Source organism: Streptomyces spectabilis (genome assembly GCF_008704795.1).
GTDB lineage: Bacteria > Actinomycetota > Actinomycetes > Streptomycetales > Streptomycetaceae > Streptomyces > Streptomyces spectabilis.
In genome coordinates this window covers 7,702,048-7,759,718 of the sequence record NZ_CP023690.1, presented here as the reverse complement: position 1 = coordinate 7,759,718, position 57,671 = coordinate 7,702,048, and the positions used below count along the sequence as shown (strand labels likewise).

Below are 57,671 nucleotides of genomic sequence, written 5' to 3'. Positions count from 1 at the left end.
GTGCGTCGGCGACTGGCACCACCCCGCCCGACAGCTCCTCGGCGTGCGCGGCGCCCCGGCGAACACCCTGAACAACCCGGTCAGCTACTGGATCCCGCTCCACGCGAAGCGCGTGTTCGTCGAGCGGGTCGACATGGTCTGCGGCGTCGGCCACGACCGCGCCGCCGCAGCGGGCCCCGCCGCGACCCGCTACCACGACCTGCGCCGCGTCGTGTCGAACCTGGGCGTGTTCGACTTCGCCACCCCTGACCGCTCGATGCGCGTGGTGTCCGCGCACCCGGGCGTGACCGCCGCGGAGATCCGCGCGGCGACCTCCTTCGCCCTGCCGGTGCCCGCCGACCCGCCCCCCACCCGCGAGCCGACGGCGGCCGAACTGCGCCTGATCCGCGACGTCCTGGACCCCACGGGGCTGCGCGAGGGCGAGGTCCGCCCATGACGGCGGCGCCGCTCCTGCAGACACCGCTGACCCGGCTCGTGGGCGTGCGGTACCCGATCGTGCAGACCGGCATGGGCTGGGTCGCGGGCCCCCGCCTGGTGTCGGCGGCGGCGAACGCGGGCGCGCTGGGCATCCTGGCCTCCGCCACCATGACCATCGATCAACTGCGCTCCGCGATAAGGGAGGTGCGGGCGCGCACCGACGCCCCGTTCGGGGTGAATCTCCGCGCGGACGCGGGTGACGCGCGCGACCGCGTCCGGCTCGTCGTCGCCGAGGGCGTCCGGGTCGCGTCCTTCGCCCTGGCCCCGTCCGAGGCCCTCATCGGGGAGCTGAAGGCGGCCGGAGTCGTCGTGATGCCGTCCGTGGGCGCCCGCCGGCACGCCGAGAAGGTGGCGGCGTGGGGCGCCGACGCGGTCGTCGTCCAGGGCGGCGAGGGCGGCGGCCACACCGGCGACGTGGCCACCAGCGTGCTCCTGCCGCAGGTCGTGGACGCCGTGGACGTCCCCGTGGTCGCGGCGGGCGGCTTCCACGACGGCCGCGGCCTGGTCGCCGCCCTGGCGTACGGCGCGGCGGGCGTGGCCATGGGCACCCGCTTCCTCCTCACGGCCGAGTCCCCGGTCCCGGACGCGGTGAAGGCCCGCTATCTGGCGGCCACGGTCAAGGACGTCACGCTGACCTCGCGCGTGGACGGCCTCCCCCACCGGATGCTCCGCACGGATCTGGTGACGTCCCTGGAGCGCTCAGGACGCGCCGCGGCCCTGCTGCGCGCGCTGCGCCACGCGGCGGCGTTCCGCCGGATGTCGGGCCAGAGCTGGCCCGCCCTGGCCCGCGACGGCCGCGCCCTGAAGCGTGCCAAGCACCTCACCTGGCCCCAGGCCCTGCTCGCCGCGAACACCCCGATGCTCCTCAAGTCGGCCATGGTGGACGGCGACCCGGACCGCGGCATCATGGCCGCGGGCCAGGTGGCAGGCGTCCTGACCGACGTACCGACATGCGAGGACCTGATCGAAAGAATCATGAGGGAGGCCGAAACCACCCTGAAGCACCTGGCAGCCCCCTAGCAGATGTCAAGCCCGTCCGGCGTTTGAGGACGAGGCCGCAGGCCGATCGACCCGAGCCCCGGCACCCTCCACAAAAGCGCTAGACCCCGGCAAGGAACCGCTCAGCCCGGGCGGCCAGCCCATCGGCCCCGCAGCTGCGCGCCAGCGCGAGCCCGCGCTCCAGCTCCTCCACGTCGCCCGAGGCGATCCCGTACTCGACGCGCGCGACCGCGTGTTCGTACGCGCAGGGCGAGGCCTCCAGATAGGTCACGGCCTTCGCGTACAGCGCGACGGAGCGCGGGCCGGAGGCGAGGGCGGCCTCGCACCGCAGCGCCTCGCCGATCGCCGTGTCCGTGCCGAACCGCTCGGCCTGCACGCGCGCGTCGGTGACCACGTCGGCGGCGCGCCGCGGGTCCTCGTCGGCGAGGGCCCGCGCAAGGTCGTACGCCCACGGCGCGAGCACCGTGTTGTACTGGCCGCGCGCCGTCAACGCCTTGGCGGTGGCCTCCAGTTCGTTGAGCCCTTCCTCACGGCGGCCGAGGGCCAGCAGGAGCCTGCCGCGTACGGACATCGCGTCCGGGACGTAGATCGTGGAGGCGTTGGGCGGCGCGAAGCCGTAGTGGTCGGCGACGGAACTGGCCTGCTCGGCGTGGCCGCGGGCGAGCAGCGTGTCGATGAGCATGCTGGCCGCTTCCCAGTGCATCGGGAGGCCGCCCTGGCCCACGCGGTCGGCGAGCCGCAGGCTTTCGCGCAGCGACTTCTCGGCGTCCCGAAGGCGCCCGCGCCTGCGGTAGACGTAGCCGAGGAAGGCGTGTGCGAGCGCGAGGTGGCCGCCGCTCCAGCCCGCCGTCTCGTACGCCTTGACGGCCTCGGTGAACAGGCTCTCCGCGCGGTCGAGCCGGTCGGCGAAGGCGTACGAACCGCCGAGCATCAGGCGCAGTTCGAAGCTCCACTCGGCGTCGGTCCAGCCGAGTCCGGGCGCCAGGCGGCCGTTGACGAGGGCGCGGTCGCAGAGCTCGACGACCTCTTCGGCGTTCTCGCCGCGGGTCATCGCGTCGAAGGCGCGCAGGATGAGCAGCGCGCGCTCGGCGTTGTCCCGCCCGGACAGGGGTCCGGCGAGCGCGGCGAGCCGGCGGGAGCGCCCCGGGGAGTCCTCCTCGCCCGCGTGGGTGCCCTCCCACATGAAGTGCACGGCCTGCAGCCGGAGCCGGTCGGTGCCCGCGGGGAGGCGGGCCGCCTCCTCGGTGATGGCGCGCAGGCCCTCGCCGAGCTGGTCGTTGTGTACGAGGGCCTGTGACAGGCGGCACACGGCGTCGACGCGCAGATCCTGGCTCAGGCCCCGCATCGACAGGGCCTCACGCAGGTGCCCGATGGTGGTGACGGGCGAGGTGAGCAGGGTGGCGCAGCCGAGTTCGTAGAGCACGCGCGCGTGCACGGCGGGCCGGGGCGGCTCGCGCAGGGCCCGTTCGAGACAGCTCCGGGCGGCGTCGGGCGCGCCGACGGCGAGGTGCTCGGTGGCGGCCTCGCGCAGCTGCTCGACGAGTTCGGGATCGTCGTCCGGGATGACTTCGAGCAGGTGCCGGGAGGCCGCGGCGGCGCCGCGCCCGGAGCGCGTGACGGCCCAGGCGGCCCGGCCGTGCATCGCGGTGCGGGTGGCGGGCGGGATGGACTCGTACACGGCGGAGGCGATCAGCGGGTGCACGAACTCCAGGCCCTCTTCGCCGCCGGTCACGATGCGGGCGGCGCGCAGCCGCTCGGCGCACTGCTCGGCGCCGTCGCGGGGCAGTCCCGCGAGGGACGCGGCGAGGTCGACGGAGATCGCGGAGCCGAGGATCGCGGCGGCCCAGGCGAAGCGGGTGACGTCGGTGCCCAGCTCTTCGAGGCGGGCGACGAGGCCGCGGCCGCGGGCGGAGCGGTTGAGGGCGCGCAGTTCGGCGGCGGAGCTCTCCACCGGTTCGAGCTCGGTGTCCTGCACCTTGGCGAGGAGTTCCACGGACTCGTACGGATTGCCGCCGGTGACCGCCCACACCTCGCGGCAGAACGGGGCGTCCGCGTGCTCGCCGAGCGTGGCGCGGGTGAGCCCGGCCGCGGCGTCGGGGGTGAGGGCGCGCAGCTGGGTCGCGGGGCGTGCCGCCGCGCCGATGCGCGCCAGGTGGCGGGCGCTGTCGCCGCTGGCCTCGCCGGGGCGGTGGGCGACCACGACGAGCACCGGCAGGTCGTCCAGGCGCTCGGCGAACGCGGCGAGCCAGCGCAGCGTCTCCTGGTCGGCCCAGTGCGCGTCGTCGACGAGCAGCACCAGCGGCCAGTAGAGACGGGAAAGGCGGGAGACCACCGCGACCAGGCCGTCGCACACGGCCTGCGGCTCGGGCCTCCCGCCGCCGGGCTCGGCTATGCCGAGGGCGGGGCCCGCGATCTCGTACCAGTCGCCCAAATACTCACGGGCCTCGTCGGGGGAGAGGGCCACGAGGGCGGGCTGGAGGAGCTGTCGTACGACATTGAAGGGGACGGACTTGAGGGTCTCGCCGCCGCGCGCGGCCCACACGGTGGCCCGGCCGTGGGCGATGCGGCGCACTTCGGCCATGAGCGCGGTCTTGCCGATGCCGGCGTCACCGCTGAAGACGAGCAGACCGCCCTCGGTCGTCATGTCCGAGCACAGCCCGGACACGGCCCGCTCGGCCGCGCCGATTTCCTCGTCGCGCTCCCACAGCGGGGCCCAGGTGCCACCTCCGGGCCGTCCCTGCGTCATCGCGCTACCTCCCGGGATCGCTCAATCGACGTACAGGACTTGAGACTAGCCGGGCCGGGGCCGTCGCGGAGCGAGGTCCGCTCAGCTACTCCCGCACGGGTGACAGACGGTCATATGCCAGGCCACCTGGGGAGTACGGGTGCGGCGCGTCCGCACGGCGCCCGGGACGGGGTGGGGCGGCGGGCCGCGCGGTCACAGCCGTTCGATGACGGTGACGTTGGCCTGGCCACCTCCTTCGCACATCGTCTGGAGGCCGAACCGGCCGCCGGTGCGCTCCAGTTCGTGCAGCAGCGTCGTCATCAGGCGGGCGCCGGTGGCACCCAGCGGGTGACCCAGGGCGATGGCACCGCCGTTGACGTTGACCCGCTCCGGGTCGGCGCCGGTCTCCCGCAGCCAGGCGAGGACGACGGGCGCGAACGCCTCGTTGATCTCGACGAGATCGATGGCGTCGAGCGTCATGCCGGTCTTCTTCAGGGCGTGCGCGGTGGCCGGGATGGGAGCGGAGAGCATGCGGATCGGGTCCTCGCCGCGCACGGAGAGGTGGTGGACACGGGCGCGGGGCGTCAACCCGTGGTCCCGCACCGCCCGTTCACCGGCGAGGAGCAGGGCGGCGGCGCCGTCGGAGACCTGAGAGGAGCAGGCGGCGGTGATGCTGCCGCCGTCCATGACGGGCGGCAGAGCCGCCATCTTCTCCAGGCTCGTGTCACGGCGCGGGCCCTCGTCGGCGACGACGTCCCCATGGGGCACGGTCTCGCGGTCGAAGCGGCCTTCGTCGGCGGCGCGGAGGGCGCGCCGGTGGGAGCGGAGCGCGAACTCCTCCATCTCCTGGCGGGATATCCCCCACTTGTCGGCGATCGACTGGGCGCCGTGGAACTGGTTGACGGGCCGGTCCCCGTAGCGGGCGCGCCAGCCCTCGCTGCCCGCGAAGGGGCCTTCGGTGAGGCCGAGGGGCTCGGCCGCCTGGCGGGAGGCGAAGGCGATGGGGATCATCGACATGTTCTGCGTGCCGCCCGCGACGACGAGGTCCTGGGTGCCGGAGAGGACGGCCTGCGCGGCGAAGTGCAGGGCCTGCTGGGAGGATCCGCACTGTCGGTCGACGGTCACTCCGGGCACCTCTTCGGGGAGTCCGGCCGCGAGCCAGCTGGTGCGGGCGATGTCCCCCGCCTGCGGTCCGACCGCGTCGAGGCAGCCGAAGACCACGTCGTCGACGGCGGCGGGGTCGACGCCGCTGCGCTCCATGAGCGCGGTGAGCACGTGGGCGCCGAGGTCGGCGGGGTGCGCGGCGGCGAGGCCGCCGCCGCGCCTGCCGACGGGGGTGCGGACCGCCTCGACGATGAAGGCCTCGGCCATGGCTGCGTACTCCTCGCGTGACGGGCGCCGCGCGGCGGCGCGGGGCTAGGCGCGGACGGCGATGCCGTCCAGGACCATCGACAGGTACTGCCGGGCGATCTCCTCGGGGCTGTGGCCGCCGCCGGGCCGGTACCAGGACGCGGCGACCCAGACGGTGTCGCGCACGAACCGGTAGGTGAGGCGGACATCCAGGTCGGCGCGGAAGACGCCGTCGGACACGCCCCGTTCGAGCGTGGTGAGCCAGGTCTTCTCGAAGCGCCGCTGGGACTCCAGGAGGTACTCGAAGCGGGTCTGGGTCACCAGGTGCCGGGACTCCTTCTGATAGATCGCGACGGCCGCGCGGTGCCGGTCGATCTCCCGGAAGGACTCGGTGACGAGGGCCTCGAGGGTCTCGCGCGGGCCGAGCGGCGCGGCGAGGACCGCGTCGTACCCGTCCCACAGCTCGGTCAGGAACGTCCGCAGGATCTCTTCGAGCATCGACTCCTTGGAGTCGAAGTGGTAGTAGAGGCTGCCCGCGAGCATGCCCGCGGCGTCCGCGATCTTCCGGACGGTGGTGGCGTTGTACCCCTGCTCGGCGAAGACCTCCGCGGCGATGCCGAGCAGTTCGGCGCGGCGCTCGGGCGAGGGCGGCGCCGGGGGCTTCTTCTGCTTGCGGGCCACCGGGGACGTGGCTGGGCTCTGGGTCGGCTGTTTCTGGGTCGGCACGGGATCATTCTCCGCCTAGGGGTGCTGGCTGCTGACCGAGACCGTCTCGCCCGTCATGTACGAGGAGTAGCCGCTGGCGAGGAAGACGATCACGTTGGCTATCTCCCAGGGCTCGGCGGGCCGTCCGAAGGCCTCGCGCGCGGTGAGCTCGTCGAGCAGGTCCGCGGTGGTGACCTTGGCGAGATGGGGATGCAGGGCGAGGCTCGGCGCGACCGCGTTGACCCGGATGCCGTGCGGGGCGGCTTCCAGGGCGGCGCAGCGGGTGAGGGCCATGACACCCGCCTTGGCCGCCGCGTAGTGCGCCTGGCCTTCCTGGGCCCGCCAGCCGAGCACCGAGGCGTTGTTCACCAGGACGCCGCCCGTGCCGGTGGCGCGCAGGCGGCGCAGGGCTCCACGGGTGCAGCGGAACGTGCCGGTCAGCGTGGTGTCGACGACCTTGTGCCACATGTCGTCGGTCATGTCCGTGAGGGCGGCCGTGCCGCCCAGGCCCGCGTTGTTCACGACGATGTCCAGGGCGCCGTGGCGCCGCTCCGTCAGGTCGAAGAGCGCGGTCACGTCGGACTCGTCGGTCACGTCGCAGCGGACGCCGTCGACGCGGTCGGGGCCGAACTCGTCCGCGAGCGCGGTCACTGCCTCCTTGGTCCGGCGGGCGTGGGCGTCGCCGATGACGACGCGGGCCCCCTCCTCCAGGAAGCGGCGGGCCGTGGCCGCGCCGATGCCCGCGCCGGCCGCGGCGGTGACGACGGCGGTGCGGCCGGTGAGCAGACCGTGGCCCGGCACGTAATCCGGCGCTGCCATGAGCGAATCCCCCGATCGTGTGCTCGACGGCTGACCTTCCTCACGATAATCTACCAAACACTTGTTAGGGAAGAGCGGACGGACGGCAGGGCGGGCGAGAGACGGGAGCAGGGGGATGGACCTCGACTTCACCCCGGAGGAAGAGCAGTTCAGACTGCGGGCGCGCGCCTGGCTCGCCGCGCACGTCCCGCGCGCTCCGCTGCCCTCCCTCGAGACCGAGGAGGGCTTCGCCGCCCATCGCGCCTGGGAGGGCACGCTGGCGGCGGACCGCTGGTCGGTGGTGTCCTGGCCCGAGGAGTTCGGCGGCCAGGGGGCCGACCTCGTCAAGTGGCTCCTCTTCGAGGAGGAGTACTACGCGGCGGGCGCCCCGGGCCGCGTCTCGCAGAACGGGATCAGCCTCCTCGCCCCCACCCTCTTCGACCACGGCACGCCGGAGCAGCGCGCCCGGGTCCTTCCGCCGATGGCGCGCGGCGAGGTCGTCTGGGCCCAGGCCTGGTCGGAGCCGGAGGCGGGTTCCGACCTCGCGTCGCTGCGCTCCACGGCCCGGCGCGCCCCCGGCGGCTGGCGGCTGAGCGGGCAGAAGACGTGGTCCTCGCGGGCCGCGTTCGCCGACCGCGCCTTCGGGCTGTTCCGCAGCGACCCGCGCGCGGAGCGGCCGCACCACGGCCTCGCGTACGTCATGTTCCCGCTCGACGCGCCCGGCGTCACCATCCGCCCCATCGGCCGTCTCGACGGCAGGCCCGCGTTCGCCGAGGTCTTCCTTGACGACGTGTTCGTCCCCGACGACGACGTGATCGGCGCCCCCGGCGACGGCTGGCGCATCGCCATGTCGACCACCGGCGACGAGCGCGGTCTGGCCCTGCGCTCCCCCGGCCGCTTCCTCGCCACCGCCGACCGGCTGGTCCGGCTCTGGCACGCCCATGGCGACCCCTCCGACACGGCGCTGCGCGACCGGGTCGCGGACGCGGTGATCGGCGCCCGCGCGTACCAGCTGTTCACCTGGGCCAACGCCTCGCGGTCGGCGGCCGGCGAGAAGCTCGGCGCGGAGTCCAGCCTGAACAAGGTCTTCTGGTCGGAGTACGACATAGCGGTGCACGAGGCCGCGCTGGATCTCCTGGGAGCGGACGGGGAGTTGACGGACGACGGCGAGCGCCTCCCTCCGAGACCCCCCGACGCGTCATCGCCGGACCCGACGTCACCGGACCGCACGTCACCGGACCCGACGTCGCCGGACCCCGCCCCGACGGACCCGGCGCCCTGGACGGAGGGGTACGTCTTCTCCCTCGCCGGCCCCATCTACGCGGGGACGAACGAGATCCAGCGCGACATCATCGCCGAGCGCCTGCTCGGCCTGCCCAAGGGACGGCGCTGATGAGGTTCCTTCTGGACGACGAGCAGCGGGCGTTCGCCCGGACCCTCGACGGCGTGCTGAAGGCGGCGGACACGCCCGCGGTGGCACGGGCGTGGGCCGCCGGGGACCACGCCCCGGGGGCCGCGGTGTGGCGACGGCTCGCGGAGGCCGGAGTGTTCACCCTCGCGGCACCCGAGGAGTACGAGGGCGCGGGGCAACTGCCCGTCGACACCGCCGTCGCCTTCGTCGAGCTGGGACGGCACGCCGTTCCCGGGCCGCTGGTCGAGACCGTGGCCGCGGCGGCGCTGCTCACCCGACTCGCCGCGCTCGGCGTGCCGGGGCCCGCGAAGCGGCTGCTGCCGTCCCTGGTGACGGGCGAGGCGCGGGCGACCCTCGCCCTTCCCGGCACCGGGCCGTACGTCCTCGACGCGGACGCCGCCTCCCTCGTCCTCGCCGTCGACGCCGGGCGGGTGCGGCTCGCCCCCGGGCACGCGCGCGTGCGGGCCTCCCTCGACCCGGCGCGGCGGCTCGCCCGGCCGCTGCCCGGCGGGGAGGTGCTCGCGGCCGGGCCCGCGGTGGAGGAGGCGGCGCGGTGCGCCCTGCGCTGGGCGGCGCTCACCACCGCCGCGCAGTGCCTGGGCGTGGGGTGCGCGCTGCTCGACCGGACGGTGACGTATGTGAGGCAGCGGACGCAGTTCGGGGTGCCCGTCGGCTCCTTCCAGGCGGTCAAGCACCGGCTGGCCGAGGTGCTGGTGGGCCTCGAGTTCGCGCGGCCGCTGGTGTTCGGCGCCGCGGTGTCGCTCGGCGACGAGGAGGCCTGGGGGGACGTGGCCGCCGCCAAGGTCTGCGCGGCCGAGTCCGCGTACCGCTCGGCGCGGGCCGCGCTCCAGCTGCACGGCGCCATCGGATACACCTCCGAGTACGACATATCCCTCTGGCTCCTCAAGGCCCGCGCCCTGCGCGGCGCTTGGGGCGGCACCAGCCAGTGGCGCGCCCGGGCGGTGCCGCCGCCGACCTGATCTCACAGGCGCGCCGACGCGGCGAAAGGGGGCACGCGGCGGCGCGGGGCGCGAGCGGACGCGCGGGGGAAATCAAGCCGGTCCGACGACGGCGGACGGGCGCGTCGGGGCATCGGCGGGGCGGGCCCGGCGGCGTCGGGAAGCGGGCGGGCGGTCAGGGAAGGCTTGGCTGCCTTGAGGTTGTGCGCGGGCACGGACGCACGGGGAATGGGCGGACGAGTGGGGCGAATTGAGCCTGGGGGGCCAGGGCGGTTCGGTGGGGCCCGGCGCGGTGGAGGCATAGTGGGAGGGACCGGGCCCGGCGCACGGTCTTGCCGAACCGGAAAGAGGAGACTTCGTGCGTGTGATCGGCCTGATGTCCGGTACCTCCTACGACGCCATCGACGCCGGGGCCGTCGACCTCGCGCTCGACGGCGACCACCTCGTCATGACCCCCTTGGGCCTCATCAGCCGCGGCTACGACGACGCGCTCCGCTCGGCCCTGGCCACCGCCCTGCCCCCGGCGGCCACCAGCCTCGCCGACGTCTGCCGCCTCGACACGCTCATCGGGCAGGCCTTCGCCGCGGCGGCCGTGGAGGCGGACAGGGAACTGTGCGACGGCCGCGCCGAGTTGGTGGCCTCGCACGGCCAGACCGTGTACCACTGGGTGACGGACGGCCGGGTGCGCGGCACCCTGCAGATCGGTCAGCCCGCGTGGATCGCGGAGGCCACGGGCCTGCCGGTGGTCGCGGACTTCCGCCCGCGCGACGTGGCCGCGGGCGGCCAGGGCGCCCCCCTGGTGAGCCTGGTCGACCAGATGTGGCTGCGCGGCAGGCCGGGCACGCCCGTGGCGCTGAACCTGGGCGGGATCGCCAACATCACCGCCCCGGACGGCACCGCCTTCGACACGGGCCCGGCCAACGCGCTGATCGACACGGCGGTGCGGGAGCTGACGCCTCAGGGCCGCGCGGCCCATCTGCCGTTCGACAGGGACGGCGAGCTGGCCGCGCGCGGCACCGTGCACGAGGAGCTGCTGGCCCGGCTGCTCGCGGAGCCGTACTACGCGCTGCCCGCGCCCAAGACGACGGGCAAGGAGCTGTTCCATCCGGCGTATCTGCGCGCGGCCCTCGCGGACTTCGGGCCGCTGGGAGCCGAGGACGTGGTGGCGACGCTGACGCGGCTCACGGCGGTGACGGTCGCCGACGCGGTGCGCGCGGCCGGTGCCACGGAGGTGATCGCCTCCGGCGGCGGGGTCCGCAATCCCACGCTCATGGCCATGCTGCGGTCCGAGCTGGGCACGGCCGTGCCGGTCCGCGGCTCCGACGAGCTCGGCCTCCCGTCGGCGGCCAAGGAGGCGTACGCCTTCGCCGTCCTGGGCTTCCTGACGGCCCACGGCCTGCCCGGCACCGTGCCGACGAGCACCGGAGCGCGGCACCCGAGCGTGCTCGGCTCCCTCACCCCGGGCCGCACCGGACTCCGGCTGCCGGGCCTCACCGGAGCACAGGACACACAGGCGCCGACCCGGTTCGTGGTGAACGGGCACGCGCGATGAGATGAGGCGAGCGGCGCCCCGGCCACCCCGGCGCCTCCGGGCATGAGTTGGCCGGTTTCGGCGGACCCCTCTCATCGGGCTTTCAGGCGGTGCCCATACGCTGACGCCCATGACGCACGCGACTCCTCCCGGCTGGTATCCGGACCCCGGGCAGACCCCTGGCGCCCCGCCGTCCGAGCGGTGGTGGGACGGGAACACGTGGACGGATCACGTCCGTGCGCCGGGCGGCAGCGGCCTCCCCGCTCCCGGCTACCCCACCACCCCGGGCTACCCGGTCCCCGGCCACCCCCAGCAGCCGCCGGGCCCGCCGCGGCGCCGCATACGTACGGCGATCGGCGTGGGCATAGCCCTCGCGGTGCTCGCGGGCATCGGCGGCGGGGTCTACGCGCTGACCGCCGACGACGATGACGACAAGGACAGCGCCAAGCCGCCGTCCCCGTCGGCGCCTTCGAAGCCGGGCCCGCAGGACGACGGCGGCAGCGAGGGGCCCGAGGACTCCCCCTCGCCCGGCCCGTCCGACGGTCCCCGGACCGAGGAGGGGTACGCCACCGACACCGCCAGCGGCATCAGCCTGCCCGTCCCCGACGGCTGGGACGGCCAGTCGGGCGGCGCCGGCGCGGGCGTGACGACCGGCAAGTACCCCTGCCCCGGCGACTCCGCCAAGCAGTGCGTGCGCGGCGGCGCCTTCTCGACGCCCGCGCTCCGTCTGAAGGTCACCGCGTCGACCCCGGAGGCGGCGGCCAAGGCCGACATCAAGAAGAACGCCGAGGAGGCGTACGGCGGCACGATCTACGGCGGTGCCCCGAAGTCGCACGACCAGCTCGCCTCGAAGGCGGTCACGGTGGCCGGGCAGAAGGGCTATCTGGTCCGCTGGAAGGTCGACTCGCGCAAGGGCCCCGACGGCTACGTCCAGTCGCTCGCGTTCAAGTCCCCCGCTGACGAGATGACGATGGTCCTCGTCCGCTTCGGCATCGACGTCCACGACGACGCCCCCGCCGTGTCGTCCATGGACGAGATCACCAAGGGGATCAAGAAGGCCCGCGGCGGCGGGGGCGGGGGCGGCGACGGACAGCAGGTCCACGCGCCGACGAGCGCCCGGGAACGGTAGCCGGTGGGCGGCAAGCGGTAGGAAGCACCGTCGGGCGGGCCGGGTACACCCGGCCCGCCCGGCGGTGAGGGCGCGCCGCCCCCGTCCCCACGGTGCGGCGCGTGCGGGCCCCGGTGCGGTCATCCCCCGCACCCGGGCCCACGTTCTCAGTCGGCGGCGCCGCCCGCCGCGACCCCGTCCGCCGGTCCGGGGCCGGGTGCCACGAGGCCGAGCCCCGGCAGCAGCACCGCGTCGACGAACCGCGTCAGATACTCCGCGTCCGCGTTCTTGCCCTCCAGCATCGGCCGCACCCGCAGCACGCCGAAGAGCTGCGCGGCCACGAACTCCGTCGACGGGTGGTCCGCGGGCAGCTCGCCGCGCTCCACGCCCCGCCGGACGATGGCGTCGATCGCCTGCACCTCCGGCTCCACGAGCGCCTCGCGCAGTGCCCGCTGGAGGTCCTCGTCCTGCTGGACGGCGTGGCTGAGCGCCTGCACCAGCATCGTGTCGCGCTCGCTCCACGCGGCGGCCGAGCGGGCCGCCTCCCGCAGGTCACCGGCCACCGAGCCGGTGTCGATGCCCGCGAACCGCACACACCGGTTGGCCCGCAGCGCGGCGGCCACGAACTGGGGCTTCGTCTTCCACTGGCGGTAGAGCGTGGACTTGCTGCACCGGGTGGCGGCGGCGACGCCCTCCATGGTCACGGCCTCGTAGCCGCACTCACGGAGCTGGTCGAGGACCGCGTCGTAGAACTCCTGCTCGCGCTCGGGCGTCAGCTTGGAGCGGCGCGAGGCGGACGGCTTGCCGCACACGTGCTCACGTACCGGTTCCCGCGACGTCATGGCTCTTCACTCCTCGGTGCGGCGGCCGGCCCCGCCACCTTATCGATACGCCAGTGTACCGGTACGCTTCCGTTTCGGTACACTGGCGTATCGATGTGTGCGTTCAGGGGTGCCCACATCACCGCACCACCCAGTCGTCACGTAAAGGGGCCGGGGCATGGAAGCCCGCGAATCCCGCACCGAGGCCGCCGAAGGGGAGCCCGGGATATCCCCGGGGCCGCCGAGGACAGCCACCGCACCGCCGGTCGAGCGCGCCGCCGCCCGGCCGCCCCTCGTCCGCGAGCTCCTCCTCGTCGTGGGGCTCTTCCTCGTCTACAAGTTCGGCAGGCAGCTCGCCAACGGCCACACCGGCGAGGCGCTGCGCAACGCGCGCCGCGTCTGGGACGCCGAGCGCACCCTGCGGCTGCCGGGCGAAGGCCTCGTACAGGACGCGCTGCTGCACGGCGACGGCGTCGTGCACGTGGCCAACACCTACTACGCGACCGTGCACTTCCCGGCGACGCTGCTCTTCCTGGTGTGGCTCTATCTGCGCCGGCCCCGGCACTACGTGTGGGCGCGGCGCGTGCTCGCCGTGCTCACCGCCGCCGCGCTCGCGCTGCACCTCGGCTTCCCGCTCGCGCCGCCCCGGCTGCTGCCGACGGCGCACCTGGTGGACACCGCGCAGGTGTACGGGCCGTCCGTGTACGCGGCGAAGCCCGCGGCCGACACCATGGCCAACCAGTTCGCGGCGATGCCGTCGCTGCACTTCGGCTGGGCCCTGATGCTGGCGATCGGCCTGATCGTGGCGACCCGCTCCCGCTGGCGCTGGCTGTGGCTGCTGCATCCGCTGATCACGCTCCTGGTGATCGTCGGGACGGCCAACCACTACTGGCTCGACGCGCTCGCGGCCGCCGCGCTGCTCGGCATCGCGCTCGCCGTGCTCCGGCCGCCGCGCCCGGCGCGTTCGCGGGTGGTACGCCGCTCCGTGCCCGCGGCGTCGCCCGCCGCCCGGCCCACGGCCCCGCCCGCCGCCGACCTCGTCGGCTCCGGAGCCGGGCGGTGAGCGCCACCCTGCTCGCCGTCGCGCTCTCCCTGGTGTCGGCCGTGGCCTACGCCACCGCGGCCGTCGCCCAGGAGCGGCTGGCCGCGCGCCTCACGGACGGCGGGCCCCGGGTGCTGCGGCTGCTCGGCAGCGGAGCGTGGTGGGCGTCCGTCGGGCTCAACGCCTCCGCCGCGCTGCTGCACGTCGCGGCCCTGAAGTACGGGCCGCTCACGCTGGTGCAGCCGCTCGGCGCGCTCACCCTGGTCGCCGCCGTGCCGCTGGGCGCGCGCCTGGCCGGGCGGCGCGTCACCCGCCTGGAGTGGCGGGGCACGGGACTCACGCTGATCGGTCTCGGGACGCTGCTGCTCACCGCGTCGGGCCCCGCGCCCGACGACACGCTGTCGCTTCCGGAGGCCCTGACGGTCGCCGCGGTGACGGCCGCCGCCATCGGGGTGCTCTCCCGGCGCGGCGCCCGTCCGGGCCTCCGGCACGCGACCGCGTCCGGCTTCGCGTCGGGCGTCGCCTCCGCGCTCACGCAGACCGTGACGGTCGCGGCGACCGACGCCTCCGGGCCCCTGCTCAGCGCGCGGGTCGTGGTCGTGGCGCTGCTCGTCGCGGCGTTCGCCGTCGGCGGTCTGTTCCTGTCGCAGACGGCGTACCGCGGCGGCCTGGGGGCACCGCTCGCCGTGGTCACGCTCGCCAACCCGGTGGCCGCGTCCGCGATCGGCGTCGCGCTCCTCGGGGAACGGCTGCGGGGCGGCGCGGGCGGGGTGTTCCTCGCGGCGGCGGGCGCGGCGCTCGCCGCGTACGGGGTGGTGCTCCTGACCCGGACGCCGCGGGGCCCCGCGCCCGCCCCCGGCTCCCTGCCGTCGATCCCCGGCCAGCCGGAAGCCGCGGAGGCGGTGGCCGGGGAGGCGCTGCCCGCGCGGCGCGGATAGGCCCGCGGACGAGCCACCCGTACGCACGGAAGCGGCCGCACTCCCCCAGGGGCGTGCGGCCGCTTCCGCGTGGCTGCGGGTGCGGTCAGCCGATCCCGCGCGAGTCCTGCTTGAGGGCCGTGTCCACCGTCAGGGCCGTCGCCACGACCAGGCTCAGGAGCGGCTCCGGGAGCTGGAAGTGGATCTGGAGGACGTAGTTGTCCGCCGTCGTGAACATCGTCTTGGCGAGGCCTTCCCAGGTCTTCGTGATCCGGGCCACCTCGTTGTCGGTGTGGTCGACGATCGAGAAGTTCCAGGCGCGCCAGTTCTCCGCCTTGATGGCGCCGACCTGCTGGCCGTTGGCCATCATCGCGAAGTTGATCTTCCCGAAGACGTTCTGCTGGACGATCTCACCGACCGGCTGGCCGTCCGGGCGCTCCACGATGACCCGCGACTTCATGAACTTGCGGGGGCGGGTCAGGCGCAGCTGCGGCGTGCCGTGGGCGTCGCGGATCTCCAGCTTGTGCGTCATGAACTGATCGACGCTGGAGACGAAGCGGGCGACCTTCTTCAGCGCGCTCTGGTCGACCTGCGTGACCGTGCCGAGCTGGTTGCCCGACTGGTCCATGACCTTGTACTCGTTGGTCAGCTCGATCAGCTTGGCCTTCTGGTTCACCACCAGGACCGGCTCGGTGAACAGGGTGCCGCCGCCCTGCGCGGCCGGCGTGATGCCCGCCTGCTGCTGGACCTGGCGCTGGACCTTCGCCGGGTCGGCCGCCGGGGCCGCCTGCTGCGGCGCGGCGAACGGGGCCTGCTCGGCGACGGCCTGCGCGGGAGCGGCCGCGGCCGGGCCCGCCTGGGGCGGAACCTGCTGGCCCGGCGCGCCCTGCTGGTTCGCCGTGGTGTGGTCGGTCCACTGTGCGCCGTCCCACCAGCGGAGGAGCTGGGAGGCACCCTGGGGGTCCGGGTACCAGCCTGCAGGGGTGTTCGATTGCGTTGTCACCCGGGCACACTACCGTGCCCCCCGGTGGGCTCCGCCAGCCCCGCGTTCCGCTCAGCGGAACGGTGTGAGCAGCACCTCCACGCGCAGCTCACCGTCGGCCTCGCGGACCGACACCGTCCCCACCCGCCCCGCGGCCCGGACGTCCCGCTCGGCCAGGGCGAAGCGGTCGAGCGTCGCGCGCGGCGCCCACAGCTCGACGGTCCCGACCTCGGCCCGCAGGGAGAGGCGCGCGAGGGACTTGGCCTTGCGGACGTGCGCGATGACCTCGCCGGCCGCGGTGAGGACCGCCGGGTCCGCGTCCCCCGCGAGCGCCCGCAGCGCCTCGGCGGACGGCCACGCGGCACGGTGGACGCTGCCGTCCGCGTACCAGGACCGGACCTCCTCGGTGACGAAGGGCAGGACGGGCGCGAAGAGCCGCACCACCGTGTCCAGAGCCGTGTGCAGCGTCGCCCGGGCCGAGTCGCGCGCCGCCTCGTCGCCGTGGTCGCCGTACGCGCGGGCCTTGACCAGCTCCACGTAGTCGTCGCAGAAGCGCCAGAAGAACTGTTCGGCGCGGTCCAGGGCGCGCGCGTGGTCGAACGCGTCGAAGGCGGCGCTCGCCTCCTCGACGGTCGTGGCGAGCGCGGCGAGCAGGGCGCGGTCGAGCGGCTCGGTCACGGCTCGTGCGCCCGGGTCGCCGCCGATGCCGAGCACGAACTTCCCGACGTTGAGGAGCTTCGTCGCGAGCCGTCGGCCGATCTTCATCTGGCCGGTGTCGAAGGCGGTGTCCGTGCCGGGCCGCGCGCTCGCCGCCCAGTAGCGCACCGCGTCCGAGCCGTGCTGGTCCAGCAGGTCCGTGGGCGTGACGGCGTTGCCCTTGGACTTCGACATCTTCTTGCGGTCGGGGTCGAGGATCCAGCCGGAGATCGCGGCGTGCCGCCACGGCAGGGTGCCGTGGCCCGTGTGGGCGCGCACGACCGTGGCGAACAGCCAGGTGCGGATGATCTCGTGGGCCTGCGGCCGCAGGTCCATCGGGAAGACACGGGCGAAGAGCTCCGGGTCCGCGAGGCGCCGTCCGGCGATCTGCGGGGTGAGCGACGAGGTGGCCCAGGTGTCCATGACGTCCGGATCGCCGGTGAAGCCGTGCGGCTCGCCGCGCTGGTGCTCCGCGTAGCCGGGCGGGGCCTGCGCGCCGGGGTCGACGGGCAGCGCCGCCGGGTCCGGGACGATCGGGCGGCCGTGGTCGGGCTCTCCCTCGCCGTCGAGCGGGTACCACAGCGGGATGGGGACGCCGAAGAAGCGCTGGCGGCTGATCAGCCAGTCGCCGTTGAGGCCGCCGACCCAGTTGTCGTAGCGGACCTTCATGTGCGGCGGGTGCCACTGGAGTTCCGCGCCGCGGGCCAGGAGCGCGGACCGCAGCCGCTCGTCCCTGCCGCCGTTGCGCAGGTACCACTGGCGGGTGGTGACGATCTCCAGGGGCTTGTCGCCCTTCTCGAAGAACTTCACCGCGTGCGTGACGGGGCGCGGCTCGCCGTGCAGCTCGCCGCCCGCGCGCAGCATCGCGACGACGCGCTCCCGCGCGGTGTGCGCGGTGGCGCCCGCGAGGTCGGCGTACGCGGCGAGGGCGGCGGGCGAGGTGAGGCCGCTCGGCGCGGCCGCGAGGAAGCGGCCGTCCCAGCCGATGACCGGCCGGGTGGCGAGCCGCAGTTCGCGCCACCACGTGACGTCCGTGGTGTCGCCGAACGTGCACACCATCGCGATGCCCGTGCCCTTGTCGGGCGCGGCCAGGTGGTGCGCGACGACGGGGACCTCGACGTCGAACAGGGGCGAGCGGACGGACGTGCCGACCAGGTCGCGGTAGCGCTCGTCGTCCGGGTGCGCGACCAGGGCGACGCAGGCGGGCAGGAGTTCGGGCCGGGTGGTGTCGACGAGGACGGCACGGCCGTCGGGGCCGCGGAAGCCGATCCGGTGGTAGGCGCCCGGCCGCTCCCTGTCCTCCAGCTCGGCCTGCGCGACGGCCGTGCGGAAGGTGACGTCCCACAGCGTGGGCGCCTCGGCCAGGTAGGCGTCGCCGCGCGCCAGGTCGTCGAGGAAGGCGGCCTGCGACGCGGCGCGGGCCCGCGCGTCGATCGTCCGGTACGTCCGCGACCAGTCGACGGACAGGCCGAGCGTGCGCCACAGGTCCTCGAAGGCCCGCTCGTCCTCGGCGGTGAGGCGCTCGCACAGCTCGATGAAGGTCCGCCGGGAGACGGGGACCTGCCGCTTGCCGGGCCGCTCGGGCGGGGTGAAGTCGGGGTCGTACGCCACGGTGGGGTCGCAGCGGACGCCGTAGTGGTTCTGCACCCGGCGCTCCGTGGGCAGGCCGTTGTCGTCCCAGCCCATGGGGTAGAAGACGTTCTTGCCGCGCATGCGCTGGTAGCGGGCGACGGTGTCGGTGTGCGTGTACGAGAAGACGTGGCCGACGTGCAGGGAGCCGCTCACCGTGGGCGGCGGGGTGTCGATGGAGAAGACGGCGTCGCGCGGCCCGGTGCGGGCGGCGTCCGCGTCGAAGGCGTATACGCCGTCCTCTGCCCACCGCCGGGACCAGTGCTGCTCAAGACCGTCGAGGACGGGCTTGTCCGGGGCGCCGCTCGGGCGGTGGGTGCGGTTCATGCTCCCGGATGCTAACGCCGGGGCGGCGGGGCCCCGCAACGGTTTTGCGGGGCCCCGCGGCGCGCCCGGGGGTCAGGCCGTGGCGAGGCCCGGGTCGCTCACTCCGGCCGCGCCGGTCTCCACGTGCCCGGCCAGGCGCCGCAGGAACCCCGCGTCGGTGTCGGCGAGGACCGTCAGGTCGTACCAGCGCTCACTGCCCCGCAGGTCCACCGTGTGCTGGACGGTCGCGCCGGGCTTGACCTGGAAGGTCTCCTTGCGGCCGCCGTAGGCGTTCGTCACCGTCAGGACGCAGGCGGTGGTTCCCGCGTTGGTGAGGGTGAGCTTGATGTTGCCGGTGGCGCGGTCGTGGCGGGCGGTGACCTCGGGTCCCGCCTTCTTGCCGGGACCCTTGAAGGTGCGCAGGAAGCCGTTGGGGCCGAACACGGACAGGTCGTGACTGCCGCCCGAGTACGCCGAGTTCCAGGCGTCGGAGAGCGTCTTCCCGGCCTCGGTGGTGTAGGTCCAGGGTCCGTCGCCGCGGTTGCCCGCGCGTACGTGGAAGCAGACGCCCGCCGCGTCCCCGCCGCCGAAGGTGAGCCGGAACTTGCCGTCGGCGGGCGTCGCCAGGCCGTCGACGAGGGGTGCGTACGGCAGCGGGCGGGTGCGCCGGGAGCCGGACTCCTGCTTCGGCAGGGCCGGGCTCACGGGCGGCTTCGGGTAGTAGTCGGGGTGGCGCGCGTGGTCCGGCGGCTCGTAGCCGGAGGTGTCGGGCAGCGCGGCCGGGGAGGTGTCCCGGCCCGCGAAGTCGAACGCGGCGGTCAGGTCGCCGCAGACGGCCCGGCGCCACGGCGAGATGTTCGGCTCGCGCACGCCGAACCTGCGCTCCATGAAGCGGATGATCGAGGTGTGGTCGAGCACCTGGGAGCAGACGAACCCGCCGGTGCTCCACGGCGACACGACGACCATCGGCACGCGCTGGCCGAGGCCGTAGTGCCCGGCGGCGTACTGGGCGTTGCCCGGGAAGTGGTCGAGCGCGGTGGCGACGGTGGACAGGCCCTGGTTCGCCGATGAGGGGACGTAGGGCGGCACGACGTGGTCGAAGTACCCGTCGTTCTCGTCGTACGTGATGAACAGGGCGGTCTTCGCCCACACCTCGGGGTTGGCGGTGAGCGCGTCCAGGACCTGTGCGATGTACCAGGCGCCGTAGTTCACGGGCCAGTTGGGGTGCTCGCTGAAGGCCTCGGGGGCGGCGATCCAGGAGATCTGCGGCAGCCGGTCCGCCTTGACGTCGGCCTTCAGGATGTCGAAGTAGCCGTCGCCCGCCTTGACGTTCGTGCCGGTGCGGGCCTTGTCGTAGAGGGGGTCGCCGGGCTTGGCGCCGCGGAAGGTGTTGAAGTAGAGGAGGGAGTTGTCGCCGTAGTTGCCGCGGTAGGCGTCCGTGATCCAGCCCCATTTGCCCGCCGCGTCCAGGCCGTCGCCGATGTCCTGGTACACCTTCCAGGAGATCCCGGCCTTCTCCAGGCGCTCGGCGTACGTGGTCCAGCCGTAGCCCGCCTCCTGGTTGCCGAGGACGGGGCCGCCGCCGGTGCCGTCGTTGCCGACGTGCCCGGTGAGCATGTAGTAGCGGTTGGGATCGGTGGCCCCCATGAACGAGCAGTGGTAGGCGTCGCAGATGGTGAAGGCGTCGGCGAGCGCGTAGTGGAAGGGGATGTCCCCGCGCGTGAGGTAGGCCATGGTCCGCTCGGACTTGGCCGGGATCCACTGGTCGTACGCGCCGTTGTTGAACGCCCGGTGGCCGCCCGCCCAGTCGTGGTCGAGCCCGGCGATGAACTGCATGCCCAGGTCGGCCGCGTCCGGGTGGAACGGCAGGACCTCCTTGCCGCCGCCCTTCTGGTGCCACACCGGCTTGCCGCCGGGCAGCGCCACCGGGCGGGGGTCACCGAAGCCGCGCACGCCCTTGAGGGTGCCGAAGTAGTGGTCGAAGGAACGGTTCTCCTGCATCAGGACGACGATGTGCTCCACGTCCTCGATGGAGCCGGAGCGGCGCCGTGCGGGCAGGGACGCGGCGCGACCGATGCTCTCGGAGAGCGCGGAGAACGCGGCCGTGCCGCCGGCGAGTTGCAGGAAGCGGCGCCGGTTGATTTCGGGCATGGGGAAGGGACCTCACGTGATGTGGGGGGCGTGGGCGGATGCAGTGTGTCAAGCGGAGCAAGGCTGACGGAAGAGGCGGGCGGTGCGATGACCGCCGTGTGAAGACATGGCCAACGTTGCCGCCCCGTGAACACGTTGCGGCCCCGTGAACACTCCGGGGCCGGGGAATGCCCGTGCGGCGGCCGGCCTTGTGATCACTGGTGCGGCGCCCCCGGCGCCGCGCGTCCCGTCCACGCAGGAGAGCGAGGAGCGCATGGCCAAGGCGTATGTGTACACCCGGCACGGTGGCCCCGAGGTGGAGGCCCTCATCGACCGGGAGCCGCCGCGGCCGGGCCCGGGCCAGCTCCTGGTCGCCGTGCGCGCCGCGGGCGTCAACCCCGTCGACCACAAGCTGCGCGGCGGCTACCGCAGGCCGGGCCAGGCGGCCGCGGAGCTGCCAGAGGTCCTCGGCAGCGAGGCGGCGGGCGTCGTCGAGGAGGTCGGCCCGGACGTCACCGGCTTCGCCGTCGGCGACGCGGTGTTCGGGTCCACGCTCACCGGCGGGTACGCCGAGTACACGCTCCTTCCCGTGGCGATCGCCGCGCACAAGCCGGACGGCCTTTCGTTCGCCGAGGCGGCGGCCCTGCCCGTCGCCGCCGCGACCGCGTACGACGGCGTCCGCCAGCTCGCCCTCGCCGCCGGGGCCACGCTGTTGGTCACGGGCGTCGGCGGCGGGGTCGGCGGCTACGCCGCGCGGCTCGCGCGCCACGAGGGGCTGCGCGTCATCGGCACGGCCAGCGAGGGCAAGAAGGAGTACGTCGAGTCGCTCGGGGCCGTGCACGTGGCGCCGGGCCCCGAGCTGGTGGAGCGGATCCGGGCGCTCGCGCCGGACGGCGTCGACGGCGTCTTCGACCTGGTCGGCGGCGACCACCTGCGGGCCGTCGCCGAGCTTGTGGCGGACCGCACGAAGCTGATCACCGCGGGCGGCAAGCAGATCGTCGCCGAGCTCGGCGGCTCCCCCGTCGCGCGGGCCCGCAGCGCCGAGGTCCTGGACGCGGTGGCCGCGCTCGCCGCCGCGGACGTGCTGCGCCCGCACCTCACGGCCACGTATCCGCTGGAGCGGGCGGGCGAGGCGCTCAGGGCCGTCGAGTCGGGGCACGCGCGCGGCAAGGTCGTGATCGAGGTCGGGCGGTGACCGGCGGCCCGGCCGCGCCGTCCCCCGACGTGCTGGACAACCCCGGGCTCGCCTCGCTCACCGGCCCGCACGCCCGGTTCGCCGAGCGGCGCGGGCGGGTGGTGCGCTACCCCGTGGACGTCTCGCCCTGGCTCGGCCTGCCCGCCGAGCCGGACGCGGCCGACTGGGCGGACCTGGCAGGCTTCGCGGGGGCCGACGGCTCCGTGCCGCTGCCCGGCGTCGGCACGCCCGTGCCCGCGGGCTGGGAGCTGACGTTCGACGTGGCGGGCGTGCAACTCGTCGACGAGGGCGTGGCGGCCGCGCCCGACGCCGAAGCGGTGCGGCTCGGGCCCGCCGACGTGCCCGAGATGCTCGGCCTGGTCGCGCGCACCCGGCCGGGCCCCTTCCTGCCGCGCACCGTGGAACTCGGCGCGTATCTGGGCCTGCGGCACCGCGGCGCGCTCGTCGCGATGGCCGGGGAACGGCTGCGGCCGCCGGGGTTCACGGAGATCAGCGCGGTCTGCACCGACCCGGCGTACCGGGGGCGCGGGCTGGCGGCCCGGCTCGTGCGCGCCGTCGCGCACGGGATACGGGAGCGCGGCGAGACGCCCTTCCTCCACACCTCGGCGCGGAACACCGGGGCGATCCGCCTGTACGAGGCCCTCGGTTTCGCGATGCGCCGCTCCCTCCCGTTCCGGGCGGCGCGGCCGCCGCTGCCGGCGCTGCGAGCGGCGGGCCCGGCGCCGGACGGGGCGGCGGAAAATGGGAGGACGGCCGTCCGGTCCGGTTGATAACTTCCGGATCATGGAACCACTCGGCGAGAAAGAGATCCGCGCGTCCTTCGTGAACTGCTCCAAGGGCGAGGCGCGGCGCCTGACGCTGCCCCCGGGGTTCGCCGAGACCCCCTGGGACGACCTCGACTTCCTCGGCTGGCGCGACCCCAAGGCGCCGGACCGCGGCTATGTGGTGGCGCGGCGGGACGGCGGCGCCCTGCTCGGCGTGGCGCTGCGGGCGTCCACCGGGGCGCGCCGCAGCATGCTCAAGTCCAGCATCTGCTCGGTGTGCGTGACCCCGCAGGCCGGGTCGGGCATCACGCTGTTCGTCGCGCCCCGTGCGGGCGAGGCGGGGCGCCAGGGGAACTCGGTGGGGCTCTACATCTGCGCCGACCTGGCGTGCTCCCTGTACGTACGGGGCAAGAAGACGTCGGCGCTCGCCCGGCGGTTCGAGGAGAGCCTGAGCCTTGAGGAGCAGCACGAGCGGACGCTCCGCAACCTCCACGGCTTCCTCGACCAGGTGGGCGAGGGCCGCTAGTCACGTCAGATAGGCGAGGGCGGGGTGGGCCTGCTGGTAGGCGGTGGTGAGGCGGTGCGCCACCGTCACCGAGTCGACCAGGGGGTGCAGGGCGAACGCCTTGACCGCCGCCGCGCGGGAGCGGTCCTCCACGGCCGTGAGCACCTCGCGCTCCACGGCCTTCACCGCGCAGACCAGCCCCGCGGCGTGCCCCGGCAGCGGATCGACGGACACGGGGTGCGCCCCGCTCGCGTCGACGACGCAGGGCACCTCCACCACGGCGTCCTCGTCGAGCACCGACAGGGTCGTGCGGTTGCGGACGTTGAGGATCAGCGTCGTCCGCTCGTCGCGCGCGACGGCCCGCATCAGGGCCAGGGCGACCTGCTCGTAGCCGCCCGACTCCAGGTCCTCCTCGGCCCGCTCCCCGGCCCCCGCGGCCTCCCGGCTCGCCGCCATGTACGTCGCCTCGCGATCGGCGCGGGTGGCGTCCCAGGTCCGGAACGCGGGCGCGTCGGGTCCGCTCAGGGCCTGGTAGAACCGGGCCTGCTGGTCGCGCAGGAAGGCCCCGCGCGTCCGCTCGGCCCGCTGGTAGGCGGCGACCGCGTCGCGGTTGAAGTAGTAGTAGTGCAGGTACTCGTTGGGGATCGCGCCCAGGGACTGGAGCCAGTCGGCGCCGAAGAGCTTGCCCTCCTCGAAGGACTCCAGGAGGTCGCGGTCGGCGAGCAGGCGCGGCAGCTCGTCGCGGCCGTCCACCCACAGGCCGCGCAGCCAGCCCAGGTGGTTGAGGCCCGCGTAGTCGGCCCAGGCCCGGCCGGGCTCGACGCCGAGCAGCCGCGCGACGCGGCGGGCGAGCCCCACCGGGGAGTCACAGATGCCGATGACCCGGTCGCCGAGGTGCCGGGACATGGCCTCGGTGACGAGCCCGGCGGGGTTGGTGAAGTTGATGACCCACGCCTCGGGCGCGAGCCGCGCCACGCGCCGGGCGATGTCGAGGGCGACGGGCACGGTCCGCAGGCCGTACGCGATGCCGCCCGCGCCCACGGTCTCCTGCCCGAGCACGCCCTCGGCGAGCGCGACCCGCTCGTCGGCGGCGCGGCCCTCCAGACCGCCGACGCGGATCGCGGAGAACACGAAGTCGGTGCCGCTCAGCGCCTCGTCGAGGTCGGTGGTGACCCGTACCGCCGGGGCGTCCGGCACGCCAGCCGCCTGCTCGGCGAGCACCCGGGCGATCGCGTCGAGCCGCCCGGCGTCCACGTCGTGCAGGACGACGTCGGTGACGCGGCCCTCCTCGTGGTCGGCGAGCAGCGCCCGGTACACCAGCGGTACGCGGAACCCGCCGCCGCCGAGAATCGTCAGCCTCACGTCTGTGCCACCCTGCTCTCTCCTCGTCCTTCCCCACGGAGGACGTCTCCCTGAACTCCTACCACTTCAGCGGGGCGGCGTGCCGACCGCCCTGCCCGCCCACGGCGGCGCCTTCTCGACGAGGCCCGCGTGCCGCTCCCGCACGGGCTCGGGGAACGGCACCGAGCGGCCCTGCCGCCGGTCCACGTGCAGTGCGAGCAGTTCGATGGTCGCGACGGGCTCGGCGTCCGGCGCCGGTTCGGCCGCGGGCCCCTCGACGACGTACATCTCGTGGGCGAAGTGCAGCCTGCGCGCGAAGGAGCCGAGGACGCGGCTGCGGATCGCGAGGTGGGCGCCCACGGCGACCTCGCGCAGGAACCGCACGTGGGCCTCGACGACGTAGAGGGTGCCGCCCGTGGCGGCGCGGTAGTCGGCGTGCAGGCCCGTCGCCTCCATCAGGCCGTCCGTGGCGAAGCCGAACGCGACGGAGTAGTAGCCCTCGCTCAGGTGCCCGTTGTAGTCGATCCACTCGGGCGGCACGGTCTGTCGGTACAGCGGCAGGGGGTGGCGGACTTCCCTGGTCATGCGGTCTCCTCACGGTTCGCTCCGGCGCACGGCGGCTCGCACGGGCGTTTGGCGCGCGCCACACTTTCGCATCGGCGTATCACGCGATGGTGTGACCGCGACCCCCGCGCCGCTTCGAACGGCGCGCCGGGGGTAGTGCCTGGCTGCCGTACGCCCCCTGTCTGAGGAGACCTCCGTATGCCGCGGCCGACACGCCCCTTCGAACTGCCGGACTTCTACATGGTGCATCCGGCACGGCTCAACCCCCATGTGGACGAGGCGCGTTCGCACTCCCTGCGGTGGGCGCGCGGCATGGGCATGCTGGAGGGCTCGGGCGTCTGGGAGCAGGCGGACCTGGACGCGCACGACTACCCGCTGCTGTGCGCGTACACCCACCCGGACTGCGACGGGCCCGCGCTCTCGCTGGTCACGGAGTGGTACGTGTGGGTCTTCTTCTTCGACGACCACTTCCTGGAGCTGTTCAAGCGCACCAAGGACCGCGCGGGCGGCAAGGCCTACCTCGACCGGCTGCCCGCCTTCATGCCGATGGACCTGGCGACGCCGATGCCGAGGCCGGAGAACCCGGTGGAGGCGGGCCTGGCGGACCTGTGGCGGCGCACGGTGCCCCAGATGTCCCTGGGCTGGCGCGCCCGCTTCGCGGAGAGCACCCGCAACCTCCTCTACGAGTCGCTGTGGGAGCTGTCCAACATCAACGCCCAGCGGGTCGCGAACCCCGTCGAGTACATCGAGATGCGCCGCAAGGTGGGCGGCGCGCCCTGGTCGGCGGGGCTCATCGAGTACGCGACGGGCGCCGAGGTGCCGGACGTCGTCGCGGACGCGCGCCCGCTGCGCGTCCTCAAGGACACGTTCTCCGACGCGGTGCACCTGCGCAACGACCTGTTCTCGTACCAGCGCGAGGTCGAGGACGAGGGCGAGCTCAGCAACGGCGTGCTCGTCCTGGAGACCTTCCTCGGCTGTACGACGCAGGAGGCGGCGGACTCCGTGAACGAGCTCCTCACCTCACGCATGCAGCACTTCGAGGACACGCTGTTCACGGAGCTGGCGCCGCTGTTCGCCGAGAAGGCGCTGCCGCCCGGCCGGTGCGCGGACGTCCTCGCGTACGCCAAGGGCCTCCAGGACTGGCAGTCGGGCGGCCACGAGTGGCATCTGCGCTCCAGCCGCTACATGAACGAGGGCGCCACCGCCACCCCGTCGCCCCTCGCGGGCCCCTCCGGCATCGGCACCTCGGCGACGGGCGTGCGGGCGCTCCTGTCCCCCACCGGCACCCAGCGCCCGCGCCGCTTCACGCACGTGCCGTTCCAGCGCGTGGGGCCCTCCGTGCTGCCGGACTTCGACCTGCCGTTCACCGCGACGCTCTCCCCGCACCTGGAGCGCTCGCGGCGCGAGGTCGTCGACTGGTGCCTGCGGATGGGCCTGCTCCAACCGCAGCCGGGCGTGCCCGCCTCGCACGTCTGGGACGCGCACAAGGTCGCCCGGTACGACCTCGCGCTGTGCGCGGCGGGCATCCATCCGGACGCCACGGCCGAGCAACTGGACCTGGACGCCTGCTGGCTGGCCTGGGGCACGTACGCGGACGACTACTACCCGGTGGTGTTCGGCAGGCCCCGCGACCTGCTGGGCGCGAAGGTGTGCACGGACCGCCTGACGCTGTTCATGCCGCTCGACGGCTCCCCGCCCCCGCCCCCGGCCAACGCGCTTGAGCGGGGCCTTGCCGACCTGTGGACGCGCACGACCGCCCCCATGGCCGTGGAGGGCCGGGCCGCGCTGCGCCGGTCCCTGGTGAGGATGACGGACAGCTGGCTGTGGGAGCTGGCCAACCAGGCGCAGCACCGCATCCCCGAGCCGGTCGACTACATCGAGATGCGCCGTCTGACCTTCGGCTCCGACTTCACGATGAGCCTGAGCCGGCTGGCCCACGGCGAGCGGATCCCGCGCGAGGTCCTCGACAGCGGCCCGCTGCGCGCCCTGGAGAACGCCGCCTCCGACTACGCGACCCTGATGAACGACGTCTTCTCGTACCAGAAGGAGATCGAGTACGAGGGCGAGCTGCACAACGCGGTGCTCGTCGTGCAGAGCTTCTTCGACTGCGACTACCCCACGGCGCTGGGCATCGTCGACGACCTGATGCGGTCGCGCCTGAGCCAGTTCCAGCACGTGGTCGCGCACGAACTGCCGGCGCTCTGCGCGGATCTCGGTCTGGACGCGCCGACGCGGGACGCCGTCGACGAGTACGTGCAGGAGCTGCGCGACTGGCTGGCGGGGATCCACGTCTGGCACCGCGACTGCCGCCGCTACCGCGAGGAGTACCTCTCCCGGGGGCCCGTGCCGGTGCCGTCGGGGCTCGGCATGGAGGTCGTGCGCCCCGCCTGGCTGCGGGAGCTCGCCGCCACGCCCCGGGCGCTACCGGCCTGACCGGGCGCCGCCCTCAGGGGTGGCCGTCCCCGCTGTGGACCTGCCGGTACTCCTCCGCCGTCGGCCCCGGCACCTGCGTGCCGGGGCCGTACATGGCGCGGGAGAGCCGGGCCCGCAGCCGCTCGGCCCGGGGCACCTTGCGCACCACGCCGTTCGCGTCGACGAGCGGCCCGACCTCGTACGGCACGGGCTGCTCGTGCGCGGTGAGCGTGTACCGCTCGGCCTGGGTGAGCGGCTGGTGCACCTCCACGTACTCGCCGTGCGGCAGGCGCTTGATGACGCCGCTCTCCCGGCCGTGCAGCACCTTGTCGCGGTCGCGGCGCTGGAGTCCCAGACAGATCCGGTACGTGACGACGTAGGCGAGCGGCGGCACGGCGAAGAACGCGATCCGCACGAACCACGTGATGGCGTTGATGGACAAGTGGAAGTGCGTCGCCCAGATGTCGTTGCCGCCGCCGACCATGAGCACGCCGTACAGCGACAGCCAGGCGACGCCGAACGACGTGCGCGCGGGCGCGTTGCGCGGCCGGTCGGCGATGTGGTGCTCACGGCGGTCCTTGGTGACCCAGGCCTCCACGAACGGATACGCCGCGATCACCATCATGATCAGCGGGAACAGCGCGAACGGGATGAAGACGCCCAGCTCCAGGGTGTGGCCCCAGGCGTTGATCTCCCAGCTGGGCATCACCCGGATCAGCCCCTCGGAGAAGCCGAGGTACCAGTCGGGCTGGGCCCCGGTGCCGACGAGGTCGGGCCGGTAGGGGCCGAGTGCCCACACGGGGTTGATGGTGGCGACCGCGCCCATGATCGCGAGGACGCCGAAGACCAGGAAGAAGAAGCCGCCCGCCTTGGCCACGTAGATGGGGAAGAAGGGCGCCCCGACGACGTTCCGCTCGCTGCGGCCGGGGCCCGCGAACTGGGTGTGCTTGTGGTAGAAGACCAGGATCAGATGGGCCACGATCAGGCCCAGCATGATCCCCGGCAGCAGCAGCACGTGCACCGCGAACAGGCGCGGAATGATGTCGTGGCCCGGGAACTCCCCGCCGAAGAGGAAGAAGGAGAGGTAGGTCCCGACGACGGGGATCGACAGGATGGCGCCCTGCGCGAACCGCACGCCGGTGCCGGACAGCAGGTCGTCGGGGAGCGAGTAGCCGGTCAGGCCCGTGATCAGGCCGAGCATCAGAAGCGTCCAGCCGAACAGCCAGTTGAGCTCGCGCGGCTTGCGGAAGGCACCGGTGAAGAACACCCGCATCATGTGCACCAGCATGCCCGCGACGAACACGAGGGCCGCCCAGTGGTGGATCTGCCGGATGAGCAGCCCGCCGCGCACCTCCATGCTGATGTCGACGGTCGACTCGTAGGCGCGCGTCACGAGGACGCCCTTCAGCGGTTCGTACGTGCCGTTGTACTCGACCTCCATGCCGCTCGGCTCGAAGAACAGGGTCAGCCAGATGCCGGTGAGGATGAGGATCAGGAAGCTGTAGAGGCAGATCTCGCCGAACATGAAGGACCAGTGGTCCGGGAAGACCTTGCGCAGCTGCGACTTGCCGAGGGTGTGGATCCCCAGGCGGCCGTCGGCCCAGTCGGCGATGCGCTCGCCCTTGGCGGGCGGGTCGGGACGTCCGTCCTGGCCGTGGTCCTGGGTGCGTTCGCTCATGCGGCTCCCCCCTCGGGCGCCTACCAGGGTAGGCGCGGGGCCGGGCGGGGCCAACAGTGCGTACGGACACGGGCGTTGGCGCCGCCCCCGGTCACCACTCGGCGAACGAGCCGTCCGGCTGCCGCCACACCGGGTTGCGCCAGGCGTGCCCGCGCCGGTCCGCGGCCCGCACCGCCGCCTCGTCGATCTCGACGCCGAGGCCCGGGCGGTCCGTCCGGTGGGCGTGGCCGTCGGTGAAGCGGAACGGCTCGGTGTCCACGACGTACGAGAGCAGGTCGGCCTCTTTGTTGTAGTGGATGCCCCGGCTCTGCTCCTGGATCAGGAAGTGCGGGGTGACCCAGGCGATCTGGAGGCTGGCGGCGAGGGCGATCGGCCCGAGCGGGCAGTGCGGGGCGAGCAGCGCGCCGTAGGTCTCGGCGAGCGCGGCGATGCGCAGCACCTCCGTGATGCCGCCCGCGTGCGAGAGGTCGGGCTGGGCGACGGCGATCCCGGCGGTGAGCGCGGGCAGGAAGTCGGCCCGGCCGTAGAGCCGTTCGCCGGTGGCGAGGGGCACGGAGCTCGCGGCGACCAGGCCGGGGAGCAGCCGGGCCTGGTCGGGAAGGAGCGGCTCCTCGGCGAAGAGCGGGTGCAGCGGGGCGAGTTCGGGCAGGACACGGCGGGCGCTCGCGGGCGTGAGCCGGCCGTGGAAGTCGACGGCGACGTCGCGGTGGGCGCCGAGCACCTCGCGGGCGACGGCGACGCGCTCGACGACCGCCGCCGTCTCGGCGAGCGTGGTCAGCGGCGAGGTCACCCCCGCCGCGTTCATCTTCACCGCGGTGAAGCCCGCGTCGACCTGCGCGGCGACCTGTTCGGCGAGCGCGCTCGGCTCGTCGCCGCCCACCCACGCGTACACGCGCGCCCGCTCCCGCACGGGGCCGCCGAGCAGCGCGTGCACGGGCGCGCCGTACGCCTTGCCCGCGATGTCCCACAGCGCCTGGTCCAGGCCCGCGACGGCACTGGAGAGCACCGGGCCGCCCCGGTAGAAGCCGCCCTTGCTGAGCACCTGCCAGTGGTCCTGGATGCGGGCGGGGTCCTTGCCGATCAGGTACTCGGCCAGGACGTCGACGGCGGCGCGCACCACTTCGGCGCGGCCCTCGACGACGGGCTCGCCCCAGCCGACGACGCCGTCGTCGGTCTCCACGCGGCAGAACAGCCAGCGCGGCGGGACGAGGAAGGTTTCCACCCGGGTGATCTTCAACTGCCGCTCCTCCGCTGCTTCTCGGGGTCAGGCCGTGCTCTCGCGCCCACGGGGTCAGGCCGAGTCCTTCGCCACGCTCCAGCCGCCGTCCACGACCAGGCTCGTCCCGGTGACGTAGGAGGCCTCGTCCGCGGCGAGGAAGGCGATGGCCGCCGCCACCTCCTCGGGCGTGCCGAACCGGCGGGCGGCGGTGCCCACGACGCTCCGCTCCCGGTCCGCCTCGTCCGTCCGGTCCCAGGCGGGCGTCAGGATCGGCCCCGGCAGCACGGCGTTGACCCGCACCTCGGGCCCGTACTCGACGGCGAGCTGTCCGACGAGGGACACCAGGGCGCCCTTGCTCGCCGCGTATCCGGGGTGGCCGGGGATGCCGTGGGTCGCGTGCACGGACGAGGTGACGACGACCGCGCCGCGGTGCGCCCGCAGATCGGGCAGGGCCGCCTTGACGCCGAGGAAGGCGCCGGTGACGTTCACGGCGAGCTGGTGCTCGAAGGACGCCCGGGTCATCTCGTGGACGGGGGCGACCTCGGAGGCGTAGGCGTTGCTGACGAGCACGCCGACCGGGCCGAAGCGGTGGGCGGCGGCGAGGACGCGCTCCCAGTCGGCGGCGTCGGCGACGTCCGCGCGCACGGACCGGGCCCGTCCGCCCGCGGCCCGGATGTCCTCGGCGACGGCCCGGCCGCGCCCGTCGTCGACGTCGGCGACGACCACGGCCGCGCCCTCGCCCGCGAGGCGCACGGCGGTGGCGGCGCCGATTCCGGACGCGGCCCCGGTGACGACGGCCACCCGGTCGGTGAAGCGAGCGCGTGCGTGCATGGCGAGGTCGTCCCCTCCGACGGCGGCGGGCCACGTCGTTCGCACGCACGGTACCCCGCGCGGGTGCGCGCCCGACGCCCACGGGTGTGGGGCGAAGGTGTGACGGCGGGCGCGGAGTGATCCGCGCGGCCCGCTCTATCCTGGAGAACTGTTCCGCGCCGCCGGGGCACGGCTCCCGGGGGCGGGACGGGCCCAACGCTCCAGGCAAACGGGGGAATTGATGTCAGGCTTGGCGTGTACCAGGATCCTCCTGGTCGATTCGCATCCCATCTCACTGACGGGGCTCCGCACCATCCTCGACGGCTGTCCCGACCTTGAGGTCGTCGCCGTCGCCGAGGACGGCACGGGCGCCGCGGCCCGCTTCCGCGAGCTGCGGCCGGACGTCGTCGTGGTCAACTCGCACACCGGCGCGGCGGAGGCGCTCGCCTGTGTGTGCGCCCTGTCCCGGCCCGCCCCGCCGCGGCCCGCGAACGTCCTGGTACTGCTCGACAACGTGGACGCCGCGGCCGGGCAGGTGCTCCGGGTCGGCGTGCGCGGCCTGCTGTCCAGCGCGAGCGGCTCCGGCGAGCTGGCCGCCGCCGTGCGCGCCACGGCGGCGGGGCGCCCCGCGGGCGTGCCCGCGCGGGCGGCGGGCGCGGGCGCCGCGCCGCTGCGCCGCCTCACCGACCGGGAGACCGAGGTCTTCAAGCTGCTCGCGCGCGGCTTCAGCAACGCGGAGATCTCCCGGGAGCTGACGCTCAGCGAGAGCACGGTGAAGTTCCACATCCAGCGGATCATGGAGAAGCTGGGCCTTCGCAACCGCGTGCACGCGGTGATCTTCGCCTACGAGAAGGAGCTGATCCGCGTCGGCTCCTGAGCCGCGCGGCCGGAGGGGTCCGTCACCGCGCGGAGCGGCACGTCACCGGCACGTCACCGCGCGGACCGGGCGGGCGCGGGCATGATCTGCCGCAGCCGCGGCGACGGGTGCCAGTCGCGCTTCCACTCGCGCGGATAGCCCACCGACACCTCCTCGTGCCGGATCCCGTCGTGCCAGGTGGTGCGGGGCACGTGCAGATGGCCGTAGACCACGGCCGCGGCGCGGTAGCGCACCGGCCAGTCCGCGGTGGCCTCCGTGCCGCACCACAGGGCGAACTCGGGGTAGCGCAGGATCCGGGTGGGCTCGCGCACGACCGGCCAGTGGTTGATCAGGATCGTCGGCAAGGAGGGGTCGATCGCGTCGAGCCGCTCCTTGCTGACCGCGACCCGGGCCCGGCACCAGTCCTCGCGGCTGGGGTAGGGGTCCGGGTGCAGCAGCACCTCGTCCGTGCAGACGACCCCGGTCTCGTACGCGTACTCCAGCGCGTCGCTCTTCGCGTACGTGCCCTCGGGCCGGAACGTGTAGTCGTACAGGAGGAAGAGCGGCGCGATGGTCACCGGGCCGCCCTCGCCGCGCCACACCGGGAAGGGGTCCTCCGGCGTGAGCACGCCCAACTGGCGGCAGAGCTCGACCAGGTGGCGGTAGCGGGGCTCGCCGCGCAGCTGGTTGGGGTCGTCACGGGGCGTCCACAGCTCGTGGTTGCCCGGCGACCAGATCACGGTGTCGAACCGCTCGGCGAGGGTGCGCAGCGACCACTCGATGTCGGCCGCCATCTCCGCGACGTCACCGGCGACTATCAGCCAGTCGCCCTCGTGTTCCGGCCAGAGCTCGTCGACGAACTTCCTGTTCTCGGGATACGCCACGTGCAGGTCACTGATGGCGAACAGCCTCGGTGCCCGTCGCGGTGATGCAGATGTCGTCACCAAGCGAGGCTAACCGAAGGGGCTGGATCTCCCCTAGCCCGGCCGGGATAGTGGGCCGGGGACCCGGAGGGGCGACCGCAGAGGGGGCTGGATTGGACGCGGGCACGACAGCGGGCCTACGGATCGCGGCATCGGTCGTGGTGCCGCTGGTGAAGCGCCTCCTGCTGCCGCGGGGCGGCCCCGGGGCGGAGTTCGGCGAACGGCCGGTGCGGCTCGGCCGGCTGCTCTCCTTCACCGGCGACCGCCGCACCCTCAGCGAGGCCGACCTCTACCAGCTGGCGCGGGAGCTGGTGCGCCGCGCCGTCCGCGCGGCGGGCCCGCACGACCCGCCGATCGCCCCCGACGAGCAGAACGCCGTGGGCTACGCCCTCGGCCACACCCTGCGCGCGCTCGGCGACCTCGACATGGACGACGTCCAGGCCTTCGACCTCGGCCCGCAGCGGCTCGCCGCGGCCCTGGTCCGGGCCAGCGCCCCGGAGACCCGGGCCCTGCTCAGCGCCGACGCCGCGCAGCTGCACGACCGGCTGCTCGTCACCGCCTGTCTGCACCTGGTCCACCAGTTCAGCAAGCGCCCCGGCTTCGCGGCCCGCACCCAGGTCGAGCTGCGCCGCGCCCTGGGCGAGCAGCAGGAGCAGCTGCGGCTGCTCCTGGAGCGGCTGCCCGCCACCGCCGTCGAGGACACCGACTTCGAGCGGCGCTACGCCCACTACGTCGTCGGCCAGCACCGCACCCTGACCATCCACGGCGTGGACCTGCACGACGCGCAGAGCCAGGCCTGGCCCCTGGAGACCGCCTATCTGAGCCTGGAGGCGGTGCCCGCGCGCGACCCGGCCGAACCGGTGCCCGGGTCCGGCACCGGTTACTCCGACGGGGACGGGGGCGGCGTCGACCCCGACCCCGACTCCGAGCGCACCACGGGCCCGGTCGAGGCGGCGCTCGCCGGGCACGACCGGGTCCTGCTGCGCGGCGTCGCGGGCACCGGCAAGACGACCCTGGTGCAGTGGCTGGCCCTCACCACCGCCCGGCAGGACGGGGTGCCGGGGCACCTGCCGCAACTCCTCGGCCGGGTCCCCTTCGTGCTCCCGCTGCGCACGCTCGCCCGCGAGGACGCCGAACTGCCGATGCCCGACGGCTTCCTGCGCTGGATCGGCTGCCCCCTGACGGGCACCGAGCCCGCCGGGTGGGCGGTGCGGGTCCTCCAGGCCGGGCGCGGCGTGCTCCTGATCGACGGCGTGGACGAGATCCCGGAGGCGGAGCGCCCCCGCGCCCGGGCCTGGCTCGCCAAGCTGCACGCGGCCTTCCCCGGCAATCTGTGGCTGGTCACCACCCGCCCCTCGGCGCTGCCCCGGGACTGGCTGGGCCGCGAGGGGTTCCGCGAGTTCACGCTCACACCGATGCGCCCCCACGACGTACGGCGGTTCGTGCGGCGCTGGCACGAGGCGGCGGGCGGGGGCGAGGAGCTGGCCGCGACCCTGCTCCGGTCGGTGCGCGCCAGCCCGGAGCTGAGCCACCTCGCCACCAACCCGCTGCTGTGCTCGCTGATCTGCGCGCTGCACCGCGAGCGCAGGGGCTTTCTGCCGCAGGGACGGGTGGCGCTGTACGAGGCGGCGCTCTCGATGCTCCTGGAGCGCCGCGACCGCGAGCGCGACCTGTACGGCAGGCTCCCGCCGAAGCTGGACGAGAAGTCCGCGACGGAGCCGCTGAAGCGGTTCGCGTACTGGCTGATCCGCAACGAGCGGACCCGGCTGGGGCGGGAGACCGCCGTCGACCTGCTCGACCGGCTGCGCCCCTCGGTGCCGCAGCTGGCCCGGGCCGGGAGCGCCGAGGACGTCCTTCGGCTGCTCCTCGACCGCTCCGGCCTGCTGCGCGAACCGGCCGACGACGCCGTGGATTTCATCCACCGCACCTTCCAGGACTTCCTCGGCGCGAAGGCCGCCCTGGAGGAGCACGACATCGGGGCGCTGGTCGCGCACGCGCACCTGGACCCCTGGGAAGACGTCCTGCAGATGGCCGTCGCCCAGGCCCGGCCCGACGAGCGCGCCGAGCTCCTGACGCGTCTGACCGGCCGCGCCGACCGCGAGGAGGACGACGGGGTGCGCACCCGCCTCCGCCTGCTCGCGCTCGCCTCGCTCGGCCAGGCGACGCGGCTCGACCCCGACGTCCGGGCCGCCGTCGAGGAGCGGGCCGCGCAGCTCCTTCCGCCGCGCAGCATGCGCGAGGCGCGGGCCCTCGCCGAGACCGGCACGCTGCTGCTCGGCCTGCTGCCCGCCGCCGAGACGCTGACCGGCGACGCCGAGGTGACCACCGTGCACGCCATCTGCCGCATCGGCGGCGACGCGGCGCTCGCCCGCCTGCGCGAGTTCCTGGACACGCCGCAGTCCGCGGTCCGCGCCCAGCTCCTCGCCCACTGGGACCGCTTCGACACCGACGCCTACGCCGAGGAGATCGTGCGGCCGCTGCTCGCCGCCGGGGCCTGCGAGGCCGTCACGGTGCGCTCGCCCGCCGAACTGAAGGCACTCAGCGCCCTCTCCGGGTACGAACGCGTCGCGCTGCAGGGCGACTTCAGCGAGCGGGACATCCTGGACGCGCTCACCCCCGGCACCCTGCGCGAGCTGCGCCTGCGCGGCAATCTGCGCCTGACGGGACTGGACTTCCTCGCCGCCTTCCCCGCCCTGGAGACGCTCGCGCTGCACGGCTGCCGCGCCGTCAGCGACACCGCGCCGCTGACCCGGCTGCCGCGCCTGCGCCGGCTCACCCTCGCCGATCTGCCCCAACTGGAGCCGCTCGCCCGGCTCTCGGCCTGCCCGCACCTGGAGGAGCTGCTGCTCGGGGCGGCCGTGCCGTGGCGGGGCCTGCGCGATCTGCCGCGGCCCGGCGCGCTGCGGCTGCTCGCGCTGCCTCCGGACGCCGTGGAGCTGGCCGCCGTCACGGGCCTGACCGAGCTGCGCGAGCTGCGTCTGCACAACGCGAGCGACCGGCTCCGGCCCGACGACTGGGACGCGCTGCTCGCCCGGCTGCCCGCCCTGCGCTCGCTCCGCCTGTCGAACGAGCAGCTGAGCATCATGCTGTTCCCGCCCGGCGCGCGCATTCCGCAGCTGACACGCCTGGAGGTGCGGGCGCGGCCCGGCGCGTCGGTGTCGCTGCGGCGGATCGCCCGCCGCCTGCCGGGCCTCGAAGAGCTGCACCTGACGCTCTTCGACACCGTGGACCTGGTGCACCTCGCGGGCCTGCGCGCGCTGCGCCGGGTGCGGCTCGACTATCCGGGCGAGGTGACGGGGGAGCTGCCCCCGGGCGTGGAACTCGCGCTCAGGCCGCGGTCCTGATCCCCTGCCCCGAAAGCCCTGGCCAGGGAAGTGTGTGAGGTGTAACTTCTTTGACCTTCGCGGCAGTTGACACCTGATGGTTGACACCGGCAAGGAGGGCACCGTTCACCCCGGCGGCAGTCGGCGGACGGCATCGGCAGGCAGCGACGGACAGGAGCGGTTTCCGGCGAGATGCACCCATCCGAAACGCCTCGGCTGTACGCACGCGACCCGCTTCTGCACCATCTCGTCCCGCGGCTCACCGGCCTCGCCTACGCCGACCGCGCCCGCGTGGCCTGGGAGTACGACAAGGACCTGCCGCTGGTGCTGCTCACCGGGCGGCACGGCACGGGGCGCACCGCCGTCCTCGCGGCGCTCGAACGGCACTACGCGGGGCGCCTTCCGCTCGCCCGCGTCGACACCGCGGCGCAGGACCTCGTCGTCGAGCTCCTTCAGGAGCTGGCGTGCTCCCTCGCCCCCGACGTGAGCCGCCGCTTCCCGCTGCTCCTGCCGGGCCTCGTCGCCGTCTACGGCGGGTACACCGCCGACCGCGCGGAGCGGGCCCGCGCCAGTGCGCGCATCGCCCGCCTGCTGCGCGCCTGCCGTCTGGAGTCGGCCCCCGCGCCCGCGGTCGCGCAGACGTGGGACACGCGGGTGCGGGCACGGCTCGCGGCGGCCGGTCCCGGTGCCGCGGCGGGGACCGACCCGCACGCCGTCGTGCACGCCGTGCTCGCCGAGTACTTCGAGCGGTACACCCGCGCCCGCGCCGCCGCCCCGCTGCGCCAGTGGTACCAGGACCGGTACGCCGAGACGCCCGAGAGCCCCGGCACGACGCCCGAAGGAGGTCGAGGCGGCCCCGAGGGCCTGGCCCGCCTCGCCGACTGGTTCCACCGGGGCGGCGACTACCGGCACGCCGCCGAACAGACCCTCGTCCACGCCTTCCTGGAGGACGTCGCCGCCGCCCGCACCCGGTGGCAGCGCCTGAACCGCGACCCGCGCCCGCTCGCCCTGCTCGACAACACGCACTCCCCCGCAGGGGCGCGCCTGGTCGACCTCGTCCTGGAGTACCGGGCGCGGCCCGGCGCCGCCCACCACGACCCGCTCGTCGTCGTCGCGACCCGCCTCGGCGACGCGCCCCCGGACGCCGCCGACGCGCTCCGCCGCGAACTGCCCGACCTGGTGACGACCACGGGCTGGCGGCGCACCGGGCACGCGCCGTCCGCGGGCCTGGTCGTGGTGGAGCTCACCCCGCTCAGCCGCGACGACGTCCTGCTGATGCTGGACGCCGCGTCCGCGCCGCTGCACCCGTATCTGGCGTCCGCCCTGCACACCCTGACCGGCGGGCACCCGCTGGCCAGCCGGGTGCTGTGCGACGCCGTCCTGGAGCACGCGTCGCGGGCGGCTCCGGGATCGCCCCCGCTGGCCCCGCGCCACCTGCTCGACCTGACCACCAGGGACGGCCGCCCGGTCAGCGAGGCGATCCTGGAGCGGCTGCTTCCGTCGCCGCACCAGCGCGCCCGGCTCGTGCCGCTCTCGCTGGCCCGCGACAGCACGGCCGCGCAGGCCCTGGCCGCGCATCTGCGTCTGGAGGGCCCCGAGCAGCTGCCCGCGAACGCCGCCGCCGACTATCTGGAGGCCGAGCACTGGCAGCGGGACACCCCGCAGGACCGGCCGCTCGCCGCCGATCCGCTGCTGCACACGCTGCTCGTGCACGAGGCCCGGCGCACCTCGCGGGGCACCGAGTCGCGCCGCGGCTGGCAGGAGATGCACGCCTTCCTGCGCCGCCACCACACCACGCGCGGCGAGGACAGCGAGGCCGACGCGCTGCGGCACACGCTCGCCGCCGGGGACGCCAAGACGGTGGTGGCCGCCCTCTCCGAGGAGTTCCAGTCCGAGCAGGACCGGCTCAGCGCGCTGCGCTGGCTGGCCTGTCTGCGGTACGCGGCGACGGCACCGGCGCCGCCCGCGGCCGACTGGGACGACGAGCGGGCCGCGATGGCCGCGGGCGCGCACGACGACCGCTACCGCGACATAGACGAGATCGACCGCTGCATCAACAGGCTGCTGCACGGCCTGTGGTACCTGTCCGACGCGACGGCGGAGCCGGAAGCCGACCTGTGCGAGGACATCGGGGCCGAGCTCGGGTTCCTCTCGCTGCGCCACCAGACGTGGCGCGCCGTGCTCAGCCAGGCCGCCAGGACCTGGCCGGCCGCCGCCCGCGACAAGCGCCCCCTGCCGCTGCCGGAACTGTGAGGAAGCATGCGTCTGAGCCGCCGCCGCAACGGGTTCGGCCCCCTCGACAAGCTTGTCGCGATCCTGGTGCCGCTGGTCCTGATCGCCGCCGGCGTGATCGCCTACGTGGTGCTGCGCCCCGAGGACTGCCCGGGCGGCCTGGCCGAGCACGGTGGGGAGTGTGTGGGCGTCACGGAGAGCGCCTTCGACGGGGACGAGGACCTCGACGGGCTCATCCGGGCCGTCGCCGCCGAGAACGCCCGCGTCGAGCGCGCCTGGGAGGACCCCGCGCAGGGGCAGGCGCCCATGCCGTACGGCCGGATCGCGCTGATGATGCCGTTCACCTCGGACGACGCGAGCGCCATGACGGCGGCGATGATCCGCCGCGCCCTGGCCGGTGCGCACGCCGCCCAGCTGCGGGCCAACAGCGGCAGCGGGCCGCACTACCAGCTCCTGATGGCCCCCGACGGCAAGGACCTGGACCAGTGGCGGCCCGTCGTCGACGACCTGGCGGACCTCGCGGACGACCGGCGCTCGCCGCTCGTCGGCGTGACGGGGCTGCCGAGCAGCACGCCCGAGACCCGGGACGCGATGAAGGCGCTGAGCGCGCGGCGCATCGCGACCGTGGGCCCGGTCATCACCTCCGCCGACATGAACGCCCCGTACTTCTTCAAGACCTCACCGAACAACAGCATGTTCGTGGACGCGCTCGGTCACTATCTGAAGCGGAACCCGGGCGCCAAGAAAGGGTTCCTTGTATACGACAGCCGCCCGGACGACGTGTACTCGCGCAATCTCCACCGGCTGCTGCAGAAGAAATTCGGCACGGCGTACGGACTCCGCCAGCGCTCGGCCTCCTACCTCGGCTCGACCGGGCCCGCCGCCGGTATCCCACAGCGATTCCAGTCCGCCGCGCAGAAGATCTGCCTCACCGAATCCGACACGGTGTTCTTCGCGGGCCGCGACCAGGACCTGCCGGCTCTGGTGAAACGCCTGTCACAGGAGTCCTCCTGCGACAGGCGCAGCCCCGTGCGCATCCTGAAAGTGGGCATCGGTCTGGAGCCGACGCTGACCACGAATGAACTCACCGAGATGCTGCGGGAAACGCGGACGAGGATCGTGGCGGCGTCCTCGGTCACGCCCACCTGGTGGACGCCGCGCGGACTGCCCGCCAAGGGCGCCCCCGCGGGCCTCGGCGGCTTCCTGCGGGTCTTCAACGACCTCGACAAGCGGTACGGCATCGGCGAGAAGCCCCTCGACGACGGCTACGCGATCATGTATCACGACGCGTTCACGCTGCTGTCCAACGCGTACGACAGGTCGTACTCCGAAGCAAACGAGAAGACCGGGAACGGCGGGGGGACGCCCGCTCCCGCGAGCACGCCGACGAAGGACGACGTGTACAACACCCTCATCAACGCGGGCATCGTCGAGCGGGACGGGCGCCTGCTGTGCACCAACTGCCTCCAGGGCGCGGCGGGCACGTACGCCTTCGAGCAGTCGCCCGAGACCCATCAGTGGCCGATCTGCAAGCCCATACCGGTGATCGAGTACCCGGCGCAAGGGCGCGGCGGCCCGAGGAAGACGTACCGGACTTTCGAGGACACCTTCCAGTACCCCTGCCCCTGAAGTTCACCGCTCATCTATCGCGCTTAGGCCCGCCTAAGTGACATCCCCTCACCAGCCCTTCTTCCTTTGGCACATGACACGAACAAGTGCTTGGCACATTTGGCCGGAACCGATGGCGGGGTAGATGTTTACTCAACTTCCTGGTTGTCTAGACCCATTGACACTTCTGGAAGCGCTCTCCTACCGTCACAAAGGTCGCTCGAACAACGCTAAACACCGCCAAAAGCGCGTGGAGGGGTTCGTGAACAGCACTGAAGGTGTCCGCGATTTCGGAATGGCCGCGCCCCGCAACGGCGAGGGCCTCCCCGAGGTCAGCCTCGATCAAGCACACTCCCCACAAAAGGTCCTGGCCCACCGCGATCTGCTGCGTCGATTCGTGGCGGACGAGGAGATCAAACCGGTCCACATGCGGATCGGCATCATGGGCGCCTGCAATATGCGTTGCAATTTCTGCAACTTCCACTCGCCGAACGAGGAGCAGTTCTACGACCTGTTCTCGTTCAAGGACTCCATCACCACCGACAAGGCGATCAACCTGCTCAAGGAGTTCGCCGAGAACGACGGCCGCGCCGTGACCTTCTGCGGCAGCGGCGAGTGCACCATCCATCCGGGCTACGCGGACATCTGCAACGCCGGGCACGAGGTGGGCCTGCACATCGGCCTGATCACCAACGGCTCCCGGCTCGGCCGCCCCAAGGTCGCCGACACCGTCATCAACACCCACACCTGGGTGCGGGTCGGCATGAACGCGGGCACGGAGGCCACGTTCAACGACATCACGCGCGACCGTGAGCAGACGTTCTCGAAGTTCATCGAGAACATCGGCCGCCTGCGCCAGAACGCCGTGGCACCGGACTTCCGCATCGGCTTCAACTACGTGATCACGATGCAGAACTACCGCGAGATCGTCTCGGCGGCCCGCATCGCCCACGAGTCCGGCGCGCACTACGTCCGCTTCGAGCCCGAGTTCTACAGCGCGATGGGGCACGAGACCATCGAGACCGTCATGGCGGAGATCTCCGACTCCCTCGTCGCGGCCTCCGCGCTGTCCACGGACGCCTTCGAGGTGTCGGTGCCGAAGCTCGACCGCGGCCCGATGGACCAGGTCGAGGAGGTCGAGGGCGACTTCGAGCGCTGCCACTACAGCCGCTTCGTGACCGCCGTCGGGGCCGACGGCCATCTGTACCCCTGCCCGCAGGTGCACCTCAACAGCCGCTACCGCATCGGCGACGTCGTCGACCTCGGATACCCCACGGTCCTCGAAGGCGGTCCGCGCGCCGAGTGGGAGGCCTCCAACCCCCGCCGCACCGACCTCTGCAAGTCCTGCTTCTACCGGCCGCAGAACGAGCTGCTCGAACTGCTCAAGCGGGGCCAGATCAAGCTGGACGAGGCGCTGGACGCGTACGCGATCGAGGTCCCCGAGACCTTGCACGCCGACTTCGTCTAGGACGTCCTCCTCCCGCCCGTCCCGTCGTGCGGGGCGGGTCGGGCCCGGCGTCGTTCCGGAGAAGGGGCGGGCCCGGGGCGCCCCGCGAAGGCCGACCACCCGCACCCACAGGAGCGAACGAGACCCGCATGCAGACCACCCACCTGCGCCACCTGCTCACCGCCGGCCCTGCCCTGCGCTTCGCCCCGCCCCACACCCCCTGGTCCCGCGAACTCCGCGCCGTCGTACAGCGCCTCGCCCGCATCGAGCGGACCCCCCTGACCGTGACCACCACCGCCACGACCACCGCGGACGGCCTGCGCCGCGAGCGGCTGGCCTTCGCCTCCCCCCTGCGCGGCACCTTCCACGGCACCGTCACCGCCCCCGCGGACGTCGCACCGCCCCTCCCCGCGGTGCTCGTCCTCGGTGGCAAGAACGCTCGAATGGAACAGCTCACCGGCGAGACGCCCCCGGACTTTCCCGACCGGAACGTCGCCGAGCACCTCGCCCGCGCCGGGTTCGTCACGCTGTCCTTCGAGCACGGCATCGGCGGCGGCCTGGACGAGGAGCGCCGCGCGGGGCGGGACGAGGGGGCCCTGCTCGCGCACGCCTTCGCCCTGACGGGGCGCTCGCTGCTCGGCGCGCTCGTCGGCGACGCGCTCGGCGCCCTGGACGTCCTGACCGGTCATCCGTGGGCCGACCCCGGCCGCGTCGGGGTGTTCGGGCACAGCCTGGGCGCGGCGGTCGCGCTGCACTCCGCGCTGCTCGCGCCCCGGCCCCTGCCGGTCTGCGCGGCCAGCCATCTGGGCAGCTACCCGGCCCTGTTCGCCCGTCTGCTCACCGGCTACGAGGGGGCCGTCCTGCCGGGCGTCCTGGAGTACGCCGACCTGGCCGACCTCTACGGCGCCCTCGCCCCGGCGCCGCTCCAGCTCCAGTACGGCACCGCCGACTCCTTCCTGGAACCGGCCGACGCGCGCGCCGCGGCCGACGCCGTCCGCCGCGCCTACGCCTCGGCCGGGGGCGATCTGGAGGTCCACGAGCTGGCGATGGGCCACGGCACGCACGTGGGCCACGCCGCCGCCTTCTTCACCCGGACCCTGGCGGGGCCCGCCGCCGCGCCCGCCGACGTCCCCGCGCAGCGCATCCACTTCGACGTCGCGGACCGGCGCGCGGTCCTGGACCGCGTGGACGCCGCGCTGGCCTCGGGCCATCTCACCCAAGGCCCCGAACTGGCCCGCTTCGAGGAGCTCTCGCGGACCTGGACGGGCGTCGAGGGCGTGGCCGTGGCGTCCGGCGCCGCGGCCCTGGAGATCGCCCTGCGGATCGTCGGCGTGGCGGGCCGCACCGTGCTCGTGCCGGTGAACACGTTCTTCGCGACGGCGGCCGCCGCGGTGCGGGCGGGCGCCGCCGTGCGGTTCGTGGACATCGAGCTGGACGGCCTCGGCCTGGACCCGGACGCGCTGCGGGCCGCCCTCGACCGCCACCCGGACACGACGGCGGTCCTGCCCGTCCACATCGGCGGCATCGTCCCGCCGTCCCTCACGGAGGTGCTCGCGCTGTGCGCGGAGCGCGGCGTGCCGGTCGTGGAGGACGCCGCGCACGCGCTCGGCGCCACCCTGAACGGCCGGTTCGCGGGCTCCTTCGGCCGCTTCGGGGCCTTCTCCTTCTTCCCCACGAAGGTCGCGGTCAGCGGCGAGGGCGGCCTGGTGACCTGCGCCGCGGCCGACGCCGAGCAGGTGCGGCGCTGGCGCGACCACGGCAAGAGCGCCCAGGGCTCCACGCTGCACGACCGGCCCGGCGGCAACTGGCGCATGAGCGAGCTGCACGCCGCCGTCGGCTCGGTCGACCTGGAGCGCTTCGGCCGCACCCTGGCGGCACGGCGCGACCTCGCCCTCGGCTACGACGAGCTCCTCGCCGACGTGCCCGGCCTGCGCGCGCACGCGATGCCCTCCGACGCCCGCAGCAACTACTACAAGTACCTCGCCTACCCGGAGGCGCCCGTCGACCGGGCGCTCCTGAAGAAGCGGCTGCGGGAGCGGCACGGCGTGGCCCTCGCGGGCGAGGTCTACGACCATCTGCTCTGCGACCAGCCCTACTTCGCGGACACGGCGCGCCCCGCCGACGCGGAGGGCCCGTACGAGCAGGCGCGTTGGTTCGCGCGCCACCACATCGCCCTGCCCCTGTACCCGACGCTCACCCGGGCCGAGCAGACGCGGGTGGTCGCCGCCCTGCGGGAGGAGCTGTCGTGACCGCCGCGCCGGACCGCCCCGCCGCCCTCGCCGCCTTCCGCCGGGGGGCGTGGCAGGAGTCCCTGGACACGGCGGACCTGCCGGGGTCGCCCGCGCGCCGTCTCGCGCTCGTACCGGAGATCGTGGCGCACGCCGACCGTCGCTGGTGGCGGACGGCCCGGACGGCGCTTCCGGCCCTGACCGACCGCCGCGGGCGCATCCGCGCCGCCCTGGAGCTGTTCGCGCACGGCACGGTGACCGTCGGCGGGCTCGGCCCGCAGAGCGCGGCCGCGTTCCGTGCGGCGCTGTGGGAGAGCGCGGGGCTTCCCGGTCCACTGGTCGAGCGCTGGTGCGCGCTGCTGTCCGAGGGCTTCGCGCGACGCGACGTACCGGACGCCGACGACGCGCTCGCCCTGGTGGCGCTGCCCGGCAACACCTTCACCTGCCTGGACTCCGTGCTCGACCAGGCCGAGCGCTCGGCGGCGGTGTGGGTGCGGCCGAGCCGCCGCGAGCCCCTGTCGGCCGCCCGCCTGGTCGCGGCCCTGCTCGCGGCGGACTGGCCCGCGGAGCGGATCGGCCTGTACCCAACCGACCAGCGCACCCTGCACGGCCTGGTGAAGCTCACCGACCGGCACGTCGTGTACGGCGGCGCCGGGCTCGCCGCCTCGATGCGGGACGCGCCGACCCTCACCCTGCACGGCCCCGGGCGCGGGTGTGCCCTGGTGCCCGCGGGCCTGCCGGTGGACGACGCGGTGGCCTGGCTGCTTCCGCTGGTCGCCGCCGACTCGGGCCGGTTCTGCCGCAACGTGCGCACGGTGGTCTGCCTGGACGCCGACCCCGAGCCGGTGGCGAAGGCCCTGGCCGCCGCGCTCGACGGGCTGCACCCGGGGCCCGCCCCCGACCCTGCCGCCCCCGACTGGCCCCTCACCGCCTTCCGCGACCCCGGCGAGGCCGAGCGCGCCGCCGCCCACGTCCGCACCCGTCTGCGCGCCGGGGACCGGCTGCTCACCCGCGAGCCGACGGTCGTCCGGGGCACGGGCGGCGACGTGTTCGTACGCCCCCATCTCGTCCTGCTCGACGGCCGCTTCGGCGCGGCGGCCGACGTCGCGCACCCGCTCGTCGGGCACGAGGTGCCCTTCCCGTTCGCCGCCGTGCTCGGCGCCACCGCCGAGGCGGCCCGCGCGATCGCCGACGACTCCCTCTTCGTCCACCGGCCGCCGACCCCGCACTCCTAGGAGGAGGCCCATGACGACCACGGCCCGCGACGGGCACCCCCCGCAGGTCACCTTCGCCACCCTGTACGACACGCTGCGTGGGCGTCTGCCCGAGCTCGCCGTGGATCTCGATACGTGGACGCGGCGCATGATGCGCTGGCACTTCTCACCGGAGACGGGCTCGCCGTTCTGGGTGGCCCGGCTGCCGCGGCTCGGCTTCGACCCGCTCAAGGACGTCGACTGCTTCGCCGCGCTCGAACTGTTCGGCCTCTTCGACAAGGGCGAGCTGCGCGCCGCGAGCGCCCTCGACCTGCGCCCGCGCGGCTACCACGACCGCCCGTTCCGGGTGTTCGAGACGGGCGGCACCACCGGCGCCCCCTGCCGGATCGTGAACGTCACGCGCCTCGCGTACGACGTCGAGGTCTACCGCACGGTCCTTCAGGCGCGCGGCGTCGCGGGCGGTGACGTGCTCGCGATGACGCCGAGCGGCCCGCACGCGTACGGGCACTTCGTGGAGGGGCTCGCGGACAGCTGGCGCGGTGCCGTGTTCGCCATCGACTTCGACCCGCGCTGGGTGAAGGCCTCGCTCCGCGCGGGCGGCGAGGCCGACGCCTACACCTCCCACCTGGTGGAGCAGACCCTGACGCTGCTGACCGCCGAGCGCCCCGCGCTGCTCTTCACCACCTCGCGGCTGCTCCTCGAACTCGCCATGCGCCTTCCGCGCCCCCTGCACACGTACGGCATCCGCGCGGTGTGCACCGGCGGCACCACGTGCAGCGCCGCCGAGGCCGCGTTCCTGCGCCAGGAGCACCTGGACGGCGTGCAGTGGATCGACACGTACGGCAACACGCTGGCGGGTCACGCGCTCCAGGCCGACGCGGTGCCGGGCGCGCCCGGGCTGCCCGAGGGCACCGGCCACTCGTACCATCTGCCACCGCCCTTCGCGGTGCTCCAGGTCGTGGACCCGCAGGATCCGTGGCGCGAGGTGGCCGAGGGCGAGCGCGGGAGGGTGCGCGTCACCACGCTCCTCGAAGACCTCTTCCTGCCCAACCTCCTCGAACGGGACAGCGCGATCAGGACCGGGCCGCATCCGTGGTTCCCCTGGGACGGGGTGGCCGCGGTCCGGCCCCACCACGACGGCCTTGCGGGCACCGAGGAGGCGGTCGAGGGCGTCTACTGACGCGCTCCTGGCTCTCCTTCCCTCCCTCGGCCCGGCCGGCCCCGGCTCGGCCTCGACCGGCTTCGCCGAGCTGACGTTTCGTCACCTCGCAGTGGGCGGCGCGCCTTTGAGGACCTGGGTTCCGCATCGGCGCTGCCGCTTCCCCCCTCTTGCCGACCTCTGTCGTAAGGACTTCCTCTGTCGACCCTGACGTAAGGACTCCCTCGTGAACCTCTCGTCGAACGGCGTGCCCATACCCTTCTCGTCCGAGCTCTTCGGCCCGCTGCGCGCCACCGGCACGGCGCGCCTTCCGGACCCCGCCGCCCTGCGGGAGCGGCTGCGCGCGGACGGCTATCTGTATCTGCCGGGCTTCCTCGACCCGGAGGAGGTGCTCCGGCTGCGCTCCGCGTACTTCTCGCTGTTTCCGCGCGGCTACCTCCTGCCGGGCACCACCCCTCGGCAGGGCGTCTTCTCCGGCCGGGTGCCGCGGGAGCTGCCCGAGCACGGTGTTGCCGGGCATCCGGCGCACGCCTTCGTGCGCTCCGATACCTTCGACCGCTTCCTCGACGACCCCCGGCTCGCCAAGCTGGCCGCCGACCTCCTGGAGGGGGACGCCCGGATGCTGCCGCGCCGCATCCTGCGCCACTTCCACCGGGGCTCGCGGCGCGCCTCGCGCGCCCACGTCGACCTCGACTACATGGACGAGGGCTCGCCCCGGGTCGTCACGATGTGGATCCCGGTCGGCGACTGCCCGCCGCGCTCGGGCGCGCTGGTGTACCTGGAGGGCTCGCACACGCTGTCCCCCGAGGAGTACGAGCCGCTGCGCGACACCACGGACCGGCCGGAGGACCGGCGGCAGATCTGCCACGACCTGGAGTTCACCGCGCGCGCCCTGGACCGCCGCTGGCTGTACGCGGACTTCGCCGCCGGGGACCTGATGGTGCACGTGCCGAGCGTCATCCACGCGTCCCTGGACACGACGACGGACGCGATGCGGCTCTCCATCGACACGCGCTTCGTCCGCGCGGGCGACACGCCGGACCCGCGCTGGCTGCGGCCCTGGTCGGCGGACGACGGGGCCTGAGCGGTCCGGGCGGGCCGGACCCGCAGGAACGTTCAGCCGCTCAGCGGGGCCAGGCGGGGTGCGGACGGCCCGCCGCGGCGATGATCTCGTCCACGATCCGGGCGTCCGAGACCGGGCACACCGGCGGCCGTCCGGCCGCGACCGCGGCCACGAAGTCGGCGATCAGCGGCTGATGGGGATTGGGCGCGGGTGCCAGCGTCACCTCGCTCGTTCCCCGCGCGGTGTGCGTGCGCAGGCGCCCCGAGTCGAGCGGATCGAGCGTCAGGACCCGGCCCTCGCCCACGACCTCGATCCGGTCCACCGGCGGTGCGTCTCCCCACTCCGCGACCACGCGCGCCCGTACGCCGGACGCCCAGGCGAGATCCACCTCGGCCCGTCGCTCCGCGCCCCGCGGGAAGCGGTCCGTGAGCCGGCCGCGTACGTCGTCCGGACGGCCGAACAGCATGACGAGCAGGTCGAGCCGGTGGCTGCCCGCGTCCGCGAGCACCCCGCCGCCCGACACGGCCGGGTCGGTGCGCCAGCGCATCGGATGGCCCGGGCCGGGGGCGAAGGCGCAGCGGAACCGCACGTCCACGCGCGCGGGCGTCCAGCCGTCCAGCTCCTCGCGCAGGCGCCGGACGGCGGGGGCGAGTCTGCGGTAGTACGCGACGGCGGCGGGCGGCCGTTCGCCGCCGCCGAGGTCCGCGCCCCGGTCCGGGCCGCCGGTGCCCTCCAGGCCCCCGGCCAGCGGCTTCTCCACGAGCACCGGGCGCCCGGCCGCCAACACCGCGCGTGCCAGCGGAACATGGCGGACCACGGGCGTGGCCACGTACACCGCCTCGACCTCGTCACCGAGCAGCGCGCGCTCGTCGCTGCCGCAGGCCCGTACGCCGTGCCGGGCGGCGACGCGCGCCGCCCGGTCCGGGTCGCGCCCCCACAGGTACACGGGTTCCTCGCCGAGCGCCCGCAGGGCGGGCAGGACCCGGCGCTCCACGACGTCGCCGTATCCGGCGACCGCCCACCTCACCGCCCGGCCGCCGTCACGGGACGATGACGACCTTCAGCGTCTGGGGCGGCGGCCCGTCGTACGGCGCGCGTTCGGCGTCGGGGTGCAGCGACCTGCTCGCGGACAACTGCTCCATGGCCTTGGGGAGTTCTTCGAGTGCGTACGTGTGGGTGTGCAGGTCGGGCAGGCGAAGGCGGTCGGCGTCGCGGTGGACGAGGCGTTCGGCGACGGCCAGCGCCTCGGCGCGCGCGGTGTCCACGGGCTCGGCGGAGCTGTGCAGGCGCAGGCCCTTGCGTTCCCACGTCACGAGGTCGACGGTGACGTGCGTGTCGACGTGGTGGGTGCCGAGCATCACGACCAGGCCGTTCTGCCGCACCAGGCCCACGCAGGCGTTGAGGGTGGTGGGGGTGCCGACGGCGTCGATCGCGACGTCGTACTCCTCCCCCTCGGCGGCGAACTCCTCCTTGAGGGCGGCGAGTTGCCCCGCACTGCCGTCGACGTGGCGCACCGCGTCGGCGCCCGCCCGGGTGGAGCGCTCCAGACGCCACTCGTCGAGGTCGACGGCGGTGATGTGCGCGGCGCCGCGCCGCGCCGCCATGCGCAGCGCCATCTGGCCGACCGGCCCCTGGCCGATGACGACGACCCGGTCGCCGAGCGCCACCCCGCGCGTGGCGTGCACGGCGAGCGGCAGGAGCTGGAGCATCGAGCCCTGCTCGAAGGGCACGGAGTCGGGCAGCGCGCCGACGGCTATCTCCCGCGCGAGGGCGAACTCGGCGTAGCCCGACGTCAACGGCGTCCGCACGAAGACCCGCTGCCCCGGCGCGACCCGGGTGACGCCCGCTCCGACGGCTTCGACGACTCCGGCGATCTCATGGCCGTAACAGCCGGTCGCGCAGTGCTCCCTGAGGCCGTAGTAGTGGTAGTACGCGAGGTCGCTGCGGTTGCAGACGCTGCACGCGCGGACGCGGACGAGCACCTGGCCGGGGCCTGGCTCCGGCACCGGCGCGTCGGTGACCAGCCTGATGTCACGCCGTCCGACAAGTTCGTACCGCCGCAAGGGTTCCTCCTCAGCTCGGCCGCGTGGGGGCCCGGGGCGGCCCGTCGCGGTGCGGCGGGAGATCGGCCCCTGGTCCGTACACGAATTCCATCGCGCGAACGCGCGTCCTACAAGGTGGCCTCCGGGCGAGGCTGGGGCGAGGTCGGGGCGAGGTCGGCGGAGGCCGGGGCGCCGCTCGGCCGAGGACGGGGCGCCGCTGCCACCTGAGGTCGGACCACCGCTGCCATCTGCTGCTTCACCTTCCGTTTCCTGCGGGTTCGTATGCCTTGACAGTGCCAAATGGCCTGAGCCAACATCCGATTGGCCTGTACCAAGTCGCCCAGCACGGTGTCGGCCCGCTCTCCCACCCCCCGCTTCCCTGTCTCACCGGAGGTCCCGGCATGGTTTCGAGCAGTCCCCCGAGGCTGGAGCAGCTCGCCAACTCCGTGCTGCAGCCGGGCTTCGTCGGCACCACCGAGGTCCCCGACTGGCTGCGCCGCAGGATCGCCGCCGGGCTCGGGGGCGTGGTCCTCTTCGGCCGGAACATCGTCGGCCCGGAGCAGGTCGCGGGGCTCACCGCCGCCCTGCGCGCCGAGAACCCCGACCTGATCGTCGCCATCGACGAGGAAGCGGGCGACGTGACGCGCATGGAGGCCTGGACGGGCGCCTCCCGGCCGGGCAACCTCGCGCTCGGCGCCGTCGACGACATCGACCTCACCGAGCGCGTCGCCCACGACATCGGGCGCGAACTGCACGCGGCGGGGATCACCCTGAACTACGCGCCGAGCGCCGACGTGAACTCCAACCCCCTGAACCCCGTCATCGGCGTCCGCTCCTTCGGCCCGCGCACTGACATCGTTTCCCGGCACACCGCCGCCTGGGTCCGGGGACTCCAGTCCGCCGGGGTCGCCGCCTGCGCCAAGCACTTCCCGGGCCACGGCGACACCTCCGTGGATCCGCACTTCGGCCTGCCCCGCGTCACCGGCGGCGCCGAGGAGATCGCGCGCACCGCGCTTCCGCCGTTCATCGCCGCGATGGAGTCGGGCGTACGGGCCGTCATGACCGCGCACATGCTCGTGCCCGCGTACGATCCCGCGCTGCCCGCCACGCTCAGCCCGCGCATCCTGAACGACCTGCTCCGCGGCGAGCTCGGCTTCGACGGCATGGTCGTCACCGACGGCATCGAGATGGGCGCGGTCACCGACCGCTACGGCATCGACGGCGCCACCGTCCGCGCCGTCGCCGGCGGCGTCGACGCGGTGTGCGTCGGCGGCGAGCGCGCCGAGGAGTCCACGGTGGAACTGCTGACGGCCGCGCTCGTACGGGCGGTCCTCGACGGCACCCTGCCCGAGGCCCGCCTGGCCGAGGCCGGCACCCGCGTACGGTCCTTCGCGACCTGGTCGGGAGCCCGCTCCCGCGCCGCCACGGCCACCGGCCTGCCCTCCGACATCGGCCTGGTCGCGGCGCGACGGGCGGTACGGGTACGCCCGCGGCGGCCGGAGGCGGCGACCGCCGGGCCCTTCCTCCCCCTCACCATCGCTCCGCACGTCGTGGAGCTGTCCCCCGTGATGAACCCGGCCGTCGACGGCGGCACGCCCTGGGGCGTCGCCGATCCGCTGCGCGCCCTGCGGCCCGACACGACGTCCGTACGTCTGACGGAGCCCGAGCTGGACGGCTTCGACGAGGTCCTGGACCAGGCTGCGCTCACCCCCGCGCACGACCGCGCCCTCGTGGTCGTCGTCCGCGACGCGGCCCGCCACCGCTGGATGACCGAGGCCCTCGCCCGCCTGCTGCGCACCCGCCCCGACGCGCTCGTGGTCGAGATGGGCGTACCGACGGGCGTCCCCCTCGGCGCCGTCCACCTGATCACCCACGGCGCCACCCGGGTCTCGGGCATCGCCGTGGCAGAACTCCTCACCGGCCGCGCCCACTCCCCCGAAACAGCAGAAAGCCCCGGCTCAGCCGAGGTCATCACAGCCGGCTGAGCCGGGGCCATGGGCCGCGCGGCTGGTCACGCCGCTGCCCAGAAAAGCAGAAAACCCCACGTGAAGTGGGGTCTCAGCTGGTGTCCGAGGGGGGACTTGAACCCCCACGCCCGATAAAGGGCACTAGCACCTCAAGCTAGCGCGTCTGCCATTCCGCCACCCGGACTAGGTGTCTGCCGCCTTTGCGGTGTTTCCCGCGGCGACGAGGACAACAATACCAAGGTTTCGGAGTGCCTTTCACCTGCGTATCCGCCGGGTACGCCGCGCCGCCGCGCGGCGCGCCCCGGGGCACGCCCCCGCGCCTAGAGTTTCACCATGAGTGACGGTTTGCTTACGGGTGCGCTCGGTGACGTACGGGTCCGGCGGCCGCGGTTGCTGTCCCCGTTGCGGGAGCATCTGCGGGACACGATGTGGTTCGCGCCGACGGCGGGCCTCGTGGGCTCCCTGGTGCTGTGGTGGATCGCCGCCGAGGTGGACGCGGAGTGGGTGCGGCTCCTCCAGGAGCACGAGGAGTACGACGCGATCAAGGACCTCAACCAGCTCGCCGAGGACACGAAGGTGGTGATCAGCACCATCGGCTCGGCGATGATGACCTTCATCGGTGTGGTCTTCAGCATCTCGCTGGTCGCCGTGCAGATGGCGAGCGGCCAGTTCAGCCCGCGGGTGGTGCGGCTCTACGTCCGCTCCCGGATCACCAAGGCCACGCTCACGGTCTTCCTCGCGACGTTCCTGTTCTCCCTGATGACGCTGACGTCGTTCGACAGCGAGCAGGACCCGCGGCTCGTGACGAACGTGCCGATCGTCGAGGGACTGCTCGCCCTCCTCATGGTGCTGCTGAGCCTGCTGCTCTTCGTGGCCTATGTGAACGGCACCCTGCGGATGATGCGGATCGGGTTCGTGATCGACCGCATCGCCCGGGAGGCTTTCCGCGTGGCCGCGAAGCATCCGGCGGAGGGGCACATCGACGACGAGCAGCTCGGTCCGCAGACCGCGCGGATCGTCCACGAGGGCCAGGCCGGGGTGCTGCGGGACGTGCACATCGCGCGGGCGGTGCGGGCCGCGCGCCGTCAGGGCGTCGTGCTGCGGCTGCTGCCGCGCACCGGGGACTTCGTGGTGCCGGGCACGCCCGTGTTCACGGTGCACGGCGGTCCGCCGCCGGGGCTCCGCGCCCTGCGCTACACCGTGTACGTGGGGGTGGAGCGCACCTTCCACCAGGACCTGGGCTTCGGCCTGCGACAGCTGTCCGACATCGCGCTGCGCGCCCTGTCCCCGGCCGTGAACGACCCGACGACCGCCGTGCAGGCCCTGGACCGCATCGTGCAGTTCCTCGCGGTGCTCGCCCCGTACCCGCTCGGCGCTCTGCGCCACCGCGACCGGCGCGGCGAGGTGCGGCTCATCCAGCCCGTGCCCGACTGGACGGACCTGGTGGACCTCGGCCTGACCGAGATCCGCGGCTGCGCTCCCGGCAACCCACAGGTCACCCGGCGCATGCTGGCCGGCATCGACGACCTCCTGCTGCTCGCCCCCGAGGAGCGCAGAACACCGCTCCTGCGGCACCGGGCCCTCCTTGAGCAGGCGGTGGAGCGGGTGGTGCCGGAGACCGCGGACCGCGAGTTCGCCCTGCTGCCGGACCGCCAGGGGATCGGCTGAACGGAGGCCCTGCCCTGTCGGGGGCACCCCGGGCGCGAGCGCGTCCACGCTGGAATGGAGGCGCCTCTGTCCGAGGGCGCCCCGCCCCCCGGACTGAGGCACGGCAAGGTGAGGACCCGCCCTGTCTGAAGGCTCACCCCGGCGCAAGGCGGCCGTCTGTCGACGCGAGGCGGTCGCGCACGAGGCGCGCGGTCGCGCTCGGCGTCTCCCCCACCCGCACGCCGACGGCCTCCAGGGCCGCCTTCTTGGCCCGCGCCGTCCCGGACGAGCCGGAGACGATGGCTCCGGCGTGGCCCATGGTCCTGCCCTCGGGTGCCGTGAACCCGGCGACGTAAGCGACCACGGGCTTGGTCACGTGCTCGGCGATGCAGGTCGCGGCGCGCTCCTCCGCGTCGCCGCCGATCTCGCCGATGAGCACGATCAGTTCGGTCTCCGGGTCGGCTTCGAAGGCGGCGAGGCAGTCGATGTGGGTGGTGCCGACGACGGGGTCGCCGCCGATCCCGACACAGGTGGAGAACCCGATGTCGCGCAGCTCGTACATGAGTTGGTAGGTGAGGGTGCCGGACTTGGAGACGAGGCCGACGCGCCCGGGTTCGGTGATGTCGGCGGGGATGATGCCCGCGTTGGACTGTCCCGGTGTGATCAAGCCGGGGCAGTTGGGTCCGATGACCCGGGTGCCACGTCGCCGCGCGTGTGCCTGGAAGACGACGGCGTCGTGCACGGGGATGCCTTCGGTGATGACGACGGCCAGCGGGATGCCCGCGTCGGCCGCCTCCATGACGGCGTCCTTGCTGAAGGCGGGCGGCACGAAGAGGACGCTGACGTCCGCGCCGGTCGTCTCGCGCGCGTCGTGGACCGAGCCGAAGACGGGCATGGCGCGGCCGTCGAAGTCGACGGTCCGGCCTGCCTTGCGCGGGTTGACGCCGCCGACGACGTCCGTGCCGGCGGCGAGCATGCGGCGGGTGTGCCTCATGCCCTCGGCGCCGGTCATGCCCTGGACGAGGACCTTGCTCTCCCTGGTCAGGTAGATCGCCATGCCAGCTCCTCAGACGGCGGGTGCTACGTGGGCGAGTTCGGCGGCGCGGCGAGCGGCGCCGTCCATGGTCGTGGCCTGTTCGACGAGAGGATGGGCGCACGCGTCGAGGACGGCGCGCCCGCGCGCGGCGTTGTTGCCGTCGAGCCGGACGACGAGCGGCTTGGTCAGCCGCACGCTCTCCAGTGCTCGTACGATGCCGTCGGCCACGGCGTCGCACGCGGTGATGCCTCCGAAGACGTTCACCAGGACGCAGGTGACGGACGGATCGCCGAGGACGACGCCCAGGCCGTCGGCCATGACCTGCGCTGACGCTCCGCCTCCGATGTCGAGGAAGTTGGCGGGCCGGGCACCGCGCCCGGCGACGGCGTCGAGCGTCGCCATGACGAGGCCCGCGCCGTTGCCGATGACACCGACCTGGCCGTCGAGCTTCACATAGGTGAGCCCTTTGGCCGCCGCGACCGCCTCGCGTTCGTCGTCGTACGCCGTGTCCTGAACACCCCAGCGGGCCTGGCGGAAGTGCGCGTTGTCATCAAGGGTCACTTTCGCGTCAAGTGCGATCAGCTGTCCCTGGGGTGTGCGGACGAGCGGGTTGACCTCGACGAGCAGCGCGTCCTCGCGGATCAGGACGTTCCACAGGGCGGTCAGGGTGTCGGCCGCTTCTGCGGGGAGTCCGGCCGCGGCGGCGATCTCGGCTGCCTTGTGCCGGACCACGCCCTCCCCAGGGTCGATGGGCACGCGCGCCACCGCCTCGGGGCGGGTCGCGGCGACGTCCTCGATGTCCATGCCGCCCTCGGCGGAGGCGATCGCGAGGAACTGGCCCGCCGCTCGGTCCAGCGCGTACGAGACGTAGAACTCGCTCTCTATGGCGACTGATTGGGCCAGCATCACCGCGCGCACGGTATGACCCTTGATGTCCATGCCGAGGATCTGACGTGCCATGAGCTCGGCGGCAGGCGGGTCCGCGGCCCGCTTCACGCCGCCCGCCTTGCCTCGGCCACCCGCCTTCACCTGCGCTTTCACGAGGACGCGGCCGCCTAGGCGCGCGGCGCACGCGCGGGCTTCCTCGGCCGATGTGGCGACCTCGGCGCGCGGCACCAAGATGCCGTGTTCTTCGAAGAGTTCCCTTGCCTGGTGCTCGTACAGGTCCATGTCCGGCTCCTGTCTGAAAGTGCCGCATGCCCCCTGGACACCCTGCGTCGGATGCGGGATAACAAGCTTCATACAGTATTCGTCGACTGTATGCAATGTACTGCGAGGGCGGCCCGCGTCCCGTGCGAGCGCGCTCCAACTCCCCTACGAAGGGACAGGACTTCGTCATGCCGGACGACAGCAGCGACACGAGCGACAAGAACTCCACTCTCATCTCCGGCGGGCATCTGGTCGCCAAAGCACTCAAGGCGGAAGGTGTCGAAGTCATCTACACCCTGTGCGGCGGCCACATCATCGACATCTACGACGGGTGCGTCGACGAAGGCATCGACGTCGTCGACGTACGTCACGAACAGGTCGCCGCCCACGCCGCCGACGGCTACGCACGCGTGACCGGCAAACCGGGCTGCGCCGTGGTGACCGCCGGGCCCGGCACGACCGACGCCGTCACCGGCGTCGCGAACGCGTTCCGCGCCGAGTCACCGATGCTGCTGATCGGCGGCCAAGGAGCCCACGCCCAGCACAAGATGGGATCACTCCAGGACCTGCCGCACGTCGACATGATGACGCCCATCACCAAGTTCGCCGCGACCGTGCCGGACACGGCGCGTACGGCCGACATGGTGTCCATGGCCTTCCGCGAGTGCTACCACGGCGCCCCCGGCCCGTCCTTCCTGGAGATCCCGCGCGACGTGCTCGACGCCAAGGTGCCTCTGGAGAAGGCACGCGTCCCGCGCGCGGGGCACTACCGCGCCTCCACCCGGTCGGCAGGGGACCCCGAGGCGGTCGAGAAGCTCGCCGACCTCCTGGCGCACGCCGAGAAGCCCGCGATCCTCCTGGGCAGCCAGGTGTGGACCACCCGCGGCACCGAAGCGGCCGTCGAGCTGGTCCGGGCCCTCAACGTGCCCGCCTATATGAACGGCGCGGGCCGCGGCACCCTGCCGCCCGGCGATCCGCACCACTTCCAGCTCTCGCGGCGGTACGCCTTCGCCAACGCCGACCTCATCGTGATCGTCGGCACCCCCTTCGACTTCCGCATGGGCTACGGCAAACGTCTCTCCCCGGAGGCCACGGTCGTCCAGATCGACCTGGACTACCGCACTGTCGGCAAGAACCGCGACGTCGACCTGGGCATCGTGGGCGACGCGGGGCTCGTCCTGAAGTCCGTCACCGAGGCGGCCTCCGGGCGCCTCAACGGCGGGGCGTCACGGCGCAAGGAGTGGCTGGACGAACTGCGGGCGGCCGAGCAGACGGCCATCGAGAAGCGGCTGCCGCAACTGCGCTCGGACGCCTCGCCCATCCACCCCTACCGGCTGGTCAGCGAGATCAACGACTTCCTCACCGAGGACTCCCTGTACATCGGCGACGGCGGCGACATCGTCACCTTCTCCGGCCAGGTGGTCCAGCCCAAGGCTCCCGGGCACTGGATGGACCCGGGGCCGCTCGGCACGCTCGGCGTCGGCATCCCCTTCGTGCTCGCCGCCAAGCAGGCCCGGCCCGACAAGGAGGTCGTCGCCCTCTTCGGAGACGGCGCCTTCAGCCTCACCGGCTGGGACTTCGAGACCCTGGTGCGCTATCGCCTCCCCTTCGTCGGCATCGTCGGCAACAACTCCTCCATGAACCAGATCCGTTACGGCCAGCGGGCCAAGTACGGCGCCGAGCGCGAGCGTGTCGGCAACACCCTCGGTGACGTCCCCTACGACCAGTTCGCGCGCATGCTCGGCGGCCATGGCGAAGAGGTCCGCGACCCCGCCGACATCGGCCCCGCGCTGCGCCGCGCCCGGGAGTCCGGCAAGCCCTCGCTGATCAACGTGTGGATCGACCCGGACGCCTACGCCCCCGGAACCATGAACCAGACCATGTACAAGTGAGGTGTCCCTGCCATGGCTCACAAGTCTCACAGCGCTCGTCCGGCCCGGGCGGCGGCCAAGGCCCTCGACGGAATCCGCGTCCTGGACATGACGCACGTCCAGTCCGGCCCCTCCGCCACCCAGCTCCTCGCCTGGCTGGGCGCGGACGTGGTCAAGCTGGAGGCACCGACCGGTGACATCACGCGCAAGCAACTGCGCGACCTCCCGGACGTCGACTCGCTCTACTTCACGATGCTCAACTGCAACAAGCGGAGCATCACTCTCAACACCAAGACCGAGCGCGGCAAGGAGCTCCTCACCGAGCTGATCCGGCGCTCCGACGTCATGGTCGAGAACTTCGGCCCTGGCGCGGTCGACCGCATGGGCTTCACCTGGGAGCGCATCCAGGAGATCAATCCGCGTATCGTCTATGCCTCCATCAAGGGGTTCGGGGACGGCCCGTACACCGACTTCAAGGCGTACGAGGTCGTCGCGCAGGCCATGGGCGGGTCGATGGCGACCACCGGCTTCGAGGACGGGCCGCCGCTGGCGACGGGGGCCCAGATCGGGGACTCGGGCACGGGCATCCACGCTGTGGCGGGGATCCTCGCGGCGCTGTTCCAGCGCGAGAGCACGGGGCGCGGTCAGCGGGTCAACGTGGCCATGCAGCATGCTGTGCTCAACCTCTGCCGGGTGAAGCTGCGCGATCAGCAGCGCCTGGCCCATGGCCCGCTCGCTGAATATCCCAACGACGACTTCGGCGACGAAGTTCCCCGGTCCGGCAACGCCTCCGGCGGCGGTCAGCCCGGCTGGGCGGTCACATGCGCGCCGG

43 protein-coding genes and 1 tRNA gene (2 of these 44 only partly in view) are annotated in these 57,671 nt (G+C 73.7%); 25 read left to right on the top strand and 19 right to left on the bottom strand.

Annotated features, from left to right (window positions below):
• A protein-coding gene (locus CP982_RS33790; RefSeq protein ID WP_150513931.1) for a CoA-transferase subunit beta crosses the window boundary here: on the top strand, positions 1–436 show its 3' portion. Its footprint begins 332 nt before the window's first position; only the last 436 of its 768 coding nucleotides appear in the window; the start codon falls outside the window, past its left edge; the stop codon is at positions 434–436.
• A 14-nt stretch (positions 437–450) separates the two neighbouring features.
• On the top strand, positions 451–1,497 hold the full coding sequence (locus CP982_RS33785; RefSeq protein ID WP_150515851.1) for an NAD(P)H-dependent flavin oxidoreductase: 1,047 nt from the start codon (positions 451–453) through the stop codon (positions 1,495–1,497).
• Between the two features lie 79 nt (positions 1,498–1,576).
• On the opposite strand, the gene CP982_RS33780 is transcribed toward CP982_RS33785, so the two are convergent.
• The 4 genes from CP982_RS33780 to CP982_RS33765 form a co-directional block, all read right to left on the bottom strand.
• Positions 1,577–4,222, bottom strand: a complete 2,646-nt coding sequence (locus CP982_RS33780; RefSeq protein WP_150513930.1) for an ATP-binding protein — start codon at positions 4,220–4,222, stop codon at positions 1,577–1,579.
• 192 nt (positions 4,223–4,414) lie between these two features.
• Positions 4,415–5,572 carry an acetyl-CoA C-acetyltransferase gene (locus CP982_RS33775; RefSeq protein ID WP_150513929.1) on the bottom strand — a complete coding sequence of 386 codons (1,158 nt, stop codon included), beginning with the start codon at positions 5,570–5,572 and terminating at the stop codon, positions 4,415–4,417.
• 45 nt (positions 5,573–5,617) lie between these two features.
• Entirely contained in the window at positions 5,618–6,232 is a 615-nt protein-coding gene (locus CP982_RS33770; RefSeq protein ID WP_150515850.1) for a TetR/AcrR family transcriptional regulator, read from the bottom strand.
• 60 nt (positions 6,233–6,292) lie between these two features.
• On the bottom strand, positions 6,293–7,075 hold the full coding sequence (locus tag CP982_RS33765) for an SDR family oxidoreductase (protein WP_150513928.1): 783 nt from the start codon (positions 7,073–7,075) through the stop codon (positions 6,293–6,295).
• A 115-nt stretch (positions 7,076–7,190) separates the two neighbouring features.
• Between CP982_RS33765 and CP982_RS33760 the strand changes: the two genes are divergently transcribed.
• From CP982_RS33760 to CP982_RS33745, 4 genes are all read left to right on the top strand, one after another.
• Entirely contained in the window at positions 7,191–8,447 is a 1,257-nt protein-coding gene (locus tag CP982_RS33760; protein ID WP_150513927.1) for an acyl-CoA dehydrogenase family protein, read from the top strand.
• On the top strand, positions 8,447–9,445 hold the full coding sequence (locus CP982_RS33755; RefSeq protein WP_150513926.1) for an acyl-CoA dehydrogenase family protein: 999 nt from the start codon (positions 8,447–8,449) through the stop codon (positions 9,443–9,445). The genes CP982_RS33760 and CP982_RS33755 overlap by 1 nt, the downstream gene beginning before the upstream one ends.
• 337 nt (positions 9,446–9,782) lie before the next feature.
• Positions 9,783–10,976, top strand: coding sequence for an anhydro-N-acetylmuramic acid kinase (locus CP982_RS33750; RefSeq protein ID WP_150513925.1), 1,194 nt, complete (start codon positions 9,783–9,785; stop codon positions 10,974–10,976).
• A 109-nt stretch (positions 10,977–11,085) separates the two neighbouring features.
• Positions 11,086–12,084 carry a DUF2510 domain-containing protein gene (locus tag CP982_RS33745; protein ID WP_150513924.1) on the top strand — a complete coding sequence of 333 codons (999 nt, stop codon included), beginning with the start codon at positions 11,086–11,088 and terminating at the stop codon, positions 12,082–12,084.
• Positions 12,085–12,230: 146 nt separating this feature from the next.
• On the opposite strand, the gene CP982_RS33740 is transcribed toward CP982_RS33745, so the two are convergent.
• Positions 12,231–12,905: a TetR/AcrR family transcriptional regulator gene (locus CP982_RS33740; protein ID WP_150513923.1), complete on the bottom strand. Its 675-nt coding sequence runs from the start codon at positions 12,903–12,905 to the stop codon at positions 12,231–12,233.
• Between the two features lie 157 nt (positions 12,906–13,062).
• On the opposite strand from CP982_RS33740, the gene CP982_RS33735 reads away from it, so the two are divergent.
• Entirely contained in the window at positions 13,063–13,947 is an 885-nt protein-coding gene (locus CP982_RS33735) for a phosphatase PAP2 family protein (protein ID WP_150513922.1), read from the top strand.
• On the top strand, positions 13,944–14,864 hold the full coding sequence (locus CP982_RS33730; RefSeq protein WP_150513921.1) for a DMT family transporter: 921 nt from the start codon (positions 13,944–13,946) through the stop codon (positions 14,862–14,864). The genes CP982_RS33735 and CP982_RS33730 overlap by 4 nt, the downstream gene beginning before the upstream one ends.
• An 85-nt stretch (positions 14,865–14,949) precedes the next feature.
• Here the strand turns inward: CP982_RS33730 and CP982_RS33725 are convergent, their stop codons facing one another.
• The 3 genes from CP982_RS33725 to CP982_RS33715 all read right to left on the bottom strand — a co-directional run bounded on the left by CP982_RS33725 (position 14,950) and on the right by CP982_RS33715 (position 20,607).
• Positions 14,950–15,846, bottom strand: a complete 897-nt coding sequence (locus CP982_RS33725; RefSeq protein WP_150513920.1) for an LURP-one-related family protein — start codon at positions 15,844–15,846, stop codon at positions 14,950–14,952.
• 51 nt (positions 15,847–15,897) lie between these two features.
• Positions 15,898–18,477, bottom strand: coding sequence for a valine--tRNA ligase (gene valS, locus CP982_RS33720; protein ID WP_150513919.1), 2,580 nt, complete (start codon positions 18,475–18,477; stop codon positions 15,898–15,900).
• A gap of 72 nt (positions 18,478–18,549) precedes the next feature.
• A complete protein-coding gene (locus tag CP982_RS33715; protein ID WP_150513918.1) occupies positions 18,550–20,607 on the bottom strand; it encodes a phosphocholine-specific phospholipase C in 2,058 nt (685 codons plus the stop codon).
• Between the two features lie 253 nt (positions 20,608–20,860).
• Between CP982_RS33715 and CP982_RS33710 the strand changes: the two genes are divergently transcribed.
• From CP982_RS33710 to CP982_RS33700, 3 genes are read left to right on the top strand one after another with little or no spacing between them, the layout of a single operon-like run.
• Positions 20,861–21,781, top strand: coding sequence for an NADP-dependent oxidoreductase (locus tag CP982_RS33710; RefSeq protein ID WP_150513917.1), 921 nt, complete (start codon positions 20,861–20,863; stop codon positions 21,779–21,781).
• Positions 21,778–22,551, top strand: a complete 774-nt coding sequence (locus CP982_RS33705) for a GNAT family N-acetyltransferase (protein WP_150513916.1) — start codon at positions 21,778–21,780, stop codon at positions 22,549–22,551. Before CP982_RS33710 ends, CP982_RS33705 begins: the two co-directional genes overlap by 4 nt.
• A 13-nt stretch (positions 22,552–22,564) precedes the next feature.
• A complete protein-coding gene (locus tag CP982_RS33700; protein WP_150513915.1) occupies positions 22,565–23,071 on the top strand; it encodes an FBP domain-containing protein in 507 nt (168 codons plus the stop codon).
• Here the strand turns inward: CP982_RS33700 and CP982_RS33695 are convergent, their stop codons facing one another.
• Positions 23,072–24,412: a 6-phospho-beta-glucosidase gene (locus CP982_RS33695; RefSeq protein ID WP_150513914.1), complete on the bottom strand. Its 1,341-nt coding sequence runs from the start codon at positions 24,410–24,412 to the stop codon at positions 23,072–23,074. It lies immediately after the preceding gene.
• A gap of 66 nt (positions 24,413–24,478) precedes the next feature.
• On the bottom strand, positions 24,479–24,976 hold the full coding sequence (locus CP982_RS33690) for a thioesterase family protein (protein ID WP_150513913.1): 498 nt from the start codon (positions 24,974–24,976) through the stop codon (positions 24,479–24,481).
• Between the two features lie 177 nt (positions 24,977–25,153).
• On the opposite strand from CP982_RS33690, the gene CP982_RS33685 reads away from it, so the two are divergent.
• A complete protein-coding gene (locus CP982_RS33685) occupies positions 25,154–27,388 on the top strand; it encodes a terpene synthase family protein (protein WP_150513912.1) in 2,235 nt (744 codons plus the stop codon).
• 13 nt (positions 27,389–27,401) lie between these two features.
• On the opposite strand, the gene qcrB is transcribed toward CP982_RS33685, so the two are convergent.
• From qcrB to CP982_RS33670, 3 genes are all read right to left on the bottom strand, one after another.
• Positions 27,402–29,045 carry a cytochrome bc1 complex cytochrome b subunit gene (qcrB, locus tag CP982_RS33680; protein WP_150513911.1) on the bottom strand — a complete coding sequence of 548 codons (1,644 nt, stop codon included), beginning with the start codon at positions 29,043–29,045 and terminating at the stop codon, positions 27,402–27,404.
• A gap of 91 nt (positions 29,046–29,136) precedes the next feature.
• Complete coding sequence (gene dgoD, locus CP982_RS33675) at positions 29,137–30,282, bottom strand: galactonate dehydratase (protein WP_150513910.1); 1,146 nt, start codon at positions 30,280–30,282, stop codon at positions 29,137–29,139.
• A gap of 54 nt (positions 30,283–30,336) precedes the next feature.
• Positions 30,337–31,095, bottom strand: a complete 759-nt coding sequence (locus tag CP982_RS33670; RefSeq protein WP_150513909.1) for an SDR family NAD(P)-dependent oxidoreductase — start codon at positions 31,093–31,095, stop codon at positions 30,337–30,339.
• Between the two features lie 229 nt (positions 31,096–31,324).
• Between CP982_RS33670 and CP982_RS33665 the strand changes: the two genes are divergently transcribed.
• Positions 31,325–31,951 (top strand): response regulator transcription factor, encoded by a 627-nt coding sequence (locus CP982_RS33665; protein WP_189719298.1) that lies wholly within the window; start codon positions 31,325–31,327, stop codon positions 31,949–31,951.
• 53 nt (positions 31,952–32,004) lie between these two features.
• On the opposite strand, the gene CP982_RS33660 is transcribed toward CP982_RS33665, so the two are convergent.
• Positions 32,005–32,874, bottom strand: a complete 870-nt coding sequence (locus CP982_RS33660; RefSeq protein WP_144321857.1) for a metallophosphoesterase family protein — start codon at positions 32,872–32,874, stop codon at positions 32,005–32,007.
• A 92-nt stretch (positions 32,875–32,966) separates the two neighbouring features.
• Here CP982_RS33660 and CP982_RS33655 point away from each other — a divergent pair, with 92 nt between their 5' ends.
• The 8 genes from CP982_RS33655 (at position 32,967) to CP982_RS33620 (ending at position 47,148) form a co-directional block, all read left to right on the top strand.
• Positions 32,967–36,197 carry an NACHT domain-containing protein gene (locus CP982_RS33655; protein WP_150513907.1) on the top strand — a complete coding sequence of 1,077 codons (3,231 nt, stop codon included), beginning with the start codon at positions 32,967–32,969 and terminating at the stop codon, positions 36,195–36,197.
• A gap of 171 nt (positions 36,198–36,368) precedes the next feature.
• Positions 36,369–38,429 carry an ATP-binding protein gene (locus tag CP982_RS33650; protein ID WP_150513906.1) on the top strand — a complete coding sequence of 687 codons (2,061 nt, stop codon included), beginning with the start codon at positions 36,369–36,371 and terminating at the stop codon, positions 38,427–38,429.
• Between the two features lie 6 nt (positions 38,430–38,435).
• On the top strand, positions 38,436–40,037 hold the full coding sequence (locus tag CP982_RS33645; protein ID WP_150513905.1) for an ABC transporter substrate-binding protein: 1,602 nt from the start codon (positions 38,436–38,438) through the stop codon (positions 40,035–40,037).
• Positions 40,038–40,278: 241 nt separating this feature from the next.
• Positions 40,279–41,484 (top strand): radical SAM protein, encoded by a 1,206-nt coding sequence (locus CP982_RS33640; protein WP_229878601.1) that lies wholly within the window; start codon positions 40,279–40,281, stop codon positions 41,482–41,484.
• A 128-nt stretch (positions 41,485–41,612) separates the two neighbouring features.
• Complete coding sequence (locus CP982_RS33635) at positions 41,613–43,712, top strand: aminotransferase class I/II-fold pyridoxal phosphate-dependent enzyme (protein WP_150513904.1); 2,100 nt, start codon at positions 41,613–41,615, stop codon at positions 43,710–43,712.
• Positions 43,709–44,926, top strand: coding sequence for a hypothetical protein (locus tag CP982_RS33630; RefSeq protein WP_150513903.1), 1,218 nt, complete (start codon positions 43,709–43,711; stop codon positions 44,924–44,926). The genes CP982_RS33635 and CP982_RS33630 overlap by 4 nt, the downstream gene beginning before the upstream one ends.
• A gap of 10 nt (positions 44,927–44,936) precedes the next feature.
• Complete coding sequence (locus CP982_RS33625; protein ID WP_150513902.1) at positions 44,937–46,085, top strand: phenylacetate--CoA ligase family protein; 1,149 nt, start codon at positions 44,937–44,939, stop codon at positions 46,083–46,085.
• 205 nt (positions 46,086–46,290) lie between these two features.
• Positions 46,291–47,148, top strand: a complete 858-nt coding sequence (locus CP982_RS33620; RefSeq protein ID WP_150513901.1) for a phytanoyl-CoA dioxygenase family protein — start codon at positions 46,291–46,293, stop codon at positions 47,146–47,148.
• 40 nt (positions 47,149–47,188) lie between these two features.
• On the opposite strand, the gene CP982_RS33615 is transcribed toward CP982_RS33620, so the two are convergent.
• Together CP982_RS33615 and CP982_RS33610 are read right to left on the bottom strand one after the other, a co-directional pair.
• Entirely contained in the window at positions 47,189–48,154 is a 966-nt protein-coding gene (locus CP982_RS33615) for a Gfo/Idh/MocA family protein (RefSeq protein ID WP_150513900.1), read from the bottom strand.
• A gap of 13 nt (positions 48,155–48,167) precedes the next feature.
• Positions 48,168–49,190, bottom strand: coding sequence for a zinc-dependent alcohol dehydrogenase (locus CP982_RS33610; RefSeq protein WP_150513899.1), 1,023 nt, complete (start codon positions 49,188–49,190; stop codon positions 48,168–48,170).
• Positions 49,191–49,570: 380 nt separating this feature from the next.
• On the opposite strand from CP982_RS33610, the gene CP982_RS33605 reads away from it, so the two are divergent.
• Positions 49,571–51,154: a glycoside hydrolase family 3 protein gene (locus CP982_RS33605; protein WP_150513898.1), complete on the top strand. Its 1,584-nt coding sequence runs from the start codon at positions 49,571–49,573 to the stop codon at positions 51,152–51,154.
• A 78-nt stretch (positions 51,155–51,232) separates the two neighbouring features.
• On the opposite strand, the gene CP982_RS33600 is transcribed toward CP982_RS33605, so the two are convergent.
• A tRNA-Leu gene (locus tag CP982_RS33600) sits at positions 51,233–51,320 on the bottom strand.
• Positions 51,321–51,469: 149 nt separating this feature from the next.
• Between CP982_RS33600 and CP982_RS33595 the strand changes: the two genes are divergently transcribed.
• The gene (locus CP982_RS33595; protein ID WP_150513897.1) at positions 51,470–52,804 is read left to right on the top strand and encodes a DUF2254 domain-containing protein; all 1,335 of its coding nucleotides are present in this window, start codon (positions 51,470–51,472) and stop codon (positions 52,802–52,804) included.
• Between the two features lie 133 nt (positions 52,805–52,937).
• Here the strand turns inward: CP982_RS33595 and sucD are convergent, their stop codons facing one another.
• Both sucD and sucC read right to left on the bottom strand, forming a co-directional pair.
• Positions 52,938–53,840, bottom strand: a complete 903-nt coding sequence (gene sucD, locus CP982_RS33590) for a succinate--CoA ligase subunit alpha (RefSeq protein WP_150513896.1) — start codon at positions 53,838–53,840, stop codon at positions 52,938–52,940.
• Positions 53,841–53,849: 9 nt separating this feature from the next.
• Positions 53,850–54,989 (bottom strand): ADP-forming succinate--CoA ligase subunit beta, encoded by a 1,140-nt coding sequence (gene sucC, locus CP982_RS33585; RefSeq protein WP_150513895.1) that lies wholly within the window; start codon positions 54,987–54,989, stop codon positions 53,850–53,852.
• 167 nt (positions 54,990–55,156) lie between these two features.
• On the opposite strand from sucC, the gene CP982_RS33580 reads away from it, so the two are divergent.
• Together CP982_RS33580 and frc are read left to right on the top strand one after the other, a co-directional pair.
• Positions 55,157–56,860, top strand: a complete 1,704-nt coding sequence (locus CP982_RS33580; protein ID WP_150513894.1) for a thiamine pyrophosphate-binding protein — start codon at positions 55,157–55,159, stop codon at positions 56,858–56,860.
• Positions 56,861–56,872: 12 nt separating this feature from the next.
• Positions 56,873–57,671 carry the 5' portion of a formyl-CoA transferase gene (gene frc / locus CP982_RS33575; protein WP_150513893.1) on the top strand. 470 nt of this gene lie beyond the right edge of the window, so the window shows 799 of its 1,269 coding nt (coding positions 1–799); its start codon is at positions 56,873–56,875; its stop codon lies off the right edge, out of view.

What these genes read in the sequence shown, in the direction of transcription:
- CP982_RS33780 (WP_150513930.1), bottom strand. Translation starts at nt 4,222, where the DNA reads ATGACGCAGGGACGGCCCGGAGGTGGCACCTGGGCCCCGCTGTGGGAG.
- CP982_RS33775 (WP_150513929.1), bottom strand. Translation starts at nt 5,572, where the DNA reads ATGGCCGAGGCCTTCATCGTCGAGGCGGTCCGCACCCCCGTCGGCAGG.
- CP982_RS33765 (WP_150513928.1), bottom strand. Translation starts at nt 7,075, where the DNA reads ATGGCAGCGCCGGATTACGTGCCGGGCCACGGTCTGCTCACCGGCCGC.
- CP982_RS33760 (WP_150513927.1), top strand. Translation starts at nt 7,191, where the DNA reads ATGGACCTCGACTTCACCCCGGAGGAAGAGCAGTTCAGACTGCGGGCG.
- CP982_RS33755 (WP_150513926.1), top strand. Translation starts at nt 8,447, where the DNA reads ATGAGGTTCCTTCTGGACGACGAGCAGCGGGCGTTCGCCCGGACCCTC.
- CP982_RS33745 (WP_150513924.1), top strand. Translation starts at nt 11,086, where the DNA reads ATGACGCACGCGACTCCTCCCGGCTGGTATCCGGACCCCGGGCAGACC.
- CP982_RS33740 (WP_150513923.1), bottom strand. Translation starts at nt 12,905, where the DNA reads ATGACGTCGCGGGAACCGGTACGTGAGCACGTGTGCGGCAAGCCGTCC.
- CP982_RS33735 (WP_150513922.1), top strand. Translation starts at nt 13,063, where the DNA reads ATGGAAGCCCGCGAATCCCGCACCGAGGCCGCCGAAGGGGAGCCCGGG.
- valS (WP_150513919.1), bottom strand. Translation starts at nt 18,477, where the DNA reads ATGAACCGCACCCACCGCCCGAGCGGCGCCCCGGACAAGCCCGTCCTC.
- CP982_RS33715 (WP_150513918.1), bottom strand. Translation starts at nt 20,607, where the DNA reads ATGCCCGAAATCAACCGGCGCCGCTTCCTGCAACTCGCCGGCGGCACG.
- CP982_RS33710 (WP_150513917.1), top strand. Translation starts at nt 20,861, where the DNA reads ATGGCCAAGGCGTATGTGTACACCCGGCACGGTGGCCCCGAGGTGGAG.
- CP982_RS33700 (WP_150513915.1), top strand. Translation starts at nt 22,565, where the DNA reads ATGGAACCACTCGGCGAGAAAGAGATCCGCGCGTCCTTCGTGAACTGC.
- CP982_RS33690 (WP_150513913.1), bottom strand. Translation starts at nt 24,976, where the DNA reads ATGACCAGGGAAGTCCGCCACCCCCTGCCGCTGTACCGACAGACCGTG.
- CP982_RS33685 (WP_150513912.1), top strand. Translation starts at nt 25,154, where the DNA reads ATGCCGCGGCCGACACGCCCCTTCGAACTGCCGGACTTCTACATGGTG.
- qcrB (WP_150513911.1), bottom strand. Translation starts at nt 29,045, where the DNA reads ATGAGCGAACGCACCCAGGACCACGGCCAGGACGGACGTCCCGACCCG.
- CP982_RS33670 (WP_150513909.1), bottom strand. Translation starts at nt 31,095, where the DNA reads ATGCACGCACGCGCTCGCTTCACCGACCGGGTGGCCGTCGTCACCGGG.
- CP982_RS33650 (WP_150513906.1), top strand. Translation starts at nt 36,369, where the DNA reads ATGCACCCATCCGAAACGCCTCGGCTGTACGCACGCGACCCGCTTCTG.
- CP982_RS33645 (WP_150513905.1), top strand. Translation starts at nt 38,436, where the DNA reads ATGCGTCTGAGCCGCCGCCGCAACGGGTTCGGCCCCCTCGACAAGCTT.
- CP982_RS33635 (WP_150513904.1), top strand. Translation starts at nt 41,613, where the DNA reads ATGCAGACCACCCACCTGCGCCACCTGCTCACCGCCGGCCCTGCCCTG.
- CP982_RS33625 (WP_150513902.1), top strand. Translation starts at nt 44,937, where the DNA reads ATGACGACCACGGCCCGCGACGGGCACCCCCCGCAGGTCACCTTCGCC.
- CP982_RS33605 (WP_150513898.1), top strand. Translation starts at nt 49,571, where the DNA reads ATGGTTTCGAGCAGTCCCCCGAGGCTGGAGCAGCTCGCCAACTCCGTG.
- CP982_RS33595 (WP_150513897.1), top strand. Translation starts at nt 51,470, where the DNA reads ATGAGTGACGGTTTGCTTACGGGTGCGCTCGGTGACGTACGGGTCCGG.
- sucD (WP_150513896.1), bottom strand. Translation starts at nt 53,840, where the DNA reads ATGGCGATCTACCTGACCAGGGAGAGCAAGGTCCTCGTCCAGGGCATG.
- sucC (WP_150513895.1), bottom strand. Translation starts at nt 54,989, where the DNA reads ATGGACCTGTACGAGCACCAGGCAAGGGAACTCTTCGAAGAACACGGC.
- CP982_RS33580 (WP_150513894.1), top strand. Translation starts at nt 55,157, where the DNA reads ATGCCGGACGACAGCAGCGACACGAGCGACAAGAACTCCACTCTCATC.